Source organism: Anaerobacillus sp. QJM3NY_17, from assembly GCF_056173665.1.
Window position 1 is genome coordinate 1 of sequence record NZ_JBWBVD010000002.1, and the last position, 57,671, is coordinate 57,671.

General features: G+C 37.1%; 57 protein-coding genes (1 of these 57 running past the window's edge). 38 read left to right on the forward strand and 19 right to left on the reverse strand.

Annotated elements, in window-relative coordinates; genetic code table 11:
• From AC0VYV_RS22350 to AC0VYV_RS22415, 14 genes are all read left to right on the forward strand, one after another.
• Positions 1–1,560 carry a primase C-terminal domain-containing protein gene (locus AC0VYV_RS22350; RefSeq protein ID WP_475374945.1) on the forward strand — a complete coding sequence of 520 codons (1,560 nt, stop codon included), beginning with the start codon at positions 1–3 and terminating at the stop codon, positions 1,558–1,560.
• 710 nt (positions 1,561–2,270) lie between these two features.
• Entirely contained in the window at positions 2,271–2,474 is a 204-nt protein-coding gene (locus AC0VYV_RS22355) for a hypothetical protein (RefSeq protein WP_475374946.1), read from the forward strand.
• Between the two features lie 7 nt (positions 2,475–2,481).
• The gene (locus tag AC0VYV_RS22360; RefSeq protein ID WP_475374947.1) at positions 2,482–3,273 is read left to right on the forward strand and encodes a hypothetical protein; all 792 of its coding nucleotides are present in this window, start codon (positions 2,482–2,484) and stop codon (positions 3,271–3,273) included.
• Positions 3,239–5,200: a type IV secretion system DNA-binding domain-containing protein gene (locus AC0VYV_RS22365; protein WP_475374978.1), complete on the forward strand. Its 1,962-nt coding sequence runs from the start codon at positions 3,239–3,241 to the stop codon at positions 5,198–5,200. The genes AC0VYV_RS22360 and AC0VYV_RS22365 overlap by 35 nt, the downstream gene beginning before the upstream one ends.
• A complete protein-coding gene (locus AC0VYV_RS22370) occupies positions 5,197–6,273 on the forward strand; it encodes a conjugal transfer protein (protein WP_475374948.1) in 1,077 nt (358 codons plus the stop codon). Before AC0VYV_RS22365 ends, AC0VYV_RS22370 begins: the two co-directional genes overlap by 4 nt.
• A gap of 4 nt (positions 6,274–6,277) precedes the next feature.
• Complete coding sequence (locus AC0VYV_RS22375) at positions 6,278–6,508, forward strand: TcpD family membrane protein (RefSeq protein ID WP_475374949.1); 231 nt, start codon at positions 6,278–6,280, stop codon at positions 6,506–6,508.
• The gene (locus AC0VYV_RS22380) at positions 6,505–6,894 is read left to right on the forward strand and encodes a TcpE family conjugal transfer membrane protein (protein ID WP_475374950.1); all 390 of its coding nucleotides are present in this window, start codon (positions 6,505–6,507) and stop codon (positions 6,892–6,894) included. The genes AC0VYV_RS22375 and AC0VYV_RS22380 overlap by 4 nt, the downstream gene beginning before the upstream one ends.
• A gap of 14 nt (positions 6,895–6,908) precedes the next feature.
• Complete coding sequence (locus AC0VYV_RS22385) at positions 6,909–9,359, forward strand: ATP-binding protein (protein ID WP_475374951.1); 2,451 nt, start codon at positions 6,909–6,911, stop codon at positions 9,357–9,359.
• The gene (locus AC0VYV_RS22390; protein WP_475374952.1) at positions 9,359–9,790 is read left to right on the forward strand and encodes a hypothetical protein; all 432 of its coding nucleotides are present in this window, start codon (positions 9,359–9,361) and stop codon (positions 9,788–9,790) included. Before AC0VYV_RS22385 ends, AC0VYV_RS22390 begins: the two co-directional genes overlap by 1 nt.
• Before the next feature lie 10 nt (positions 9,791–9,800).
• The gene (locus tag AC0VYV_RS22395) at positions 9,801–12,002 is read left to right on the forward strand and encodes a CD3337/EF1877 family mobilome membrane protein (protein ID WP_475374953.1); all 2,202 of its coding nucleotides are present in this window, start codon (positions 9,801–9,803) and stop codon (positions 12,000–12,002) included.
• A 62-nt stretch (positions 12,003–12,064) separates the two neighbouring features.
• Positions 12,065–13,102, forward strand: coding sequence for a bifunctional lytic transglycosylase/C40 family peptidase (locus tag AC0VYV_RS22400; RefSeq protein WP_475374954.1), 1,038 nt, complete (start codon positions 12,065–12,067; stop codon positions 13,100–13,102).
• A gap of 14 nt (positions 13,103–13,116) precedes the next feature.
• On the forward strand, positions 13,117–13,641 hold the full coding sequence (locus AC0VYV_RS22405; RefSeq protein WP_475374955.1) for a hypothetical protein: 525 nt from the start codon (positions 13,117–13,119) through the stop codon (positions 13,639–13,641).
• 104 nt (positions 13,642–13,745) lie between these two features.
• The gene (locus AC0VYV_RS22410) at positions 13,746–14,090 is read left to right on the forward strand and encodes a hypothetical protein (protein ID WP_475374956.1); all 345 of its coding nucleotides are present in this window, start codon (positions 13,746–13,748) and stop codon (positions 14,088–14,090) included.
• A gap of 295 nt (positions 14,091–14,385) precedes the next feature.
• Complete coding sequence (locus AC0VYV_RS22415) at positions 14,386–14,595, forward strand: hypothetical protein (protein ID WP_475374957.1); 210 nt, start codon at positions 14,386–14,388, stop codon at positions 14,593–14,595.
• 194 nt (positions 14,596–14,789) lie between these two features.
• On the opposite strand, the gene AC0VYV_RS22420 is transcribed toward AC0VYV_RS22415, so the two are convergent.
• Positions 14,790–14,975: a hypothetical protein gene (locus AC0VYV_RS22420; RefSeq protein ID WP_475374958.1), complete on the reverse strand. Its 186-nt coding sequence runs from the start codon at positions 14,973–14,975 to the stop codon at positions 14,790–14,792.
• A gap of 401 nt (positions 14,976–15,376) precedes the next feature.
• Between AC0VYV_RS22420 and AC0VYV_RS22425 the strand changes: the two genes are divergently transcribed.
• The 4 genes from AC0VYV_RS22425 (at position 15,377) to AC0VYV_RS22440 (ending at position 19,274) form a co-directional block, all read left to right on the forward strand.
• Positions 15,377–15,970, forward strand: a complete 594-nt coding sequence (locus AC0VYV_RS22425) for a hypothetical protein (RefSeq protein WP_475374959.1) — start codon at positions 15,377–15,379, stop codon at positions 15,968–15,970.
• Between the two features lie 469 nt (positions 15,971–16,439).
• Positions 16,440–16,601, forward strand: coding sequence for a hypothetical protein (locus AC0VYV_RS22430; protein ID WP_475374960.1), 162 nt, complete (start codon positions 16,440–16,442; stop codon positions 16,599–16,601).
• 743 nt (positions 16,602–17,344) lie between these two features.
• Complete coding sequence (locus AC0VYV_RS22435; RefSeq protein WP_475374961.1) at positions 17,345–18,331, forward strand: DNA/RNA non-specific endonuclease; 987 nt, start codon at positions 17,345–17,347, stop codon at positions 18,329–18,331.
• Between the two features lie 289 nt (positions 18,332–18,620).
• Entirely contained in the window at positions 18,621–19,274 is a 654-nt protein-coding gene (locus AC0VYV_RS22440; RefSeq protein ID WP_475374962.1) for a hypothetical protein, read from the forward strand.
• 528 nt (positions 19,275–19,802) lie between these two features.
• On the opposite strand, the gene AC0VYV_RS22445 is transcribed toward AC0VYV_RS22440, so the two are convergent.
• Together AC0VYV_RS22445 and AC0VYV_RS22450 are read right to left on the reverse strand one after the other, a co-directional pair.
• Positions 19,803–20,411 carry a hypothetical protein gene (locus AC0VYV_RS22445; RefSeq protein WP_475374963.1) on the reverse strand — a complete coding sequence of 203 codons (609 nt, stop codon included), beginning with the start codon at positions 20,409–20,411 and terminating at the stop codon, positions 19,803–19,805.
• A 109-nt stretch (positions 20,412–20,520) separates the two neighbouring features.
• Entirely contained in the window at positions 20,521–20,847 is a 327-nt protein-coding gene (locus AC0VYV_RS22450) for a YolD-like family protein (RefSeq protein WP_475374964.1), read from the reverse strand.
• Positions 20,848–21,479: 632 nt separating this feature from the next.
• Between AC0VYV_RS22450 and AC0VYV_RS22455 the strand changes: the two genes are divergently transcribed.
• From AC0VYV_RS22455 to AC0VYV_RS22470, 4 genes are all read left to right on the forward strand, one after another.
• Positions 21,480–22,016, forward strand: coding sequence for a JAB domain-containing protein (locus tag AC0VYV_RS22455; protein ID WP_475374965.1), 537 nt, complete (start codon positions 21,480–21,482; stop codon positions 22,014–22,016).
• An 855-nt stretch (positions 22,017–22,871) separates the two neighbouring features.
• Positions 22,872–23,696: an ArdC family protein gene (locus tag AC0VYV_RS22460; protein WP_475374966.1), complete on the forward strand. Its 825-nt coding sequence runs from the start codon at positions 22,872–22,874 to the stop codon at positions 23,694–23,696.
• 61 nt (positions 23,697–23,757) lie between these two features.
• Positions 23,758–24,024 (forward strand): hypothetical protein, encoded by a 267-nt coding sequence (locus AC0VYV_RS22465; protein WP_475374967.1) that lies wholly within the window; start codon positions 23,758–23,760, stop codon positions 24,022–24,024.
• Between the two features lie 65 nt (positions 24,025–24,089).
• Positions 24,090–24,503 (forward strand): hypothetical protein, encoded by a 414-nt coding sequence (locus tag AC0VYV_RS22470; protein WP_475374968.1) that lies wholly within the window; start codon positions 24,090–24,092, stop codon positions 24,501–24,503.
• 979 nt (positions 24,504–25,482) lie between these two features.
• On the opposite strand, the gene AC0VYV_RS22475 is transcribed toward AC0VYV_RS22470, so the two are convergent.
• The 3 genes from AC0VYV_RS22475 to AC0VYV_RS22485 are packed head-to-tail and all read right to left on the reverse strand — an operon-like array spanning position 25,483 to position 28,489.
• Entirely contained in the window at positions 25,483–26,679 is a 1,197-nt protein-coding gene (locus AC0VYV_RS22475; protein WP_475374969.1) for an ABC transporter permease, read from the reverse strand.
• A 12-nt stretch (positions 26,680–26,691) separates the two neighbouring features.
• Entirely contained in the window at positions 26,692–27,354 is a 663-nt protein-coding gene (locus AC0VYV_RS22480) for an ABC transporter ATP-binding protein (protein WP_475374970.1), read from the reverse strand.
• Positions 27,347–28,489, reverse strand: a complete 1,143-nt coding sequence (locus AC0VYV_RS22485; protein WP_475374971.1) for an efflux RND transporter periplasmic adaptor subunit — start codon at positions 28,487–28,489, stop codon at positions 27,347–27,349. Before AC0VYV_RS22485 ends, AC0VYV_RS22480 begins: the two co-directional genes overlap by 8 nt.
• A gap of 181 nt (positions 28,490–28,670) precedes the next feature.
• Here AC0VYV_RS22485 and AC0VYV_RS22490 point away from each other — a divergent pair, with 181 nt between their 5' ends.
• From AC0VYV_RS22490 to AC0VYV_RS22520, 7 genes are all read left to right on the forward strand, one after another.
• Positions 28,671–29,357, forward strand: a complete 687-nt coding sequence (locus AC0VYV_RS22490) for a YIP1 family protein (RefSeq protein WP_475374972.1) — start codon at positions 28,671–28,673, stop codon at positions 29,355–29,357.
• 27 nt (positions 29,358–29,384) lie between these two features.
• Positions 29,385–29,609, forward strand: a complete 225-nt coding sequence (locus tag AC0VYV_RS22495) for a hypothetical protein (protein ID WP_475374973.1) — start codon at positions 29,385–29,387, stop codon at positions 29,607–29,609.
• A gap of 38 nt (positions 29,610–29,647) precedes the next feature.
• Positions 29,648–29,860, forward strand: coding sequence for a hypothetical protein (locus tag AC0VYV_RS22500; RefSeq protein ID WP_475374974.1), 213 nt, complete (start codon positions 29,648–29,650; stop codon positions 29,858–29,860).
• Positions 29,861–29,933: 73 nt separating this feature from the next.
• Positions 29,934–30,467, forward strand: coding sequence for a stage II sporulation protein M (locus AC0VYV_RS22505; protein WP_475374975.1), 534 nt, complete (start codon positions 29,934–29,936; stop codon positions 30,465–30,467).
• A gap of 23 nt (positions 30,468–30,490) precedes the next feature.
• Positions 30,491–32,233, forward strand: a complete 1,743-nt coding sequence (locus tag AC0VYV_RS22510) for a hypothetical protein (RefSeq protein WP_475374976.1) — start codon at positions 30,491–30,493, stop codon at positions 32,231–32,233.
• A gap of 16 nt (positions 32,234–32,249) precedes the next feature.
• A complete protein-coding gene (locus AC0VYV_RS22515; RefSeq protein ID WP_475374977.1) occupies positions 32,250–32,975 on the forward strand; it encodes an ATP-binding cassette domain-containing protein in 726 nt (241 codons plus the stop codon).
• Between the two features lie 1,307 nt (positions 32,976–34,282).
• Complete coding sequence (locus AC0VYV_RS22520) at positions 34,283–34,840, forward strand: recombinase family protein (protein ID WP_475374916.1); 558 nt, start codon at positions 34,283–34,285, stop codon at positions 34,838–34,840.
• 6 nt (positions 34,841–34,846) lie between these two features.
• Here the strand turns inward: AC0VYV_RS22520 and AC0VYV_RS22525 are convergent, their stop codons facing one another.
• The 3 genes from AC0VYV_RS22525 to AC0VYV_RS22535 all read right to left on the reverse strand — a co-directional run bounded on the left by AC0VYV_RS22525 (position 34,847) and on the right by AC0VYV_RS22535 (position 37,346).
• A complete protein-coding gene (locus tag AC0VYV_RS22525; protein WP_475374917.1) occupies positions 34,847–35,863 on the reverse strand; it encodes a reverse transcriptase domain-containing protein in 1,017 nt (338 codons plus the stop codon).
• A gap of 249 nt (positions 35,864–36,112) precedes the next feature.
• Entirely contained in the window at positions 36,113–36,430 is a 318-nt protein-coding gene (locus tag AC0VYV_RS22530) for a hypothetical protein (RefSeq protein ID WP_475374918.1), read from the reverse strand.
• Between the two features lie 7 nt (positions 36,431–36,437).
• Positions 36,438–37,346, reverse strand: a complete 909-nt coding sequence (locus tag AC0VYV_RS22535) for a phosphoribosyltransferase-like protein (protein WP_475374919.1) — start codon at positions 37,344–37,346, stop codon at positions 36,438–36,440.
• A gap of 556 nt (positions 37,347–37,902) precedes the next feature.
• Here AC0VYV_RS22535 and AC0VYV_RS22540 point away from each other — a divergent pair.
• From AC0VYV_RS22540 to AC0VYV_RS22550, 3 genes are all read left to right on the forward strand, one after another.
• Positions 37,903–39,420 (forward strand): LA2681 family HEPN domain-containing protein, encoded by a 1,518-nt coding sequence (locus tag AC0VYV_RS22540; protein WP_475374920.1) that lies wholly within the window; start codon positions 37,903–37,905, stop codon positions 39,418–39,420.
• Positions 39,421–39,678: 258 nt separating this feature from the next.
• Positions 39,679–40,164: a hypothetical protein gene (locus tag AC0VYV_RS22545; RefSeq protein ID WP_475374921.1), complete on the forward strand. Its 486-nt coding sequence runs from the start codon at positions 39,679–39,681 to the stop codon at positions 40,162–40,164.
• A 256-nt stretch (positions 40,165–40,420) separates the two neighbouring features.
• Positions 40,421–40,546 (forward strand): hypothetical protein, encoded by a 126-nt coding sequence (locus AC0VYV_RS22550; RefSeq protein ID WP_475374922.1) that lies wholly within the window; start codon positions 40,421–40,423, stop codon positions 40,544–40,546.
• Between the two features lie 609 nt (positions 40,547–41,155).
• Here AC0VYV_RS22550 and AC0VYV_RS22555 read toward each other — a convergent pair.
• Positions 41,156–42,160, reverse strand: a complete 1,005-nt coding sequence (locus tag AC0VYV_RS22555) for a hypothetical protein (protein ID WP_475374923.1) — start codon at positions 42,158–42,160, stop codon at positions 41,156–41,158.
• Between the two features lie 213 nt (positions 42,161–42,373).
• Between AC0VYV_RS22555 and AC0VYV_RS22560 the strand changes: the two genes are divergently transcribed.
• The 4 genes from AC0VYV_RS22560 (at position 42,374) to xerS (ending at position 45,554) form a co-directional block, all read left to right on the forward strand.
• The gene (locus AC0VYV_RS22560) at positions 42,374–43,450 is read left to right on the forward strand and encodes a hypothetical protein (protein WP_475374924.1); all 1,077 of its coding nucleotides are present in this window, start codon (positions 42,374–42,376) and stop codon (positions 43,448–43,450) included.
• Positions 43,451–43,523: 73 nt separating this feature from the next.
• Positions 43,524–43,946, forward strand: a complete 423-nt coding sequence (gene mntA, locus AC0VYV_RS22565; RefSeq protein ID WP_475374925.1) for a type VII toxin-antitoxin system MntA family adenylyltransferase antitoxin — start codon at positions 43,524–43,526, stop codon at positions 43,944–43,946.
• Positions 43,936–44,340, forward strand: a complete 405-nt coding sequence (gene hepT / locus AC0VYV_RS22570) for a type VII toxin-antitoxin system HepT family RNase toxin (protein WP_475374926.1) — start codon at positions 43,936–43,938, stop codon at positions 44,338–44,340. The genes mntA and hepT overlap by 11 nt, the downstream gene beginning before the upstream one ends.
• A 77-nt stretch (positions 44,341–44,417) precedes the next feature.
• Positions 44,418–45,554 carry a tyrosine recombinase XerS gene (xerS, locus tag AC0VYV_RS22575; protein WP_475374927.1) on the forward strand — a complete coding sequence of 379 codons (1,137 nt, stop codon included), beginning with the start codon at positions 44,418–44,420 and terminating at the stop codon, positions 45,552–45,554.
• A 245-nt stretch (positions 45,555–45,799) separates the two neighbouring features.
• On the opposite strand, the gene AC0VYV_RS22580 is transcribed toward xerS, so the two are convergent.
• The 8 genes from AC0VYV_RS22580 to AC0VYV_RS22615 form a co-directional block, all read right to left on the reverse strand.
• Positions 45,800–46,576 carry a hypothetical protein gene (locus AC0VYV_RS22580; protein ID WP_475374928.1) on the reverse strand — a complete coding sequence of 259 codons (777 nt, stop codon included), beginning with the start codon at positions 46,574–46,576 and terminating at the stop codon, positions 45,800–45,802.
• Between the two features lie 121 nt (positions 46,577–46,697).
• Positions 46,698–49,805 carry a type I restriction endonuclease subunit R gene (locus tag AC0VYV_RS22585; RefSeq protein WP_475374929.1) on the reverse strand — a complete coding sequence of 1,036 codons (3,108 nt, stop codon included), beginning with the start codon at positions 49,803–49,805 and terminating at the stop codon, positions 46,698–46,700.
• Complete coding sequence (locus tag AC0VYV_RS22590) at positions 49,792–51,057, reverse strand: restriction endonuclease subunit S (RefSeq protein WP_475374930.1); 1,266 nt, start codon at positions 51,055–51,057, stop codon at positions 49,792–49,794. The genes AC0VYV_RS22585 and AC0VYV_RS22590 overlap by 14 nt, the downstream gene beginning before the upstream one ends.
• Positions 51,047–52,582, reverse strand: coding sequence for a class I SAM-dependent DNA methyltransferase (locus AC0VYV_RS22595; protein ID WP_475374931.1), 1,536 nt, complete (start codon positions 52,580–52,582; stop codon positions 51,047–51,049). The genes AC0VYV_RS22590 and AC0VYV_RS22595 overlap by 11 nt, the downstream gene beginning before the upstream one ends.
• A 12-nt stretch (positions 52,583–52,594) precedes the next feature.
• Positions 52,595–53,101 carry a hypothetical protein gene (locus AC0VYV_RS22600; RefSeq protein WP_475374932.1) on the reverse strand — a complete coding sequence of 169 codons (507 nt, stop codon included), beginning with the start codon at positions 53,099–53,101 and terminating at the stop codon, positions 52,595–52,597.
• A 50-nt stretch (positions 53,102–53,151) separates the two neighbouring features.
• Positions 53,152–55,056 carry an N-6 DNA methylase gene (locus AC0VYV_RS22605; protein WP_475374933.1) on the reverse strand — a complete coding sequence of 635 codons (1,905 nt, stop codon included), beginning with the start codon at positions 55,054–55,056 and terminating at the stop codon, positions 53,152–53,154.
• A gap of 72 nt (positions 55,057–55,128) precedes the next feature.
• Entirely contained in the window at positions 55,129–55,440 is a 312-nt protein-coding gene (locus AC0VYV_RS22610) for a DUF2325 domain-containing protein (protein WP_475374934.1), read from the reverse strand.
• A 258-nt stretch (positions 55,441–55,698) separates the two neighbouring features.
• Positions 55,699–56,121, reverse strand: a complete 423-nt coding sequence (locus AC0VYV_RS22615; protein ID WP_475374935.1) for a YkvA family protein — start codon at positions 56,119–56,121, stop codon at positions 55,699–55,701.
• Between the two features lie 166 nt (positions 56,122–56,287).
• On the opposite strand from AC0VYV_RS22615, the gene AC0VYV_RS22620 reads away from it, so the two are divergent.
• Positions 56,288–56,884: a helix-turn-helix transcriptional regulator gene (locus AC0VYV_RS22620; protein ID WP_475374936.1), complete on the forward strand. Its 597-nt coding sequence runs from the start codon at positions 56,288–56,290 to the stop codon at positions 56,882–56,884.
• 102 nt (positions 56,885–56,986) lie between these two features.
• Here the strand turns inward: AC0VYV_RS22620 and AC0VYV_RS22625 are convergent, their stop codons facing one another.
• The gene (locus AC0VYV_RS22625) at positions 56,987–57,226 is read right to left on the reverse strand and encodes a YolD-like family protein (RefSeq protein ID WP_475374937.1); all 240 of its coding nucleotides are present in this window, start codon (positions 57,224–57,226) and stop codon (positions 56,987–56,989) included.
• Positions 57,227–57,557: 331 nt separating this feature from the next.
• Here AC0VYV_RS22625 and AC0VYV_RS22630 point away from each other — a divergent pair, with 331 nt between their 5' ends.
• Positions 57,558–57,671 carry the beginning of a hypothetical protein gene (locus tag AC0VYV_RS22630; RefSeq protein WP_475374938.1) on the forward strand. 252 nt of this gene lie beyond the right edge of the window, so 114 of the gene's 366 nt are visible here — the first part of the coding sequence; it begins with the start codon at positions 57,558–57,560; its stop codon lies off the right edge, out of view.

Genomic DNA, 57,671 nt, shown 5'->3' on the forward strand with positions numbered 1-57,671 from the left:
ATGAATATAGCCTATCACGACAGGGTTGAGCAAGAGATTCGAAGAGATGTTCAGCCTGTAGAGATCATGCAATTCATGACTCATAATAGTTTGAATCTATATAAGAAAAAGGGGTCACGTGCACCTCTTCAAAAGAGAGTAGAGTATGACAAGAATGAAAAGCAATCCTTGTATAAAAAGGGGACCGTGTTTGTCTCATGTTCTAAGGCTGATCTTAGTAAGGGAAAGGGGTTTCTTATTAACTCTTACGAAAGCTTACATGAGAAGCACTCGGAATTAACGCACTGGACTCCAAACACTTATCGTGGCGGTACGTACTATGATTTTGGTAAACGCGTGATAAAGGGTCATACCCGTGATAACTTGAAACAAATTAACGTGCTCGGCTTTGATATTGATACAAAAGATATCGATTTATACAGTGTTTTCCTTGGGTGCGAGGAGCTCGGCTTACCTTGGCCTAACGTATTGTTAGAAACACCTAATGGCTTTCAAGGATTTTTTGTACTTGAGACACCTTTTTATATTCATAAGCAGAAAGATTTTAAGGCCCTACGCGTGGCTGAGAGGCTATCTGACAACATTTTAAAGGCACTAAAGAAGTATGTTCCCGTAGACGTTAACTGCGCACCTTTTGGCTTTTATCGCATTCCGAAACAAGATAACGTGGTTTACTTTGGTGATCAGCTAGCCAATACAAGTAAACTATTAACCTGGTCCAAAAAGTTCGAAGAAGATGAGAAGAGAGCCTCATTTCGAGTGGTTTATTCAAAGGATTCTGCTTCATCTAACCAAACTTCTACGGCATGGTATCAAGCTCTTATTCAAGCCACTCAAATTGAAAGTGGTCACCACAGTTCGAGTCGCAACAATGCTGTTTTAACTCTTGCGATTGCCAACTATGCAAGTGGAAGGCCACTTGAAGAGGCGTATGACGAGCTTGATCAATTCAACAGTAATCTTGCCCAGCCTTTAGGAAAAATTGAATTCGAACGGATTTTGAAAAGTGCCTATTCAGGAAAGTACAAAGGGGCCAAACGTTCTTATGTGGAAGGACTTCTGGAACTATGGACGGACGGGAAGACATCCTTCCAGGGGAGAGAAGGTTGGTACAAATTTAAAAAGCCTCGGAAAGAGCGCGTGCGCTCCCATTATGACGAGAGAGAACAAGATATCCTACAACATGTGGAAACAATGACGAGTCCTGAACGTCCATTTTGTGAGGGGGCGCTTAGAACACTTGCCGAACGATTTGGGATGGCCGTTTCAACTCTGAAAGAAGTGTTAAAGCGCTCGTCTAAGCTGATCAAACGAACTGTTGGCCGAGGACGAAATGCGGTAACAAAGATTACTAGTCGATCCATGCTCTTTAAAAGTTTATTACTGGCGAGAAGAGAGCGTGTACAGTTAGCCCAACTATCTTTTGCGCAGCTTCTTCCATCCTCACGAGAACTGATAAGTGAGGATGACATCCCATCTATTCAATCTGAGTTATTAACCCATGAAATCGATCTGATTTATCGAACAGGGGCTGCTCCACCGGTTAAAATGACAAGTTAGCTAAACAAGCCAGTCTGCCAATACATATCTTAATTATCCTTAAATGATTTGCTTAGTTATAAGTTTTTCTAGTATGGGGATGGCTCTTTGAAAACTACATAGTGTTTTTAGGCTTGGTTATTTATTACTACGGACTAGGAGAGTACTATAGTTGCGTGTTTTTACTGGGGGGTAGTTAAATGGAACGAATTTCCTTTCCAGTCATTGCCAAACAAACGTGCGTATAGTAGACTGTGGTCAAGTAAATAATCGACGTAAATAATACAGAAATAAATGCGCAAAAGACATGTTAATCAATGTTCTTTTCATTTGCGGTTTTAAAATGCAACAGCCCCAGTGATAGCAAGGGCTGAATGCCTCCTGTTTATACTCGTAACCTGTAGAAGACCTCGCCTATACTACGTATACATAGCCGAGGTCTTCTACTACTCTATAAAGGCGGAGGCATTCAGTGGGGTAGTAGGGGGCTGTTGCAAGAGATTTTGGAGGTAGGTGTAGGTTTAGGATGTGTGATTTGTTAGGTCATGAGTATTAGGGAGGGGAGACTAGGAGTTAAGTAATTATTAGGTCAAGTGATAGTTCAAGGGAGGATCTATTCAAGTGATTGTTAGTTCAGGTGAGTAAGTGAGTAGTTCTAGTTCTAGTCTAATTTCAAGTTAGTTCAAGAGATTAAGTGATTCGAGTTTTGAGCTATACAGGAGGTGTTGGTGATGGAGGTTCCAAGGTGGTTAACTGCTTATGTGGGTCTTCTGGCTTTCTTGTATGGAGTTGTGTTCTGGGTAGGAGTTCAGGTGATTAAGGTTGTTTGGTTTTTGCTGTTGGTTCTTTTTTTCTTTTTGGTTTATGGTATTGGGTTTTGTTTTGGTAAACTTCAAAGAGGGAGAGTGATTCCGATATTAGAGAGAAAAGGATGATTGGTTTATGTTGAAGTATACTTCGCTTAAAGAAAAGGATCTATCGTATCTTACGTTTATCTTGAGAAACGGTATGGTGACAGCGAGGCAGATTATGCTGGAGTTTTGTGAGCCGAATATTCATAGGGTTTATCGGAGACTACGAAAGTTAGAGGATAAGAAGTTTGTGAGACATGAACGGATTGCTCATAAAGTTGGTGTTTATTTGGGAACATTGGAGGCAAGACGACTGACTAATGTGAGTGTGACGGTTCCAACAAAAGCTTCGGTTTATACGATGCAGCATGATCTACTTATCACGGATCTGATTCTCTATTACCAGTTTCAGGCGGAAAAGAATGGCCTTGAGTTCAAGTACCGGACAGAGCGAGAAATACGTTATACGATGATTGGTAGTGGCGATAATCAGAGCAAGTTGAAAGCTTATAATGCGAAACGCGATCGTATTCCGGATGCCGTTTTCTTTTTTAAATCAGCTGAAGGCACCGTTACGACGACGTGGGTGGAACTGGAACTTAATAAAAAAGAGCGAAAGCGTTATGATGAAAAGTTTTCTCTTTTTGAGGAGCTGCTTTCGAACCAAAAAGTCGATGAACAGCCCTATGCTTATGATCAAGTAATCTACTTTGCAGATGATGTCAAAATACATAATGTCGTAAATGAAGCAAAGGATCGACTAGTGAACGCGAGTAAAATCTCTGTGAAAAAAATCCCATCCGTGATCGTTGAAGATCGCTGGGAAGAGGTGTTGCCGAGTGGATCCGATGGCAAAGAACGAGGGACAGGTAAAGCAAACTGAAACCGATCGGATGATCGGTGACGTGGTGATGTATGGGGTTCTAGGAATCCTCATAGTGATTTCTCTTCTACCAGTCCTGTTGGGCATGTTACTCTTTGCGATTTTTTATTCTCTAAAACGAGATTGGCTGTCTTACCTAGCTCTGTTAATGGGGATTTTGCTTCTGATTTGGCAGTTTCAAGTGGGACATCTTCTCGCTTACTTTGCTTTTCTTTCAGAGATGAACGTTCCTTATTTGTCAGAAGTGATCGAGCGATTCATCAATCAAGGAGAAAAGATCCCTGTCACGTCTGATTCATATATCACTTTAGCCGGACTATGTCTTCTATTTTCATTTGGTTTTTTTATCTTTTCGAAGTTTTTTTGGAAAAAGCGCGTGACAACGAAGTCAGGGAAAGTTCAAAAGCAAAAAGCCGAGCAAACGTATAAAGCGTTTCGCAAGCATCGGGTTTCCTTTTTAAACCGGAAACAAAAGCACTACCGACGAAAGCCAACAAAGGAAGTCTTCATCGGTTATACCGATTTCAAAGAGCGCGTTTCGCTGAATTCGAAAGAACTGAACTATCATATGCTGGCTACTGGAGGGACCGGGACGGGGAAAACGACATTGATCGCGTCTTTACTCGAATCAGCGCTTCAGCAGAACAAGCCCGTGATCTTCATGGATGGAAAAGGCGAAAGGAAATCGATGCTTGAATTTAAAGCTCTTTGTGAGGCGTATGGAAAAACCGTCTACCTGTTCTCTGAAATGGATACGCTCACGTACAACCCGATTAAAAATGGCACTCCGACAGAAACACGAGATAAGCTGATGTCCCTCTTTCAATTTTCGAGTGAAGGCGACGGCGCCTACTACACGGATATCGCGTCACGCTATCTACAGCTCATCGTGAAACTGATCGATGAAGCCGGTGTACCCAGGGATATCAAAACGATTGCCACATTAACCAACCCCAAGTCGATGAATCAATTTTTTAGGGATCACAGTACTCAAGAAGAAATTGAGGAAGAGATCGAAGTTGAAGTGGAAGAAGAGACCAACACACAAAGTGCTCAGGATGACGATTTAAGCGATTTTATTGCAACGTCCGAGCCTAAGGGTCAAAAAGTGATGAAAACCGTTATAGAGAAGCGTACAAGAACTGTGACGAAGCTTCATGAGGGTTTGCGTACGATTAAACGAATTCTTGATGAAGAGTTCCCAGAAGAGATTGTCATAGGTTGCCTGACTCGGTTAAAAATGCAGTTAGGAGAGCTACTGGAATCAGATCTCGGCCATTTGTTTGTGGAAAGGGAAGAGGGTATCGACCTTCAAACTATCACGGATGAGAACAATGTGGTGATCTTCAGTATTTCGGGGAGTCGGTATGCCGATTATATTAAGAAAATTGGCAAAATGATCATTTTAGACGTGAATAGCCTCGTTGCTTATCGACAGGCTCAAGGAAGAAAGTCGATCTTTGGGGTTTATGATGAGTTTTCTGCCTATGGTGATCGGCGCATTGTCGATATCGTTAACAAATCACGTTCCGCCGGGTTCGAGTGTATCATCTCAACACAGACCCTTTCTGATATTGATGCCGTTGATCCGATTATGACCGAACAGATTATTTCGAACTGCAACGTAATCGCAACGGGACGTGTGAACTCGTCAAAAGATGCGGAGCGCATTGCGCAAGTTTTTGGCACCTTTTCAGATCGGGAAGTGACCCAACAAATTCAAAAGAAGTATCCCCATACGCGTTATGAAGCTGAGATGGGTACCGTTCGTGATGTGGAACGGTTCAAAGCCAATCCAAGTGAGATCAAAAACCTTCAAATCGGAGAAATCTTTCTCAACCGTAAGATGGTTGAAGAAGCAGAGAGCGATACTTATTTCCGTCGTGTCTATGTTCGCAACGCCTTGGAACTAGGAGGGATTAAATGAGATTGTTCAGCAAGCTGAAGGAAGGGCTTTACCGGAATGTTTTAAGAGGAAGAAAAAAGGTGATGAAAGATGATCGGCGTCTTCCTTCATCACGGTTTAACGGACGCCTCGTGTTCTCAATAACGTTTTGGTTGGTCGTTGCTGGTGTTGTTTTCTTTGCTTTTCAATCCTGGGCTCGAACCGGGTTTTTGAACGAAAAAGTTAATGGATATCAGGAACAAGCCTCTGCGGAGATCGCCACACTCAATGAAACCGGATTTGCGAATTCACCAGCAGGGGAGCATTATGCGAATCGTTTCCTTCAAACGTATCTGAACGTGCCGAGTAAGGATGAAGAGCGTCAGACGCGAAAAGAATCGTTGCAAGCCTTTCTTGCGGAAGGATTAAAGGTAAGCGAACTGGAAAATTTAAGCTCCTTTCAGGGGAAACGCGTGTTACGTGATGTTAGTTTATACGATGTACAAGACGTAGAAGAAGAAGCTGCAAGCTACGTCTATCGGATCGACTATGAGCTCTTTAACGTGGTTGAGAAGAAAGAAGAAGTGGAAGTAAAAGAGAAAGATTCAGACGGGAAAGAGAAGACGGTGAAAGAAGAAAAAGTGACAACGGAAGACGAGTCTATCGGCGTCAAACAGCAGATGATCGTTGTCCGTCTTGGTACGGATGGAAACTCCTTTAATGTGATCGAGCAACCCTATTATCAATCTCTTCCAAGTGAAACACGCCTTTCGGCGGTGGCCAATCAAACCGATCAGGCTGATAAAAACGTCAGTATGGAGGATGAACTGAAGCAATTTGCGACACAGTTTTTTACATCGTATACGACTAACTCGGTGGAAGAGATGTCTTATTACATGGAGAACCCTGAATCTCTTCAAGGGCTTTATCAGTATCAAGGGGTCGAAGACTTCACCGTGTATGACGGAGAAAATGGGCAATACGTGTTAAAAACGCTCGTGTTTCTGCAGGAAGAGGGGACCGATCTACAAACAAAGCATCCCTTTACCCTCGTTGTGAGCAAAGAGAACGATAAATATTATGTTCAAAAACTCAAACACACGATAGGAGGATGAAGACATGCCAGATATCACAGGTTTGACTGATTATGCGTCCGCACAGGTGGCAGCAGCTTTGTTTATTTTGATGATCGTGATGATTGTCCGAGCCTTTGTATCACAACGTTGGGGAATGTTTTTCTCAAGCTTCCTTTTCGCGGTGGTGTGTTATGTGATCGTCGCCAATCCCGGTGAGTTCGAGAGTCTTGCGAATGCGATTTGGAGCTCTGTTAAAAGTGGTGGTTTAAGTTGAGGGGAGAATCCTACAGTTATCGGAAGTTCTTTCACTATCCGTTGAAAATTTGGAAAATTGGGAAAGGTGAGAAATCCATCGTTTTTTCAAAAGGCATCGAAATTCGGCAAATCGTTCTCGCTTTCTTCCTTTTTGGAATTCTCTTTCTCTTTCGAGACCAGATCAACGCCTTTTTACCGACGGCTTTGCAGCTAGCCTTCTATGCGATTTTACCCTGGATGGTGGCAGGTGCTGTTTGTCGAAGTCGCTTGGATGGCAAGCGACTCGACCGATTTTTCACAGGATACTTTCGCTATCTCTATACGAAGCGTTTTTGCTACAGCAGTCATAAGCCTGTTTACCAGCCTCAAATGAATAAAGTTCAGTCGTATGAGCGATTTCAATAAGGTGGTGGAGTGTGATGTTGCAGTTCCCTATTCAATCGTATCAAGATAACGTGATCTATACACACGATTCGGAAGCCTGGTCTTACTATCGTTTACAGGAGAGCACCGTTGGCATCAACGAACAGGAAGCTGAAAATAACCTGGTCAATCGCCTACAACGGCTTGCTACTCAGCTGACGGTTTTTGAAGAAGTGGACTATAAGATCGTGCCTGTTCCGGTTAACGTCGATCAGCGCATGCGTCATCTTCAAAGTAAGTACCGAGGGCAGTATGCCGAAGCCGGGAAGTACTATGCGGAACGAGCAAGAGAGATCCTACGAGAAGAAGCGCAAAACATCGTCGAGTACCGATTTTTTGTTGGGGTGAAATTAAAGCGTCGAGAGCTTGACGAAAAACTGATTGCCTCATTTTCTTCTTCGTTTAAGAGTATGAATCGGTACCTTCAAAAGCTCGCTGGGTTTGAGGGGCAGGGCGTAGACGAACTGACAGCGAGTCTCTTCCGTGAATCAGAGGAAGATGCCTATACGACGCTGAATCACTTTTTACATGCATATCGCGTGAAAGAAAAGGAACTTCGCTATCTCATTCGTCATCAGTTCGTCCGTGGCCAATCACGGCCGGATGGCGAGGGGAGTGTTTACAGTCTAACGGAAGGGATGCTTGATCCAGGGAAGGCAGGTTATCTTCATATCAAGCAGCTCGATGAGGATTCCTGGTGTGCATTTCTTCCCGTTTCCGAATTTCCGATCGAACTTTCATATACGGACTGGGCTTATTTCTTTCAATCCTATTCCTTTCCGGTCGAAGTGCATATGCGTACGATTTATAAACAGAAAAAACAGGACGAAAACCAGACAAACAAGATTAAAAAACGGTTTCGTGATCAGGATGCGCAGCTGATCGAAGCGAACGAAGATGATGATAGCTTGATCAATACCGGGCGCGAGCTTCTACACGATTTAGAAAATCAAATTAAAAATCAGGGAAAACCTCTCTTACGGACGCACATTCACTTTGTCGTTTACGGATCGACTCGCGAAGACGTTCGGAAGCGAGCCAGAAGGCTGAAGATGGATTTTAACGACCATCACATCGAACTCGTGCAACCACTAGCCGACCAACTCCTTTTATTTCACCAATCACTCCCAGCCTCTAAAGTCGTTGCGCATGACTGGGAACAGGTACTCACACCGGAGTCCTTTGCAGAGTCTCTCTTTTCTCTTACCCGGAAAATTGGTAATACCGTTGGTTTCTACTTAGGTAAAAACATCTCTCATGAAGGAGAGAGCCTTGAAAATTCGCAGTCTCTCGTCTTTTATCATCCTTTTTTAGCTCATCAGGGCTTACCGGGATCCAAGTATTCATCACCTCATGTGACGATTTCTGGACCTACCGGCATGGGGAAGTCTTATCTTCTGAAAGATATCTTGATGAACGCGGTTTTTTTCGGGGCCAAAATCCTGATGACGGATCCGAAAGATGAAGTTGAGAAGAAATTTAAGCAGGCTCTTACACCGGAAATGTCGCGACAAGTTCCTTATTTTAGCGACATGATTGAGAGTTTTAACTACATCACGCTTTCCAGTGATTTAAGTGACGCCGGTAAGCTTGATCCCCTTACCTTTCTGGAGGGAGAGGAGGCGACGGACGCTGCTGTCGGTGTCCTCGAATATTTATCTGAACTTCAATCAAGTGAGCGAAACATTAAAACAGCGATCTACAAAGGGGTTCGCCACGTGGTTCAACAGGATCAAAAACCCGGACTGTTAAACGTAGTTCGCTATTTACAGGCGTCGGAGGATCAGGACGTTCGTAACGTGGGTGATCTGCTTAATGAGATCGGGCGAAACGGGATCGCGAAGCTGATGTTTTCTGAAGGGGACGTTGAAGGGATCAGCCTGGATGAACAGGTGAACATCTTACAGATCCAGAATCTCAACCTTCCTGAAGAGGGCGAAAAAGCCGTTACGCGTGATGAACATGTGGCCGTCGCGCTGATGCAACCTCTTGCCAAGTTTGCGACAAAGTTTGCGCGTGATGATTCCGTCGTGAAGATGACTATCTTTGAAGAAGCCTGGATGTTGATGAATACGGGAGCCGGTGATCGGCTGATCAATGAACTTGTCCGTACGGGACGATCACTCCGTTCAGCAGTGTACATCATCACGCAATCGACGTATGAGTACAACAAACCCCAGATCAAAGAGAATATCGGAACGAAATTTGCTTTTAAGGCGAAAACGACGGAAGAAGCAGGGAATATCATCGAATTTCTCGGAATGGAAGACAACAAAGCTAATCGAGATATGCTGAAGAACCTGACCGAAGGGCAATGCATCATGGAAGACATGTATGGCCGAACGGCCAAAATCCAAACGGACGTCCTATTCGACGAATGGATCCAGGCCTTCAACACCAAAGACCACGATCGCGATGCCGTTGAATCCGAGGAGGCGTTCATCTGATGAAAAAAGCATTTGTTTCACTATTCGTGTTAAGTATTCTTTTGATCGGTTGTAGCGAGAGTAAAGATCCAGAAGACATTGCAAAGATAACCTATGAGTGGGAAAAAGCAACTCTTGAGGCAAATTATAAAACTGAACAGGAACTTTTATATGAAAAAGGTACTTATGAAATTCACAAAGATACTCCTGCAAGAGAGAACAACTTGAAATTTGATGATATGGAAGTTGCTATTTATTACGATGAAGAAAATGACTGGTTTTACAGCCTTATTAATTACACTAATCCCGAAGAAGGAAACAAGGTAGAGGACATTTATGTAGTACGCCAAAAAAATGAAGAACTGAAGATAGATATTCAAAAAAGTAAAGAGGTTGAAGGAAGCGATATAGCTAACAACTATGAACTTCAAGAGTGCGTTCATTGTAATTAGGAGGGATGAAATGTGGCTTTTGAAGAAAGGGCTAAGCTGTGGATTAGTAATACTAATACTATTTCTATTGTTCCCAATGTTAGTATTAGCTGAAAATCCATCTCCTGTCATAAATAAGCAAGAAGAAACGGTTGGGCGTGTGACGCTTGAGAGTAAGGAATATCCTCTTGACCACTATCGTATGGAAGCTGATATCGGGGATGGATTTAAAGAGATGGATGATGGTGCTCTTCATGCGATCAACCAAGGCATGTGGGGATTCAATAAAACCATCGCGAGCTTTACGCTATATTCGATCAATGAACTGATGTCGTTTGACCTGATCAGTAGTATGGCGAGCGAAGCTGGTATCATGAGTGAACGAATCTATCAGCTGATGTCAGGTACATTCTTTTCTCTATTCATTATCTTCATCGGCGCGTCCGCAGCCTGGCGGTACTTTGTGAATCACCAGGTGGGGCATGCGGTGAAGGCCATACTAGGGGCTTTAATGATCATGGTGGCAACCTTCTGGTTCTTCTCGAACGCGACTGGGAACATCCAGTGGCTGAATGAACGAGGGAGCGAACTGGAAGGCATGGCAAGCTCAGCGAACGTCTTACTGAGCTCAGATGAATTTGACTCGAATGAAGCCTATAACCCAAACGAAGGCGTCGCTGTTTTAGAAAATCAGCTCTTTAACTTGATGATCAAACGTCCTTATTTGCTTCTGAATTACGGATCCACAAAGGAATCAGAAGTTGTGAGTGATGATCCGAACAGAGTTGACAAGTTATTAGAAATTAAACCTTTTATAGAAGAAGGAAAAGAAAAAAGAAAAGATATTGTTACTGATGAAGTTAAGAATGGAAATAAACAAATGACTCCGGAGTTCAGTGGCGACCGGTTTGGATATCTTATTATTACGATTCTTTCGACCATTGCCCTTGCGATTCCAGTTTTGTTGTTGGGGGCCTTTAAGTTTTTGCTTCAAGTTTGGTTTTTAGCTCTTGTCATTTTCACAGCTATTCCACTCGTTTTATCGTTGATCCCAGCTTACAGTGAAAGTGCTCTGAATCATGGGAAGAAGCTCGTCGGTGTTTTAATGATGAAGGCCGGTTTGGTTCTATTGATTTCAGTCATTACAGGACTTGTAACCTTACTCTATGAATCTGTGAAAGTTACGAACGGGGTCGAGGGATATGCGTTTGTAGTTTTTCTGATCTGTTTAACGATGTGGGGATTATTCAAGTATCGTTCTGAGATCTTTGAAGTGGCTTCTGCAGGTATGGTTCAGGGACAGCAAGTGGTTGAGAGAGCGACAACAAAATCTATCGATAAGGTAGGAGAAGCGAGGCAGAAAACATCGCGAACGGCAACGCGCATGGTGGGGAAAACCTATAAGAGTTTACGAAATCACAAGCGCTATGCTGAGATGGGAGAGCGAATTTCTGATTTGAAGACCTCTGTAGGAGGTTCGGGTAGTTATGAAAAACGTTCGGATCAGAGAAAAGCTTCCGAAGGTCATAATCCAGAAAAACAAAAGATTGATCCCAATCAAAAAGGAGCTAATTCTCCCCAGTCTGGTAAGGGAGGCACCCGTTCAGCTGCACGAAATGCTGAAGCTGCTGTCGTTAATTTACGTGATTATAAACAGGGGAAGGATTCCTCTTCTAAACGAAATGAAAGTACGAGAGGACAAGGAGAAAAGACCTCAACATCACCTTCAAAGCGACAATATCTAAAAGGAATGCAAGATCGGTCAAACGATTCAGGGAACTTATCGAGTGAGTATCGAAAGCAGGGCAGTATAAAGGCTTCTCCATCTGAACAACGGAGCACTACGACAGCTCAAAAAGTAAGAGAACCTGAAAAAATGGAAAAGAAATCTTCTCATCGAGTTCTTCCTACACAGCTTCGTAAGGACGTATCTCCTTTGTCAGAGAAACGTCTGCCGTCAGTTGAAGGTGGGGGAAAGAACCTGGAGAAAAAAGAAACACATCCTATCAAAAGAAGAGCACGAGGTACCATTCAGTCTTCTTCTGTTCGTCGAACACCTCCTCCAGAGAAATCAGCCATGCGCCGTGAGACGGCAGTATCAAAAGAAGTATCTAAACCGATCACGAAATGGGAAGCACAGCAACAAATCAATCAACGCCGTAATAAATCTCATAACGAGAAGCGCTCGTCTCGTCGGAAACTAGGTTATAAAGTTTCTAAAAAACGAAGGTAAGCAGTACGGTCTAACATAACGATTGCTCAATATATCACAAATGGTTGTGGAAAGGAGAAGCTATGGAAGGTGTGTTGAGGAAAGGAGCGAAAATTGCTGGAGCCGTTGCTGTACTAAAACATCCTCTTACCTGGGTTATCGGGGGAATTCTGCTTCTTCTGACCTTTCTTTTTGGGATAGGGTTGTTTCTCTCTATTAGTCTGGGAGGAGAGAATCAATTTGAATCGGGCATGTCTGGTGAAGGGGCAGGTGGAACGGCTCAGGTCTCGGCAGATGTTTTGCGTTATGAACCTTTGGTTGCCCAATATGCAGACGAATATGGCGTGAGTGAGTATGTGGGACTTATTCTTGCCTTAATTCAACAAGAGTCGGGTGGAAGACACTTGGACGTGATGCAGTCCTCGGAGTCGATCGGGCTCCCTCCAGGAACCATCACGGATCCTGAGTACTCCATTCAATTAGGGGTGAAGTACTTCTCGGAAGTGATGAAACAGTCAAAAGGAGACATTCATTTAGCTTTACAGTCGTACAATTTTGGCAGTGGCTTTATTGGATACGCTCTTGAGAGAGGAGGATACTCGAAGGAAGTGGCGATCGGCTTCAGTGACATGATGGCTGTGAAAATGGGGTGGGAAACGTATGGCGACGTGAATTACGTCGATCACGTGCTTCGCTTTTATGACGCAGGGACCGGTACGGTTTTGGTTCAGGGAGATGGAACCCAAATCTTCGATGTGTCCGAGGTTCACAGCATTATGAAAAAATTCCTCGGACGTCCGTATGTATGGGGAGGAAGGACGCCTGCTGCAGGAGGATTTGATTGTTCTGGCTTACTTGAATATGCTTTTGCGCAAGTAGGAGTTGATCTGTACGGAACAGCACAGTCTCAATATGATAAAACTGTTCCTGTTTCGGAAGACAACATTAAGCCAGGTGATCTGGTCTTTTTCTCTACCTATAAACCCGGGGCTTCTCATGTGGGGATGTATATAGGAGATGATCAGTTTATCAATGCAAACAGTGGAAACGGAACGTCCTATTCTTCTGTTGAACAGTGGAAGAATCTCTATCCCTTCTTAGGATTTAGGCGCGTTCAGTAAGGATGGTGAGAGGCATGAAATCTAAAAAAACGTACGTCTTTCTTATGAGTGGTTTTATCGTGGCAGTGTTAGTTGTGGTTTATGTGTTCAGTTTGCAGGCACAATTACGGGAAGTCCGAGCGAATCAACAAAACTATGAAGAGGAGATGGCTTCGCTGTCGTCCGTAACGAACACGGATGCATTAGAAGTGAATCGGGATTTTTTAGAGCACTTTTTCACCTATCAAACTACAGCAGAACGGTATACGAACGTTGAATCCTACATGACTGATCAAGGTTTTCAGTCGACTCATCCATCAGGTACTGAACTTCCGAAATCAGAGGAGTCGGTTACATCAACTATGGTGGGACTCAAGCCATATGAGTATCAGTCTTCAAAAACGGAAGCTTCCTTTTTTAATGAATTCCAATTAAGTACGGACTATAACGACGTTACGAATACAGAAACGGTTATTGTGAAAACATCTTTGGTTTATGTGAAAAAACAAGGGTGGAAGGTAGACGATGTTGAATTTGTAGGTCAATTAACGGGACGATAAGGAGAGGAAAAGTACATGCGAAAAATGGATGATTAATAATAAGGGAAACATTCAAGCCTAACATTTATTCCTTTTTAAATTTTTAAAGACGGGGAGATGAAAGCATGATTTTTAAAAAGAGTAAACGCATTAAGAAACTAGAAAAGGAGAAAGTCGCACTATCCCATCAGCTTTTGGTCGCGGAAGGTAACGTTGATAGGATGAAAGCATCTTTAATAAAGGCGAAGGAGTATACGGAAGAGCTCGAACAGGAAGTTAATGATTTAGAAGATTTTCACATGACGATGGAATTTGCGAATGAAATCGTTGATGAGACTGAACCGAAGTTTTGCTCTTGTGGAGGGGAAATGATTCCAATGTATGAGGAAAACCCAGGTTGGATAAAATTCTGTCGGAGTTGTAATGCAACGAGTGAGAATACAAGTGCATCACCGATTGTCGAAACATAAAGGTTGATTTTACTTTTACGCAGCTTTGGGGATACCGCCAGCAAAACGCGGAAAACGTACGCTAAGATAAATTCGAAACGAAAATAGCCGACTTGACTCCTTTTTTCTAATATCTTGTTGAGAGACAAGAGTTTTTCGAGGCGTAACATCCTCCCATATTTAATCTTTGTTTTTTCGGATCTGAAATAGAAACTAAAGTTGAATAATCACGTTTATGGACTTTCTAGTTGTAATGGGAGAATTTAGCTTATAATAGAGAGGCTAGATCTATAAGCGTTTATTTTGAGGTGATAAAATGAATTTAAAAACATTCCATGAACGTTACGAGGCTATTCTACATGCTGATGTTGAGGAACGTAAGAAAGATTATCAGCTAGCTGAGCTAATGTCGGAAATGGAAAGAGAATTTAGAATACCAAGTATCCGAAATGAAAAGTGGGAAAAAGAAAATCGGGCTATTATTGCTTTATACCGAAAGATATCTTTAAGTCGATCGGGGATTTAATGAAAAAAACAATAACATTTGAGTAGTTCTGTTTAGCAATGAAAAGCCCAATTCCTCTTTATTAAGATTGAGGGATTGGGCTTTTTTTGAATCATCCGATGGCTCGTTAATATGAAACCTTGGGTAAGCGCCTATATACTACTTTTGTTGTATATAGAATGGTCGATCCATTCTCACGGAATCTACACCGTAAGTTAATTCTTCATGTGATGATAGATGCGAAGTAATGTAGCATATTGACTTTTCGGTAGATCCCTATAACTGTATGTATTTCCGTTAACATTTAGGTATGAAAGACCAGAAACCTCACAGGTTCCCTCTTCTGCTTCATAGCCGTTACTTCTAAGAAATGCTGCAAACGTTTGTTTGATTTTCTCCATTAATTTCACACTCCTTTCTTTTTGGAATTGATTACTTTAATAATATAAGAGATACCACCAACAAACGAAGAGTTCGTTCTATACAACATAACTACTATATATCCATATTTGTCGGTATTTAATAGTGAAGTCACAAATCTAACGCAACATAACTCTTAGCGTACGTTTTCCGCGTTTTGCTGTCTGGACCACTTTCATTTTAAGAAGAAGATGGAGAAGTAGAGTGATGGAATGAAACAAGACGAGTCATAAACAGCGACATTTTATATTTTCTACGCATATATCATTTTATCTAAAACTATCAACTTATCTAAAATGAATTTCATCACGATTTAAAATTTATTGACTTTTATCTAATTTATCTGATATGATTTAATTAAGATAAAACGGAGGTGCTGAAAATGTCTCAAGAATCAGTGATTTTAGAATTCATCAGTCGCGTTCAAAAGCTCGAAAATCGGGTGGAAGTATTAGAACAAAAATTAGAGGACACTCAGAGTGAAGATAAGGAAGTTGTTACTGAAGAAAAATCGGAAAAAATCACCCGTTCTATGGGAAGAGAACATGTGATGAAGAAATTGAGGGAATTCAATAAAGGACTAGAAGTAGAGAAAGCGACTCGCACTTTAGGTTCTGGAATTGTGATGAAACAAGGTGGTCAGGTAAAATTAAAAACTAAGTTTTATTATAGTAAAAGTCATTTAGAACATATATCTTCATGGCACACCGTCCATGAAAATGAAATCAATAACATGGATTGGGATGTTCATATTTTTACTGTCTCACATCAAGGAAAATTCCATACTTTCTTCTTTACTCAAGAAGAATTAAAAGAATTTGTAAAAAGTAAACACGCCGACAACGCGAATTTGTATCACTTTTACTTCCATAACAAAGGAAATCGTATGGTAGAAAACCGAGACAACGAAAAAAATGTTGATAAGTATTATGAACGATGGGCATTGCCTTCTGAATTATTAAAGACGACCAAGTAATAAGAGTGATGAAATGAAACAAGACGAGTCATGCTTAGCGAATAAATAGGCGCCAGCCTTCGCAAGTATGAAGCGTTTTTTTCATTTCTTAACGATAAGACTATTAACTTAATGAGTGAAATGACTTCAGTTGCTACTCATTTATATCCACTTCCGAAATGTCTCTACCATCAAAATACATTTGGTCATCTCCCGTGTTTAAACGGACATACATCCCTGACACCTTTTGTTCGACGCCATCTTGTTCGATAAAGAAATCGATGAAGGAGACTTCTTTTGCTTCTTTTTGATAGAATCCCTCTACTCGTTCATTTAAAATACTGGCCCCCTCTTCGTACTTGCGAATCTTTATTCTCTTGGGCGAGCCTACTTGGTCAATATCCGTATCATACTTCTCGGCAAAAGCGCCTTAAAAACACGAATTCTTGATACGTATACGTTACCAGCAAGAACATAGGGGGGATTGGAATTGAGCAATCTGACGAGAGAAGAATATAAGAAAAATCTGAAGAAGGAACCACTCTCCCCTCGTGAATGGCGATATGCGATTTTGGGTTTTATCATGTTACTCATCGTTGCATTCCCAATTGTTATTCTTTCATATGAACATCACCCCCTATTTCTTAACTGAACAAGCTCTAAATCTAGTAAATTTATTTTCTATTGTTTTAAACGATCAACATCCATAATCATGTCATTCAACGACTTGGTTACTTCCTCCTGTTTTTTCTGTGAAATATCATCATGACTCCCTTTAGACCTCATCTTCCGTTTTCTGACTGGATGTCCATAATAACCTCCTAAAAATATCTGAGAGTCTTCAGAAACGATTTACGTTCCTACGTAAGAGTCACGTAAACTCTAAAAAACGCTTCTTTTTTATGGGGAAAAAGATGGATTTATCAGCAGTGTTTTGAAATAATTGGTATTAAAGGCTTGGGAAGCTCACTTTAATAAGTGAAACTTTAATTTTTCTAAATCGTATATACCGTACGAATTAGAAAAATTATGGAGGTGTCAAATGTGTCCAATGAAGTTATTTTTGTATTAGTTATAGTATCAATGGCTATATGGGTTACGGTGTCTAGAGAGGCTGTAAAACCTTCAAAAGAAATAAACTGGCGGAAAATGATTACATTACTGTCTTCAGGTTCATTATCTACATTAGTTATAACCCTTACGCTTTTTCAAGGCATGTCTTTATAGTTCCGTTATCTCCGAGCGATTAAACAATATCGAGTGGGTAATTCCCCATAAGGAGGTAGAAGAAGAACTAATAGGTCCTTTTTTACTCTTACTTTTGATTATTTTAAAAGTAGTAATGTTAATCTATGTTAACATTCCGAGATTTTACTATTATAGGAGAGTCCTAAAATGAAAAAGAAAATGAATTATTTACTCTTACTTTTAACGATCACCTTTATGGCTGGTTGCGCTAACGTAGAAGACGTATCTACTACAGATGTAGATGTAGAAGAAGAAGCAAAAGCTGAAACACAAAAAGAAACAGTTCCTCAAGAAGAATCTGTAGATGAAACAAATGAAAATAGTAAAGAAGAAACTCTTGATGATACAGTTGATAATGAACCGGTTGATGATCCAGCAGTAGAGGAAACAACAACCCAATCAAATAATGAACTGTTCGCAGGATACAGCCTTATTGAAGTTGATGGGGGTGATTTGTCTGGATATCGAGAATCTAACGCCGTGGTTGACATTGGTTACGGTGACCGTGAATATTGGGCATTTACTAATGAATACGGTCAACTAGTACGAGTCATTGCTGAGGAAATTGTTCTGCAAGACGACAGTAACGAACCTGTATTATCGTCAGGCAGATACTATTCTGATGAGGCAAAGGTTCCTGGTGTCGAAAGTGATGTTTTAGATGAAGGACATATCATTGCTGATTCTCTCGGCGGGGTATCGAATGCTTATAATATTACTCCGCAAGATAGTACACTCAACCGACATGGTGATCAAGCTTATTTGGAAGACGGGATCCGTAGCGCAGGTGGAGCTACTAATTTTGAAGCCATTATTACATATCCGAATACAGAAACGCAGATTCCTTCAAGTTATCAGTATACCTATACTTTGAACGGAAATGAGATTGTTGATACATTTGACAATGTGAACCCTGATGAAGTCAATGCGTCCCTCGGTTTAACTGAGAGTGAACCTGAAGAATCAACTAGTTCAGATACAGAGGGTGATATTTCTAGTGTTGATACAAACGGTAATGGACAAGTGACTATTAAAGAAGCAGAGGCAGCAGGTTTCAGTATGCCGATAATGAGTGATCATTGGTTATATCCCTATATGCGTGATAACGATAACGACGGTATGGTAGGAGAGTAGTCCCCTAGAACTTTGAAGTAAAATAAATGAACAATAGAGCATTTTCCTCGTTGGACGATTCATAACAATTTACGAATGGATGTTGTACAGGAACAATTAAAGTTAAAATTTTATGGTAAAAATATAATTATTAGTCACTAACGGAAGGTTTTAGTTCAATAACGATCTTCAACTATCGGGCGCAATTCTGTAGCAAGAGTTGTGCTCTTTCTTTATGTAAAGGGCGAGGTTGGAAAAAATTCTTAAAGTTACAAACAATGAGTTAAACAATAGAATAGAGGCGATTAAAATGGAATTGCTATATAAATATGTAAGTGTAACAGCAATTATAGGTGGATTAGGGTTATTGATTAAATATTATATTCAAAAGAAGATAGATTCTTATTTTAATTCTAAATTGGCTGTTCATAAACAGGAATTGAACGACTTAACTGAAAGAACTAAATATGATTTAAGTAGAAGGTTGTTTGATTTTGAAGCATATGCTACTAAAAAACATGACATTTATCCTCTTATTTATAGTAAAATCTTTGAAACATTTAATAAGATGATGGAATATCAAAGTGATATTGAAGCTGAATTTAATTTAGATGAAGATCGTATTTATGATCTTACAGGTGATGAACAAATTGATTTTGATCAAGATCTACTTCACTATAAATATCAACAAACATATATAGTCCATGAAGTACATAAAAATGCAGATGCTTATTATTTAAGTAATGAATTATATCTTTCTAAGTCTGTAGCTTTTGAATGTGGTTATGTATTAAAACAAATGCGAAGTATGATTACTTGTTATTTTGATCACGAGTATAATAAGCCGATGTTAAGTAAGAGTCTTCTCGAATTAGAAGGGAAAATCGAACAAATAAAAATGATATTGCATGAAGAGTTATCTTATAGTCATCATGAATTTCATGTAAATGAATGGGGAAATTAGAATGGGGTGATTTGAAGCATATTTTTATTGACAGTACGTTAACAGTTAGTGATCCTTTCCTTTTTTTACGAGTCATTTTTAGGTGGAATTTAGCATTGCATCTAGCCAGTAATTTTGCATTTGAAAGGAATAGTTAGCAAAACGGAAATCTAAATGCAATCTCGTGCGTTTCTCAAAAGCAAAATAAGACGTCAGACTTCCATCTAGACAATTTGTTTTGTGAACTTCTATAATGAAGTAAACAAGTTGTTAACGATCGAAAACAACAAAGAACTATAGCGTGTTCGCGCTACAGTTTGAATAGGATCACAATTTAGTATTTGAGAAGATACTACAAACTCAGGGAAAAGACTGCCACAGTCATTTCTCGTTTTTGCTCTAAACGAAACGTTAAAATACTTATATGGTCTTGAAAATATCAGTGTCATACTCTGTGAACGACATTTTCGTTTATGAATCGTTTAGTCGTTCACCGCATACTTCCCGGAACATTTTTGAACCTTTCTGCGTTTGTGGACATGAATTAAATCAGGAAGCAGATTCGTCTTCTTTTGGGAAATATTTATCAATATCATTGATAAATAGAGCCAATATATCTCCCTTTTTTATTCTAGTATTATCATGGCCCATATCCTCTCGTATTTTTAACAGGAGGTCTTCAAGCAACGTCATTTCATCTTGCGTTGTCTTCTGGCCTTCTTTGCGATTCAGAAAATGTTTTCGATACTCCTGATACTTCTCTATCACATCTTCAGAACCCCAAAGGATTAACTCCTGAGTGAATTTAGACATCATCTGAACAATTTCCTTTTGCCCCAGTTGTTTCCCCATCTTAGCCCCCATAAAGACGCGGAATAGAAACTCCAGAAAGTCTTTATACATAGGTATTTTTTGCTTCCGATGCTCTTCTTCTATGGCTTTTTTCTTCTGATGAAAATTCGGAATTGTAATCGATAGTGTAGTTCCCACAACTACAAATACACCTGTAATCAAAGCAGCTGATATCCTCGGGTCTAGCGAAAAAAACTGGTTATAAATCCAATTCAACAAACGAAAAAAACCATACGAAAACACAACAATCAGAAAAACCGCCTTGCTTCTAAACTCAGTCTTACTCATTTTGCGAGCTCTAGCCACATCAATCCCCCCTATTTCATATATTTTCCATTATTTTACATAGATTGTCCATATAAATTTCATGAAAAGTTGTACCTTTTCTTAAGAAACACCCCATCATAAAGTTGTTTTAAAGACTTTTAACAGAAGCTATGTCATGGAATTGAATGATCGTTCTACCTTCTTTTTTATGCAAATATAGCCTTCTATTAATGTTATCTACTTTTTTCACCTGGCATAATTCCGTTTCAAAAAAACCGTCTTTCCAGATTGTGATTTCTAATTCGGTATGAAACTGTAAACTTTCGGAAATCAATCTTTCAAATTCCTCTATTTGCTCCTGGCTGATCGTTGGTTTTTCAACTCTGTAGTAATCCTTTTTCGCTTCTTTTAAAAGTTCACTATGCTCCGTCATAAAGAATCCCTGATACTTCATCATTCCTCGATCATTGATCATTTTCATCATCTCCTTACTTCATCATACGAACATTCATTCCCGTTATTCAAGTTGTATATCCAAATTTGGGGTTCCAATTTATTCTAATGGTGATTTACGAGCCTTAAGGCGAGGGATCTTTTCTAAAGAAACAAATGGTTAAACATACTGGGCGGCAGCACTGACAGCCTGATCAGAAAGCCCAAAACGCTTTCTGTCATGCTGTAGGTGTCGCTTCTATCCTAAAGCGCCCGATAACAACGGTCTGTAAGCTGTCGCTAACAGTCCGTATGTTCCTGGTCTCTTTGCGCAAAGCGCCGGACCGAACGAGCCGAAGAGAAGAGTGACATGGAAGGCAGCCTACGGGCTGCCTTTTTTGTGTTTTTTTCTTTTGCCCTGCGGAGCGTACAAAAGCGCCATCCGACTAAGGCTCAATCCGGGTGAGCCTCGATCTCTTCCCGGTTTGAACCTAAGACGGATCACCAGCCAGTCAAGGGGCCCAAAACTTTTTGACCAGGTGCCGTCAAAAACTGTTGGTCTAATCCCTTGACCGTCTGGTGAGGCGATTTGTGCGTCCTACGTGCCAAAAGGCAAAAAAATACCCTTTCGGGAATCAGCGCTCGCCTGGCAAAACAAAAAAGGAGGACAAATCTATGAACGCTTTTGTTTCAATGAAGGACATGGAATTCAAACGGGAGTTACAGGAAGAAAAGAACACACCGTCCGAAGAGAAGAGCATTGGTCTTAATGCTATTTTTGAAGTGATTCGTATTAAACAAGTGGTTCAAGAAGTGCCGACACCTTTTGCGATTGGGGCGATACGTTCCCCGGAAGACGCCGCGAATATTGCCGGGACGCTGATTGGTGATGAAGACCGGGAAGTCTTTTTGGTCCTTTGTTTGAACACGAAAAATCAGGTGAAGGCGGCTCATCGGTGTCACGTTGGCAGCATCAATGCGAGCATCGTTCACGCGCGAGAAGTGTTTAAAACTGCGATCTTAAATAACGCAGCCTCTATCGTGCTTAGTCATCAGCATCCGAGTGGCGACCCGACACCAAGCATGGAAGATTTGAACGTCACAAAGAGACTTGTCCAGGCCGGTCAGTTGCTTGGGATTGACGTGTTAGACCACGTGATTGTCACGCATAACGGAGACCATTACAGCTTAAAAGAAAAGGGACATTTGTAGACACGCCAGGCGGCGAAAGTTCGTCGCCTCGGTTTCGCATGGATAAAAGCTACGCTTTTGTTGAGGGAAGCAGGCATCGAGCCTGCTTGTCGGCTGCTTAAGCAGCCGTTGATTGCTTATTCGAAGAAGGGGAACCTTCTCTTTTTTTGTGTTGCTGGGGTTTGGCATGTCAGGGTTATTTTTATCTGTTCTAAATTCAGAAGGGATTTTTTTAGTGGGGATTTCTTATCTATTCTACTTCATCTGGTTTGTCCTTCATTGATTTCTAATTCGTGTCTATAAAGACTACCGGACTTATTGCGTTATTTACATTCTTTATGGATTTAGTTGGGTCACCACAAGGGTCTGCTCACAGGCTGATAAGCTAGCCCAAAACGCTAGCAAACAGCCTATGGCATCTCGCTCTCCTCTAAAATCCCCGATAACGACGGGCTGATCCGAAATCATACGTCGCTTTCGGTCAGTCCGTAGGTTCCTGGTGATTTCTTTACGAGGAGCCGATGACGGATTCAAAAGCGTCATGACAGAAGGAAAGCAGCCTTGAGGCTGCTTTTTTATTGGTCATTTTTCCTTTTGCCTTCCGAATCGTAAAGCTCGCAAGCTGACTAAAGTTCGAAAAGGAAAGGACACCCGAACCTTCCCTTTCCTCACTAAGTCAGGGCTCAGGCGTTCAAGGGGCGCAAAAACTTTTTTCCTACGAACGCTACGCAACTGAAAAAACTTCCTGCTTTTATCCCTTGACCGCCTGAAGATGCTCGCTTTTCGTTCTCCACGTCAAAAGGGAAAAAACTCTCCCTTTTGAGGGACAGACTCGGTTCTTCAGTCAAAAGGAAAAACAAAAGGAGGAAGGACGAAATGAAGAAAAACGTTTATGAGATCGTAACAGAAAAGATCATTCGGCAGTTAGAGGAGGGCGTTATTCCATGGCGGCAGCCCTGGATTAACGGAGGGGCAGTGAATTGGAAAACGCAAAAAGCTTATCGAGGCATTAACGCTTTTTTATTAGAACCGGGTAAATATGCGACGTTCAATCAAATACAAGAAGCAGGAGGAAAGGTGAAGAAGGGGGCAAGCTCACACATCGTTGTCTTTTGGAAGTGGATTGAAAAAGAAGATCCCGAAAGTGGGGAAACAGAGAAAGTTCCTTTCCTTCGTTACTATCGCGTTTTTCATATTGAAACGCAGGTGGAGGGCTTAGAAAGTAAACGAGATGCAACCACGTTTGATCATGATCCGATTGTAGAAGCTGAAGCCATTTATAAAGGGTATCTAAACGCGCCAGATTTTACATTTGATTCAGGACAGGCCGTTTATTCTCCCACTTTTGATCGCATTAACGTTCCACCTTTAAAGGATTTTGAAATGGCTGAAGAATTCTATTCGACGCTTTTTCACGAAATGATACACAGCACGGGCCATAAAAATCGCCTGGCTCGACCGGGGGTGACGACGCAACGTGTCGCGTTTGGAGACGAGGTGTACTCCAAAGAAGAGTTAGTCGCTGAGATGGGGGCGGCCATGTTGTGTGGGGTCTCGGGTATCGATAACAGCACGATCAAAAATAGTGCCAGCTACATTCAGTCCTGGTTGCGTTCTTTAAAAGAAGATCATCGTTTGGTGGTACAAGCTGCGGCGCAAGCCCAAAAAGCATCGGATTATATTTTAGGAACTCCCTTATAGCCTGAATTTCTGAAAAGGATCGCCCCCTACCGGGGGCGAAAATTCAAAGGAGGCGTCAAAAATGAAATGCTTAAAAGAAATGGAAAACCAAATTGTTTTAAACATGCGAAAGTTGATTAAAGAGCAGCATCAAGAGAACTATCAAGAAGTAACATTTATCGGATTTACCGAGCATGTTTTTACGTTTATATCAAGAGATGAGGATACGGGGGAGCGAGCCGTTTTCTATCTGAATCCTTATACCTTTGCGATTTCAGTACGATGCGAATACACAAGAGAGATTGAGCTATCGATCGGATTTATGAATGAGCGAGGAGAACTAATTTGAGAGGGGTTTTACCCCTCTTGTATTCCTATGATTTAAGATAAAACGAATTGAAAGGGTGAGGGAACATGAAAACCTGTGGGTATTGCGGAACGAATCTTCAGGAGCATTATTGCTCTTTTTGCGAACTGATGCTGGACGAAAAACACGTTTTAGAAGGACATAAAAGGGTGAACCATGTCATTGAAAGTACTCCAGATGAAACAGCGATTTTTCTTTCAACTGCTGAACTATTAACTTTTGAAACGATTGAACTTCTCTTTTTGTTAAAATATGCTCGTTCTTATCGCTCTGAAGTCTATCATTTACGCGTCATAAGTTATAAGGCAGATGAAAACAAAGTTGATCAAGCCTTAGAGAGCATTCAGCATCAAAGCTATGAGGAATATGAAAAGGCAACTCGAAAGGTGTGGATCATTGAAAATATCTTGAAAGATCGGATTGGGTACTATCCCGTTAAAGTAACGGATGATTTCTTGTAAGCGTATCTTCATCGTATTAAACAATCCCAAAAGAAACGAATGCATCACCATAAAAATGACGATTGAGGTCTTGGACACAATCGAGCATTTGATTTCGTTTTGATTCGTCCATTTCTTGAAAGTAGTTCAGGAATTAATATTCAAAAGTAATAATCTTTTTTTGAACTCTACCAAAGATGAAAGAGATAGATATAATGTTAGACTTATAAAGAAAATGGTGGAATTATTGGTGAGTTAAACACGTATGGTATGTAAATGAGATAAGGTAGTTCGGATCGTGATTCGAAAATATATGCTGTGTGAAAAAGTAAGTGATATCAGTGGAGATAGTAGCTGTTAATTTCTTGGTTCGGAATAAAACTGGAAGTCATGTTTTAGAGAAGAAACTATAGAAAATAGATGGCGTTATCGGCTAATTTGCACAATTGACTAATACTTAATTGAACAACATTTCTTGTCAGTATGGACGTGTCGCTTCTATCCTAAAACCTCCGAAAACGAACGGCCAGTTAGCTTTGTATTCGCTAACAGGCCGTTCGTTATCGGTATCCATATGATTTTCTGTTAGAGGTATGAAATACTTACCGAATTATGGGGGTTAGTAAAAGAACAAACACTAAAAAACAGCTTAAAATAATGAATAGATTTCCTATTATCTTATTATATTTTTTTATATAAAATCCAAAAATAGCAATGAAAATATATAATGTTAATTCAGAAATTATATAAATCAAAGAATTTTCAACAAAAGTAGAAATAGATTTAAAGATTACGTATAAAAAAAATATACTTAGTCCCAATTTAAATGAATTAGATTTTGTGTCGAATTTCATCTCTTTGCTCCTTATTCCTTTTTTGACTTATTACCAATCATTCTAACCTAAGCTTAGCATTAGTACTTGTGATTTTATAGTGTGTGAATACAACTATTAGGAAAGAGTTAATAGTAAAATAGTCGTCTTTAGAGGTTTTGTTACGCTCACTCATACCTTAATGCTTCGATGGGATCGAGTTTAGCGGCTTTATTTGCTGGCAATAGACCAAATATTACTCCCATAAATATTGAAAATAGTAGAGCGAACGTTATTACTGGTAATGAAACTAGAGGTGGCCAATTGGTAAACAAAGAAATTAATTGTACTCCCCCCACTCCTAGGAGGATTCCAATGAAGCCTCCTAATAGACAAATGGTAATAGACTCAATCAAAAATTGTATTAGTATATTTGCCCTTGTAGCTCCAAGGGCCTTTCTCACTCCAATTTCTCTGGTTCGCTCTGTAACTGAGACAAGCATAATATTCATTATTCCTATCCCCCCTACCAAAAGTGAGATACTTGCAACTCCACCAATAATTCCAGTCATAACTTTAGTAACGGTTCCAATTGCGTCTTCAAGATCTTTTAAGTTAAATGCTTCAAATTTGCCCATTTCATCAACATTTTTAGTGTTATTTAAAAAATTTATAGTTTTATCTCCAGCAGTTTTCAATGTTTCCAAATCAGTAGATTGTATTGTTAAGGTCGTCACTTCTTCAGTTCCATAGATTAATGGCCAAACAGATAATGATATTATGGCATTTTTAATATCCATACCTATTATAGAATTTTGCTCTGAATAGACTCCAATAATTTTAAAAGGAGAACCTTTTATATCTATAATTTTACCGACAGCATCTTTACTTCCAAAAATATCTTCTTTCAAAGTCTTGTTAATCATTACTACTTTTTTGTTACTATTAAATTCATTTAGAGTAATTTTCCTACCAGATAAAATCTCTATGGGGTTTATTTGAAAATAATTATTATTTCCAGCAATAATGTTTGAATTACTCGTAGCACTATTATGGAATACATTTGATGATTGAGTATTAGATGTAATAACATGCTCAACTTCAGGAATTTTTTGAATGTTTATTACATCTTGCTTAGTATAAGCAGGAGTCTCAAAGGCTAAATCACTATAACTTTCTTGAGTTGGCTCAAATAAAATTTCTATTGTATTATTACTCTTTCCGGCTAATTGGGATTTTAAAGCAGCCTCTCCCCCTTGTCCCATAGCTATAATTGCAATAATTGATCCAACACCAATTATTATCCCTAACATAGTTAGTGCAGAACGTAATTTATGAGCCAGAATAGATGAAAAAGCCACTTTAAAATTGTCTAATAAATCCAATAATATCCACTCCTATTGAACAATAAAACCATCTTTTAATCGGATTGTTCTTTGTGTTAAGTTAGCTATTTCTTCTTCGTGCGTCACCACTACAATAGTTGTCCCTTCATCATTCAATCTTTTAAACAACCCCATAATTTGATTCCCTGAAAAAGTATCTAGTGCCCCAGTAGGTTCATCTGCCAATATAAAAGAGGGAGAAGTTACTATGGCTCTAGCGATGGCTACCCTTTGTCTTTGTCCCCCAGAAAGTTGATTAGGTAAGTGTTTAATTCGGTCTCCTAACCCTACTTTTTCCAATGCTTTCACAGCTATTTCTCGTCTATCTTTTGATTTTATACCTCCATATAATAATGGTAACTCTACATTTTTCAAAGCATTCATTCGAGGGAGTAAATGAAAATTTTGAAATACAAAGCCTATAGACTTATTTCTGAATTCTGCTAGTTCTACTTGATTAAAACTAGAGACGTCTTTTCCTTCGAGTTTATATGCCCCCTCTGTTGGGCGATCAAGTAATCCAATAATGCTCATTAATGTGCTTTTTCCGGATCCAGAGGGCCCCATGATTGAGACAAATTCATTATTTGAAATGTGAATATTAATTTTATTAAGAGCAGTGACTTGTATATCATTATTGTTATAGTTTTTTGTTATATTTTGAATATTAATCATGTAAACTCACTTCCGTTCCTTCCTTCATATCTTTGGCAGGTTCAACTATGAACTTTTCATTTTCCTTCAATCCTTTTAATACTTCTATATAATTTTCTTCAGCTACTCCAGTTTCTATTAATCTTTTGTCCAATTCATTTTCATTATTTAATACAAAGACAAATTCTTCTTCATTATTTTGGACGATACTTGAGCTCGGGATAGTTAATACGTTTTCTTTAATATTAGTCTCTACTTCTAATGATACATGGAATCCATTTTCTAAACCTTTATCGTCACTTAAATTAACTATATAAGGATAATAAGAAACGTTATTTACGCTTTCCCCATCACTCGGTATACTATTTGTGATAGGTGTATCAATTATATTGCTGATTTTCCCTTTCCACGATTCATCATTTTCAATTTTGGAGATGACTTTTACAGATTGTCCCTCACTAAGTTGATGCTTTTCAATTTCTGTTAACAGACCTTTTATAATGTAATCACCATCAGATGTGATTTCAATGAAGGGTTGATTTTGACTAGAAGCAAGTGGTTGATCTACGTTATTAACGCTCATTACGATTCCTTCTACATCTGACTTTTCATATCGATCCATCATATTTTCTTTTAAATTTTTTAGTGAATTATTATTTTGCTTGAAATCTAGATTAGTAAGTCGATTCTGTAACTTCAAGTCATCGAGTTGAGCGTTTAACTCTTTCTCTATTTCATCATTTTTATTTTTGGATAATTCTTCTTTTATATTTTTTATTTGACTATTTTGCTGTTCTAACTGAACTAGGGTCTTTGTTTTAGAAATCTCAGCTTGCTCTATCTGATTCTCAATTTCTTTATTGTTATATGAAAATAATTTAGTCCCCTTTTTTACTTTATCCCCCACATCCACAAAAATTTCATCAATGTTTCCTTTATTAGAGTTTATGTAAACCTCCTGGTGGATTAAAGGTTCAACTTTTCCTGAAATTAATGTTGTGTTTTTTATATTTCGTTTTTTTGCCTTTTCTGTATTTACTACCACTCCATTATTGTTTCCTGTGGTTTCGGTTACTTTATTTGCTAAATTAAAACTAATTAAAGCAACAAAAACTATAAATATTAATCCAATTATCCAAATTTTTTTCTTAAGCATTTTTCCACCCCTAAAGTATTGATATGACGTTGAAGAGTATAAGTAAAATATAAGTAAAATGCAATATTTTTCAAAAAACCCTTGAATTTCCATTAGCTTTCAATTACCATTCAGAGTGCAAACATAACGAACCATTTTTTTACAAACATGATCAACTATCCATTGGAAGGGTGAAAAGGAAGTGAGTAATAGTGCTCAGACAGAAGAACTTAAAAAAAGTGGAAGTTTTATATCTATACCTTTATTAAATGTTTTGTTTACTCCAAAAACATTTTTTGAAAATAAAGCTGTTCATTTTAAAAAAAGATATGATATTCTTTTTATCATTTTATTAAATTTAATAATTACATATTTTATTTCAAATCAATTATTACAATCAGAAACTCTTTTAAGTAGTTTAGAAGATTTCGAATTTAGTGATTCACTTTTAAGAGTTATAAAAATTATTGTAACTTTCGGTTCTGTAATACCTTTATTATTTTCAGTAGTGTTAACATCTGTTGTATTACTTATTTTTTTCAAAATATTCAAATTCAATTTAAATTTCGAGAAAACATTTTACATTATATTTCTTGCTCAACTGCCTCCTATAATTAGTAAATTCACATTATTGATACCTGGAGTTTCTCAAGAGGGTATAAATGCACTGAGAATTACTGGATTTGGATATGCTTTTCAAAACATGACTAATAATAAATTTCTATTAACATTCTTAAATGAGATCGACTTATTTGTTATTTGGTCTTATTTTTTAATCGGTCTTGGGATATCTATTTTAGGAGCTACTTCATATAAAAAAGCAGCTATAGTCTCAGGATCATTATGGTTAATTTCTGCGCTTGTACTATCTGCAATAAAACTAATTTAAACTTTACTTGAAAGGGGGTGAAATAAAATGGATATCCTTAACCTAATCACAGAGCTTATTAATACAAATATTGCTGGTGCACTTGGACTCGGCGGTATTGCTAAGTCTGCAATTGAGTACGCTCTAATGGCTGGAGCTACAGTATCTGCAGCAGTAGCTATTGTTTCTTCTGCTGGAATTGGAGGGGCAGCAGTAATAGTCGCTCAAAGATGGATTCTTAGGGGGGCTTTTGACAAAGCAGCACTAGTATAACTTCTTGATAAATTACATAAAGGAAGAGGGACAAACCAATGAATAGCATCGGTATTTTTATTTCTGAGGTAGGCGCAACTTTTGGTTTGACGCAAAACCAGTTGGATATGTTAAAAACAGCAATTGAAGTAGGTTCTACTGCTGGTACTGTAGCAGCTATGGTAGGGACCTTTGGAGTTGGAGCTGTTGGTTCAGCTTTAATTGTGAGGTATTTCAAAAAGAAAATGTTAGGTAGAATGCTAATCTGGTAAAAAAATAAAGCAAAACGGGAACCCCGTTTTGCTTTATTAATGATGTTCAAAAAAATATAAAGAGTGGTTTAAAATGAATTATTTCCCTTTTAGAAAAAAAGATGTATTTCTGGTTTTATTATCAGCACTCATATTATGTTTTGGTATTATTATTGGGTTAACTCTATTTCCTTCCTTACCTAGTAGTTCTGGTGACACTACAGCTATAAGTTCTTTAGCGATAAAACCTAAATATGGTTTAAATGGTGCAATACAATATTTCATAACTAATATAACAGCGTGTTTACTACTAATATTAGGATTAATCTCCTTTGGAATTCCTACTATTTTTGGGTTGTTTCTTAATGGACTTATCTTAGGTGTGGTAATGGATACTAAGTATATGGAAGGTATGAGTATATTAAAAATATTTATTGGCATTATGACGCATGGAATTTTCGAATTACCGGCACTAATTATAGCTGGTTACATAGGACTTAAAGGTTTTAATTTTTATTTTATTAGAAATAAAGAGTGGAAAAAAATTATGAAGTTAATAGTACTAATTACAGTATTATTAATTGGAGCTGGTTTAATTGAAGCATTGGTGACACCATTACTAATATAAGATTTGATGAGGGACGACAACGAATGGCTATTAAATGGGTTAAATGGAAATTGTATATTAGATTAAAAAGAAAATGGAAAAAATTATTTTCGGTAGGTTCAGAATTAAATATTTCATTGTGGATACTAGTATTATTATATAGTTTAGTGAAAATTTTTGCATTACTTTTGACATTCACTTTTCTTTGTGAGCAAATTTTATCACTTAATGAGACACCGTTTGGTTTAGAAACGGAAATGTTAGATTTGATTTGGTCTATATATTTTTTAGCTTTAATAAGTACAGCATTTTTGAATGGATTGAATTCTTTACATTGGACGATGGGATCGAATGATATTGATTGGCTTTTAGCTAATACTAATATAAGTAAGAAAAATATTCTCTTAATGAGTTTTTTAGAAATTAATATCTGGAATATGAAAAAAGTTTTTCTAAGTTATGTTCCCATAGCAGTTGGAATTTCTATTGCTTCTGAGACGAGTAGTTTCTCCATGTTTTCAATTATAGTTTTAGTGTTTGTGGTTTATTTGTTTATTAGTATGGTAACTACAAGTTTATTTACAAATATAAAAAATATTCAACTTAAAAAACAATCTATAACCACTCGTATTATTTCTTCAATAACATTAAGGGCTATAGTTTTGTATATATCATATTTTATCGGTACAAAAATGGGTTTGATATTAAAAGATATTTCGTTAAACAACTTTAAAAGCAATCCTAGAGTTATACTTAAAATATTTCAAAAACTAGAAATAAGTTTATTAAATGAAATACATTTAATTGGGAACAAAGTTTTATTGTGGGATTACTGGGGATTTAATGCACTTAGTAATTTGATTTTAGGAAAAGAGGCCTCAATTAGTATATTTATTCTATTAGGTAGTACGATCCTTCTTTTAATATTGGTGATGATAAGTGAAAAGATAAAAGCAAAACTTGAAAAAATTAGTGTCTCTTCATTTCACAACAATTTCTTAGAAAAGACTTTCGTTAAAATTTTCCTGATATTGAACTTGAATAATTATGTATATAAAGTGAAAATTTTTTTTAGATCAAATTTTGTGTTGAACCGGATTCCTGTCTTATTCGGAGGATTAGCTTTCTGGGCTTTTGTTGGGATAATTAGTGCTATTCTTTTAAATTTAGATGCTACAAACAAAGTTTATTATTTAGTGTTTTCACTGTATGTATTTTTTCCAGTTTATTTCTTTACTAACACTGCTTTTACCCATCTTAGTGGAATGTATTCAATAGAAAGTGATCAAGAAATCACAATGTTGCATTTTATGGCTAATAAAAACTTGTGGAATATTTTTAAAAGAAACTATATTCTGAATGTCGTTGTGTTTATTCCTATATTAATTTTGGGAGATGTTTTATTTTATTTTTTATCTGGTGTGAACATATCACTGTTTTCACTTCTATTTTTAGTGCATATTGTCAGTTTTGTCTTTTTTGTTACCTTACAATATATCCCGTGTGTTATAGTTCCCCACTTTCACTTTGAGCGAATCGAAGAAATTGATCAATTCAGTGACAAGGAATGGATAAATAATATTTCTATGATAGTTTTTAATGGCTTGGTCATACCATGTTTTCTGCTTCCAATTGCTTTGTATCTAGCTGACTCAATATTTTTGAATGAATATATACTTTATCAATTTATAGTAGTTACATTAATAATTGTTGTAATTAACATTATTTTATTTTATTTATTTAAGTTTAGACTTTCAAAAATTAAAAGTATCGAAAATTATAATTAGAATGGTGGAGTCAACATTGCATTATCTAAAATTAAATTCTATTACTAAAAGTATCAATAAATCCACAATATTAAATGATGTTTCTTTTAATGTTCCGAAGGGTGAAATAACTGCTTTTTTAGGTCCTAATGGAGCAGGGAAAACTACTACTCTACAGGTAATAGCAGGTTTAATAGCTTATGATAAGGGAGAAATATTTGTCAATGATAAATATTTTGGTGAACATAAAGAAGAAATTATGTTTATTCCTGATATACCTTTAATGTATCCTGAGTTAACTGGATACGAATTTATTGACTTTACGACAGATTTATTTAATATTCAAATTTCACAACAAGAAATAGCTTCTTCCATAAAAAAATTCAAACTTGAGAATGACATTAATAAGCAAATTAATCAGCATTCATTTGGAACAAAGAAAAAACTCGCATTACTAACTACATTATTAAAGAAACCAGACCTACTGCTTTTAGATGAATATTTCTCAGGTATAGATCCAGTAAATTTGAGAACTATAAAGAATATACTAATTGAATATGTTTCTCAAGGCAAAACTGTGTTTTTATCTACACATCAACTTGAAGCAGTTCAAACATTTTGCCATAACATAATATTACTGAATGAAGGTAAAGTAATAAAGGAAATGGTGAAAATTAAGGATGTTTTGGAAAGTAATTATACTTTAGAAGACTACTTTATCAATGAGATTGAGGGCGCTGAAGGTTTAGAGGCTATATTCTGAGTACCTTCAGAGGAAAATCCAACCTTCAGTTATTTTCCAAAATGATTTATTTTTTTGAATAATTTTGAATAATTAGGCAAGAGATAAACGCTGTAACCTCTTTATTTAAGTGTTAATTTGATCCACTGCAATTACTGGATCCACATAAAACTTTTGCCCACACTTCTTCGCCAGCGAATTGAAAAGGAACAGAGTAAATGTTGGTTTCAACTGTAATGAGAGACGTTTTGTTTTCTTTACAGGATAAGAGTTTTTACGCTTCGAAACGACTTGACGGACAGTCTCTGACTTATTCAGGATCAGGACATAAGTTCCGCTTGCTTTTTTAACACACCGGTCTCTAAGATATTCATTTAGAGTTTGAACCTTAGGTTACAAGGGCATTCCTTTCAAGTACCTCAATCCAGTCTTTTTACTACTACTTGCTGAATTACAGAAATAGTTTTAATCACCTAATGTACTTGAAAACCAAGATTTCTTGTTCCAATCGATCTTTTCAATGGAGAACTCTCACGAGCGCGTTTTGGAATGCCTCAAAAGAAATCAAAGCCATCCAAGAATGCTTCCTGTTTTTCATATGGATACGCTCTAACTAACCTTATTCGAGTGGCGAAATGTTGAACGAAGAAGAGGAAAACGTGCTGTGTTGCCCCCTTAAGTACAATATCCGCCTCTCGAAGACTTCTTGCATCTTTTTCTTGCGCAGTATGTTTTTGCTTTTTCCAATGTTTTTGACCTTCTTCCAACCCCTGATCAATGATAGGGAAAACTTGTTTTGTTTTTTTTTTTTAGTATTCTTGTTTTCCATAAGATCTTTTTCGTAATATGATGGTTAGAGCTTCTTATTGGGCCAAGTATTTACTTGCGGTATTACGAGAAATCTTGAGCTTTGTAGCAAGTTGTTTTTGTGGTAAACCTTCAACCTCTTTTTAAGTACTAGATATTAGAGAACTGAGGAATGTCGATCTTCCTTTTTCTTCTCCTCTCTTATGATGGTAAGTTTGGTTACGTTCTATCATGAGTGATTTTACTATAATTGGAAATGGGGCAACTCATTTTGCTTTGTATGTGATCATATAGTTTAAAAGTGACTCAAATCTAATTTACTAAAACATTAATTTAATTTAATTCATGTTCGTTATCAATAATGTTCGTTTTTGATAACGACTATGAAACTCACCTCCAATGAATTAAAACTCCTCTAAAAATAGTATCAAAAACCATCTCATAATCAAAGTTTCAATATATACCTTAACTAACCTTTTTGATAATATAGAAGTACCACCAATCGAAAAGGGGAGACCAATATGTTATTTGGCTATGCGCGAGTCAGTACGAAGGATCAAAACTTACATATGCAATTTGATGCGTTAAAGAAATATGGAGTGGAAGAGAAGAACATCTATTCAGAGAAGATCACTGGAACGAAGAAGGACCGTCCTGCTTTTACAGATATGTTGAAGTATTTGAGAGAAGGGGACACGGTTGTGGTTTACAAGCTCGATCGGATCGGTCGTAGCACGAAACACCTAGTAGACCTGATCAATGACTTCCAGGAGAAGGGTATCAACTTTGTTTCCATCAATGAAAACATCGATACAACTACGGCGATGGGGAAACTTGTATTTACCATCTTCAGTGGTTTGGCACAGTTTGAGCGTGACATCATCTCAGAACGTACGAAGTCAGGGTTGGATGCAGCAAGAGCAAGAGGACGAAAGGGAGGAAGACCCAAAAAAGACCAATCCAAGTTGGATATGGCCTTTCGGATGTATGATAGCAAGGAGTATAGTATCCAGGAGATATTGGATGCCACCGGGATTAGTAGAGCTACATTTTATAGGTATTTACATAAATCAACTTAGATATTTCTAATAACTCCAGTCAAATTTATTTAATTCATTAAGAAAATGATTACCTACCTCGGGTTCAATCATCTTAATGAAATTTGCCATGCCATACAAATGTTCTTTAAAAAAGGACTTGTTTTCTTGATTATTATGTTTAAGGTGACTATATACTCCATATTTACCGATAAAATAAATATGTTTCTTTAATTCTTTTTTATATTTTCCTTTTACTTTTACTCCATCATTTACCACTAAACCGGTAACTGATTGCATATTTTTTCTGGTTTGTATTCTTACTTTTTTTTCGTTTAATGGAAAATTATTATCTGATACTATCTTTTTGATTTCAAAAATACTGTCTGAAAGGTTCTTATTACCGGAGAAGGTAATATCATCAGCATATCTTGTATAATCAGCTTCTAAACTTAATGCAAGTTTATTTAAACTTGCATCCAAGTCTAGACATAAAATATTAGCTAAGTATGGACTTGAAGGTGCACCTTGAGGAAGAAATCCTTTGAATGTTAATAATTTTGAAAAGGTATATGATAATTCTTTTGTATATCCACTGTTGAAGAAATGAAGGAAAATTCTTTCGAATTTAATCGTATTAAAGAAGTCTTTAATATCAATATTTACTAAAACTTCTTTTTTTTGATGTGGTTCAGCATTACTTTTTATACTCCGTCCAAGAGCAAAACCATGAGCATTATTGCTGATGGTGTATCTATATAATACATTATCAAGTAACCAACGCTGAATTAGTTTCAAGTTATAACTAGGGGTAGAGAGGATTCTATATCCACCCTGAGATTTTGGTATCTTGTACTCTTTATAGAAAATATCAGTATTGATCATATAATGAGTTAATATAGAAAGATCAATCCCCATCACTAATGAAAGGTGTTTTCTATCAAAAATAACGGGCAGATTATTATTTAATAAGTTTTGAGCATAGTTTATGCATATGGATTGATATCTTTTACCATATCCTTTAATAGATAGTTCTTCCTTTAAATTTTTAATATAATCTTCCATAATTGCCTCGCTTTATTGGCGCCAGTAGTCTTTACAAAAGGATCATGTGAAAATAACTATTAGATGAAGCCGGTTAATGAAAATTCCCAAAAGGTTAAATGGATTTATATTTAATCGTTTTGGGTGCAAACGACAGTTTGCAGGTAAAAAGTACGGTTTTAGCTTTTTACCTAATCTATTAAGCAACATTAATAGTGATAGCGACTCGCTACCAATCTAAAGACTACTGACTAAGTAAATTTTAATCTATTATATTTTCTTAGTAAACCCTTTGGGTATATATACATCGTCTAATTTAATAAAAGGCTCACCTAATACTGTTTCTTCTACACTATCATTTTCGAATATATCTACACTTTCAAGATCATTACTTTCTAAAACTTCTATGCCTTTAGATGTTAACTTTAGGTATTTATCGGATTTTAAATAATCGTCATCTATTAGCTTAATGATAACGTTCTCTAACTGTATAAGATCTAAGCCAAATAACATACACATTTCACTATAAGAATAACTTGCTTGCATTGTATTAAAGTACATAAGTATTAGAGTATTTTTGTAATCCAAAATGAATTCAATTGCCCCTTTCTATTTTAATGTTCATATTTTGTTTTTTTCGCGCTTTTGTATTTCCTCTGTTTTTATCTGTGAATCTTTTAAAAAGAGTATTCCATTCTTTACGTTTACCGTTAAAGGTAGGGTGATACCAAAAAGCACTAATAGTATTGTTAGGGATATTATGGGAAAAACCAATTAATAGCTCGCTCGACTTATATCCTAAAATATTGCGATGGCCTTCTCCCCATATTTCCTGCTCAAATTGTGATAACATTTTTTGATCTTCTTCTTTTAATTTTGAATGAATGTTGAAGATTTTTTCATATTTGTGTTCGTAAATTATTTCTACATCAAGATTAGTTTTCTTTAAAAATGTGTTAATTGTACTTTCGGCAGTAGAGGAAATAGAGAGTAAGTTTATTATGATCTTCTTACCCTGCAAAACTTCAATATTTCCACTTAAAAATTTTGTGATGGTTGTTCCAGTTCCGGAAATGTCATCAAATAAAATCACATTTGGAGTATCTTCATTTAAATCCCTTAAATCCACTTTAATGGTATCTCTATAAACAGAAATATCGTTTTCGCGTATAATTTCTCGTAAGAGCATTGTTAGTTCATGAGAACTATTCGCTCTTCCATTTGCAGATGGTAAAGGAAAAACAAATATGTCATCTAAGTCGAATCGACTTAGAATATTTGTGAATTGATTTAGTATTATTCTTTTGATTTCAATTTTGGGGTAAAATGTGAACTCTTCAAATAGCAAGATCAAAATTTCTCTTACATCTTTACTTGGTGTATTGGAAAGCCAAGAATAAATCTTGTTTTTGAGATCTTTCGTATAATAATGTTCTTCATTAATATTATTTTTTTTTATAAATTGATCTACTAGTATTTGTATTTGAGTGGAATTATTACTCACTTTTCTCTCCCTTCCTCATGACGCTAAGAAGTTTTATTGAACATGAAATGTTATTTATTTCATATTATACCATTGAATTGAATGACTAATAACTTCATATTTTATAAGTGTTTTTAAACACAAAAATTCGTGTATAATATCAATTCTGCGAGAACATAGAATCCATCTCAGTGCCAAGATAATACACATACAGCAAGCCCCTACACTCTAGAGTGTAGGGGCTTGGATCATTTTATAATATTTTAAGGGGGAAGGAGTTCGGGGAAACTCCTTGGTTCATAGATTATCATAACAAGCACCCTATCTTAAGAATATGGGATACTTTTGACAATTCGGTATTTATCACCCAAAAATACTCTTTAGAACTATTAAGCATATTAGGCTGAATCAGATTATTGACTTGTGAAAGTAATGGCGATTTGAAATAATTGGTATTAAGCAATCTGGGCAGTATTGTAGAAGACTCAGTTTCGAGATAAATATTGAACTTAAAGCGTATTCCTTAAACTAACGTAAATAAAGTAAGCAAAATTTATTAGTCAAAGGGGGAAGGTAATTGAAGGATTATTGGAGTGAGTTATCCCAAAGAGTAAAAATAATTAGTAGTTTATTTGATGAATATGCATCAGAGGGAGACTTGGATAAAACAATATCATTAGTTGAGTACACAGAGCTATATATTGAGATAAATATTGATAATTTACATAATGCGGACATGTTTCAATTGTATTATTCGCTGGGCGTAGCTTATAGCGATATTTATAGAAGTGAAAGTCCTGAAAAACATGAAGTGTTACAAGAAAAGGAATTGCTGAATTATAGAAAAGCATTAAGCTTGTTAGATGAAGAAGAAATTAATAATAATATAATGGCTCCTCAATTATTTATAAATGCTGGAAATGCTTATTTTAATGTAGGAAGAATAATGGAATCAATAAGCTATTATGATATGGCTCTAACATTGGTTCCTAATCATCCAATGGCTTGGGGATGTAAAGGGAAAACTCTTGAATACTTGGCTAGATTGACATATGATAATGGCCATAAAAATATCTTACTACATGAATCTTATCAGTACTTAAGTCTTGCCGAAAAACATAAAGAAGTCTATCCTCATCCCCCAGCTTATGAAGTATTCCAGGATATCCTGAAAAATATAGAAGAGTACTTTGATTATAAATGGCTTAATGGAAGATTAGAATTTAAGAAATTTTCAACAGAGGATGATGAGGAGAGAGAGTATAAGACTTGGTGTAGAAAGAACAACTTATTTCTTAATGAATTGAATGAAGTGATAGATAGTAGTGTAATTGAACATGATCCTCTTCATATGCCTAGTATTGTGACAGCGTTAGAGTTCGACTCAAGGTTACATGGTTTTATGAATCAAATAAAGCAAGATTATGTTTCAACTCGATTTTTGTATTATGATGCTGTCAAGCCTAAGAATATAGTTCATTTCTCAGATAGAGGTGTTCATCAAGTAAACACACTTGATTATGCTATCCATTCTTTAAGTGATTTTAAAATTAAAACGGTGTTTAAGTCAGCCCATTCACTTTTCGATAAGATTGCTTTTTTCATTAATGAGTACTTTGAAATTGGAATTAAAGAGAGAGATGTTAATTTTAATACGGTTTGGAAATCCGAGCATGGAATTAATAAAAGAAGATATGAATATAAAAATCCTATAAATCAAAAAACATTAGAGAACCCACCTTTGAGGGGATTATACTGGATTGCTAAAGATTTCTATCCAGTATTCAATTCCATCATTGAACCCAAAAGTAAAATAATACGAGATATCAGAAATCATTTAGAACATAAATATGTGAAAACTGTAGAATTTGAATTTACCCCTGATAAAGTAAGTGGAGATAACATGGCTTATTATATAACCTACGAAGATTTACATAAGCATACAAAAAACCTTTTGAAATTAAGCAGAGATGCAATTATATATCTAATTATGGCAATTCATGTTGAAGAGAATTTAAGAGAACAGAGTAGAAAAAAGGATCATCTAACTGTTCCAATAAATTTAACTGGATTAGATGAAGAATGGAAGATATAGGATGTTTAACTTGGTGAAAATTTTAAAGTAATCAGGAAATAGAAGATAAAGTATCATTATCTCTGAATCGAGTCTTCCTTATTATCTGAGCTTATCAGTAATACAGTATTACAGTTGGAAAAGCCAAAAGGGGACGATAATACTGAGATTCAATTATTATAACTTTTCCACTCAAAGGATAAATAAATTGGAGAGTATTAATAGATTATACCAAAACCGAAATTGTTATAAATCACAAAACAAAGGGTGGTTTTCCTGATGGTAGATCACAAAAGAAATCATATTATCGATCCTACTCAATACTCATACTGCTTCACCTTTGGAATATATGATTGCTATAAATTGCAGAATGGAATTTGCACCTTTGACTTAAGTGAACAAGAATATATCGAAGCAAAATCAAAATGTAATAAAGGTGAATTTTATGAGGGGAGAGTAGATTACTGTCGTGAAATATACGATAGTATGATGAAAGACAAAGCTTTTTCCAAATCAACTGGGATTCGAGCATTTCAGAATGCATGTGGTCATATTACTTTTGGAGACGGTCAGCACCGATCTTGTATTGCTAAGAAAAAAGAGGTTAATGAGCTATTTTTAGATTGTCTTTTAGATAATGGTAACGTTCTATGCTCTGTATGTTATCAGTCTGAAGTCTACAGTAAGTTACCTGCTTGGAGAAAGTTATCTATAAAGTTATCATCATCTAATAAAACTGGGGATATACTAGACGATCAGCTTTAAGACTTAGTCTTTTGTTAACTCGGATCGAATCTGATCACTTAATATATTTGTAATTACGGCAGCGATTAACTATCTAAGTTAGTCGCTTTTTGGTAAGGTAGAAAGGAATGGGCGTTTACAAAAAATGTTATTTTATTAATTAATACGGCCTTAGCCTACATTTAATTAAAGGAGTAGAGATAAGTGCCCCTATACTTCAAATTCCTAAACTATTAGTCGAAAATATGAAGCGATTATTTAATAAGGGGTTTTGGAAGTGAGTAGTTGGAAAACACCAGAAGAGATAGCCGGGGAAAAGAAACGTGCTAAAACATGGGCATATGCTTTATTACCTGTTTGCGCCATATTGCTAGGTGTACTTATTGCAATTGTTGCTCAATAGATCTTTTTTATAAGAGAGGCGCCATTCTTAACAGAATAGCGCCTCTTTCTTTAATAATTTGAAAGGCTTGTAATTTTTCTTTAGTTACGGCTTTTGTCTATTATAAAACTCACAATTAATACTAAGATATAAAACTCACAATTAATACTAAGATGATTGATCATATAATCGCTGGAATAACATTGAAACTCCCATATCCGGACCCTAGCTACCTAATAAAGCGTACCTAACCAGACACCCACAAATATGATATTTCCAATAATTACACTGGACCATCGCGACCAGTAATGGCACCAGCAAGCCAACCGAAAATACCACCAATTCTACGTATGCGTTGTAAAAAGGACTTTGGCTTACAAAGTCCTTTAAAGCCTATGGAAGGTCATGCAAAGATGAATGGCTCATGGTTAGGGTATGTCAAAGCATTCACATTATTCATTTTTGTCTTCGATCCCAGATTCTCTCAAGATTTAATGAAACATAAACCTTATCACCGTGAACTTGACGATGAAGAATCGGTTTTTGAAATGAGCGCTCTATAAGGAAATAATCTTGTTGTCGTCGGGCGCGATAAACCGTTCCAAGTAACTTATCAAAGTTTACTGAATATTAAGTATTGGCTAAGCCTTTTAATATATGAAGGTTTTCAATCATCGGCCTACTCATATTAGGGCTTCTAACAAAATAAGCAGCAAGGTCCTTTTTAGCTTTTTCAATTGCAAATTTGTCAAAATACGAAGTGTCTATGTATTCAATCTCACCATATCTGGCTCTATAGAAGGCAATTCGCTTAATATCTAAATGTCGATACGAGCAATCTATAAAATGATTTTCTTTTGAGTTCATAACTTCAAGAGATAATTCATTCAGCAAATAATATCCTACTAATTGAGCAACTTCTTTCCATCTATAACCCACGTTTTTTCCAGTTTTAAAATCATATAGTGTACCGTCAATAATTACGTCACCGTCTGCACCTCCAACAAAAGCAGAGGAAACACCAAAATTCGGATTGTAAATAATTTCACTATTTGACCTTGCAAATTTTGGTATAAACTCTTTTTGAAATACATCACATAACAAGTCTAAATCTCTAAGGATCTCTTCATCAGGATCACTTAAAAAAGATTTCTCATAAATGTTTGCTGGAGGAAGACCAGAACGAAGAATATGATCAAACTTAGCTAAGAAACACGCATCTTTTGCTAATTGGTTGATCGGCTTTTTATTATTACTATATTTTTTCAATCTTTTAACTGATCTTTTAAATCTTTTTTCAATTTTTGACTTAAGAGTACGATGATTTTTTAAAAAGCTTAATAAGATAATTAATCCGTGCTCAGCTGAAATATCACTGTAAGCTTCACTTCTATTTTTCTTTACTACTCGAGATAGCATGATCCTGGCTAAATAATCAAATGCGGTTCCAACCACTGAAGAATTATAATTTTTCACTAGATTATAGGGTACTAAAACTTCGTACTGGTTTTTAGAAAATGCTTCTTTACCAGAGATAGTTTGAAATTCTTTTTTGATTGGAATAACTACTCTTAGAATTTCTTGAAATTCTTTTTGATTAGGCTTCGAACCATTTAATAAACTTGTCAGAGACATCTGTTTTGTCCTTTCAGTATTTTTACTATTGTCTATTTTACCACAAATATCCATACTGTTATTATACTAGTAAAGATCAGTCACTACTAACTAGTATATCGGAAAGGAAGGGGAGTTATTGAAACTAAACTTCGTGTATAATCTTAGTTTTACGCGAATATGTGGATATAAATGTTATAATAGAAGCAAAATTAATATAGGGCGGTGGTAATTATGGGAAATCAAGTTTTTTATTATAATAAAGCTAATTATTTCCTTAAACAAAAACCAGAGTTTGTTAAGTATTTCAAACCGAACTCAATTATACAATTTGGTATCAACCTTCCTTTTTATATTCCATTCAAAAACAAAACCCATATAACATATAAAATAAATAAAGAAGTATTAAACCATTTTGGTTTCTTTGATTACAAACATAATGAAAGTATCTATGATGGCTCCTATGATACTACGCCTTATATACAATCTATAAATCGAACAAGGGTTGAGTTAACATATGTTTCAAAACATCCTATTAGTAAAGAACGGTGTAATAAAGAATTACTAAATGAGGTCTTCGATAGTTTAATTGATAAATTAAACAATGTCATCAGCGCTTATATTGTTACAATGAAAGATCCTTCGGTGTCAAAAGTGAAATTAGAGATGTTAGACCCAGTAATTCATTTTCAATTAGTAGAGGTTTTAAATTACGATATTATTGATCATGGTTTATTCCAATTAAGTTTTAATAAACTCGATAATCATTCTAGCGTTCTTTCACATTCAGATACTGAAAAGGTAATACGTTTTATAGACACTATTGGCTTCAAGTTAAATCCATTCGCATACAGTTATGAGCTATTGATTAATTCAAAGAAATATTTCGATACAGGAGATTATCGTCAATCTGCTATTGAGGTCCAAACTTCAGTAGAAACCTTTTTAACGGCTTTATATAAAGAATTATTAACGGCTGAAGGTATAGAAAACAAAGATGCAACGAAGCAAAGCGTAGATATTGGATTGAAAAACATGGTCAATCATCAGTTTTATAAAAGAATTGGTGGCAAATTTGACACAGATGATTCAAATAGTATTGTTGGTACCTGGTTTGAAAAAACAAACCAACTTAGAAACGATACCGTTCACGATGGTTATTCACCCTCACTAAATGAAGCTAAAATCTCGTTGGATTCTGCTAAAGATTTAATTGAGTATATCGTTGAATTAATACATCACGAAGACATAAAAAGAAAATACCCTCAATTGAGTATCTTCTTAATACAACCGATTAAAACAAATGTATAAATTCCCGTAAAATTGTATTAGAAGGGTTATTAGGAAATAAGAAAAAGGCTTGCTATGATATGGATAACTATTTATGGAGGTGATTCTTTTGGATAATAAGATGCTTACGGAAATCGTGAATATGTTAAAGGATACTGTTTCACCTCAATTGATCTACCTGTTTGGATCTACTGCTAAAGGAACGTCTCACTCAAAAAGCGATCTTGATGTAGCTTTTCTTTCACCAGTCACTTTGGATGAATACGAAGTCTTTATGTTAGCCCAGCAGCTAGCATCCAAGATAAATCGCGATGTTGATCTTGTTGATTTGCGAAAGGCTTCCACTGTCTTCCAGGGGCAAATCGTGGCAACGGGGAAAATCATCTATTGCACAGATGAGCAAACCCGAATGAATTATGAAATGAAGGTTTTAAAAATGTACGCTAAATTAGGAGAAGAACGTCAATTGATCATTGATGACATTGAGGAAAGTGGGACGGTATTTAATGAAGAATGACGTTATCTTGAATAAAATCAGTATTATTGAACGCTGCGTTCATCGGATTCGAGAAGAATATGATGATCAACCAGCAAATTTGAACAATTTCACAAAACAAGATTCCATCATCCTCAATCTTCAGAGGGCATGTGAAGCAAGCATCGACCTAGCGATGCATATTGTAGCTGAGAAGAAGCTTGGCTTACCTCAAAATAGTCGTGATGCGTTTACTTTTCTTGAAAAGGAAGAGGTCATCTCCTCCCCACTTAGTCAAAAAATGAAGGCGATGGTCGGCTTCCGAAACATAGCCGTTCATGATTATCAGGAAGTGAATCTCGTTATCTTACAGAAGATCCTTGAGGATCATCTGGTCGACTTTATGGAATACACGAAAACGGTCTTAGCTTATTAATTACAATAACTATTGAGATTTAGCCATATTCTTACGAGTGAAATAACGATATATCATGCTTAGGAGGAAAGTTATCTATGGCCACATCAAGACAACAACTAAACCACCAAAGGAAATACGAGGCTCTCCTCCATTCTCTTCCTGAGTATGTTCGTGATTATATACTGGCGTTAGAAGAAAATGAGCGTTCTGCTTCAACCATCCTGAACTATTTAATTGATATCAAAAGCTTTTTGGAATGGCTTCAAACAGAGGGTATTGCTATTGAAGGACAGTTGAAAGACATCTCACATGAAGTACTCGCTACCCTTCCTTTAGAGGCAGCACGAGCCTACTTCAATCAAGTTTCAAATGAAGAAATTCAAATTTCTCGATTTGAAACGAAAAAGCGAGAACGTGCGTCTGTTAATCGCAAAAAATCAGCATTACGATCCCTTTTTAAGTATCTCACCACCCAAACGGAGCAGGCGAATGGGGAGCCTCTCTTCCATCGTAACGTGATGCAGAAAATTGCCGTCATTAAACCGAAGGAAACGTTAAATGAACGTAGTCGAAAACTAGCTGATACCATTTTTCAAGAAGACGATGATGTTGCATTCTTACGCTACCTCCATCAAGAATATGAACGGTCATTAAGTGATCGACAGCGCTCCTACTTTTTAAGAGATAAAGAGCGTGATTTTGCGATTCTTTCTCTCTTTTTAGGAAGTGGAATTCGTCTAAATGAACTTGCCGACATTCGCTTACGTGATTTACATATACAAAACAGTAGCATCTCGGTGATACGTAAAGGAAACAAAATGGATAGTGTATACGTGATTCCAGAAGTGTTTGATGATATTGCCAACTATCTTGCTGTTCGTAAGGAACGATATGGTGGAACCGATGCGGAACATGAGTATTTATTTCTATCTAAATACAAAAAAACAGCGACTCCTCTTTCCGTTCGTACCATTCAAGACTTGGTGAGAAAGTACACCAAATCTTATCGAAGTGAGATGTCTCCTCATAAGCTACGACATACGTACGCGACGAATTTAATGAGTGAGAGTAAAGATTTATCTCTCGTTATGGAGCAACTCGGCCACTCCTCTACTTCCACTTCTGTTTTATATTTGCATTCAACGCAAGAAAAGGCGAAGCGTGCTTCAGAAGCATTAGGGGATCGTAGAAATAAATTCAAGCATGATAGTAGACATCCACCGTCCAAATAAAGACTGCAGTATCGTACCCTATCAGGATGCCCGCAGTCTTTATTTGGGTGTTATAGGACCTAATAAAGTAATCTTTCTCTTTATATCTGTAATAATAGCACCTGTTATTACATTGATCTATTTGGTATCACTGACTAATAGAATCCCTTTTGGTAATTTTAGCTCAAGTGTCATTTTTCCCTCCAAAGGTAAGACTAATTTATTTCAGGTGTAAATTAGAAAGGTATCGAGAATTCTTTAATATTTCACCGATCATGTTCTATCAATAATTCATTTTTCATTTGATCATTTAGTTCTTTTTTTAAGCTTTCCAATCTTTCTCTTAAAATCCTAATCTCTTCATTAATATGACGGGTATATTCGGGGTCACCAGTAACGCTTAGAACAGGCGAGTAATTTCCCCATAGATTGAATATGGAATCCATTAAACTACTTACAATTGAGATTACGTCATCAGACAAAAACAAACGATTTAAAAGGTAATAATTGTTTGCTTCCAGGCAAGAAGCACGAGCTTTATAATAATCAATACTGTTCATTCGAGAATTCAAAATACGAATTGCTTGAGGTTTATTTGTATCCCAGTTCTGAGTAATGTAAGCCTTGTCAGTATCGGTGAAATTTTCTTCATTCATATATCTGGTGATATCAGATAGATTAAGGTTATCAAATTGAGGTGTTAATCGATCCCCTCTTAAATTCATAACACTACTAATACTTAAAACAAGTTGTTTATATAACTCAGGATATATTTCATGTTTTTTAGTGGTGAATAGTTCATAATTTTTTAAGAGTTTATTTTGTTGGTGTTTTAATACTTCAAGCTTCTCATTAAGTTCAGCTTTTTGCTTCTCGATAGTTGATATAAAAGTGGTTTTTACATTTTCTTGTAAGTGGGTAATTTCTTCAATGTCCTCTTTTGTAGCAAGGTTTTTTCCCTTTTGTCTAAAATACCACGGAAAGAAAAAGTTTAAGAAATACCCTGTTATTACAGATAAAATTGCTATTATAGCTTCATGCATAGGCATTCTCCTTTGTTAGTGTGTAAAGTCAATAACCCTTATTATTTAAAATATATACTATTAAATTAGCAGCCTCTTATGTACTAAACAAAAGGCTGCTAATAACGAAAAACAAATAAATTTAATAACTCTCATTCCCAGCCATAAGCTCAGCCTGTTGGACAACCGTCTCAATGGCGATCTTCTGCATGTCTGGTGGATAACCATACTTCTTGAGCAATCTTTTGACCGTGATTCTCATCTTGGCCCGTGCTGATTCGCGCAAATTCCAATCGATACTCATATTGGCTTTAATAGCTTTTGTTAATTCATGTGAGATAGCTCGAAGCTGTTCATCACCCATAGCCTCTTTCGCGGATTCATTGTTAGCGAGGGCATCGTAGAAAGCGACCTCATCTTCTGACAGCCCTTTCTCCTCACCCCGATTATAAGCAGCCTGTACTTCCTTGGCGAGCTCAATCAGTTCTTCGATGACTTTTGAAGCTTCAATCGTACGTTTATTGTATTTATTTAGAGCATTCTCTAATAGATCAGAGAACTTCTTAGACTGCACAAGGTTTTTGCGTTGGATATTCTTGATTTTTCCCTTTAACAGACGGTTGAGTAATTCGACTGCTAGGTTTTTCTGAGGAAGACCCTGTACTTCCTTTAAAAATCCGTCAGAAAGGATAGAAATGTCTGGGTTTTCTATCCCCAGAGAACCATAAATATCGACGACTTCTTCCGAAATGATCGACTTCGAGATGAGTTGATTTATCTGAGAATCGATCTGAGCGCTGGTTTTCTTTTTCTTTCCTACTGGCAGCAATTTGATGATGCCAGACTTAACAGCTTTGAAGAAACCGATTTCTTCATTTAATGCTTCTGCTTCTGGTGTCGTTGAACAAAGCGCGTAGGCTTTCGATAATTCCGTCACCAGTCGTAAAAAATCTTTCTTCCGATCTTCTCCGAGTCCGAGGACAAAATCAACTGTTGCAATAATCGCTTGCATTCGTTCAGTTTGTTTACTAGAGTAAAACTTTTTATAATCATGGTTGTGAAGTAGATCCTGCAGCAGTTCGTACTTTTCTTGCATGATTTCTGCAGCTAGGGCTGTATCAACGCCCGCATTTTCCTGATCACTTTCGGTGTATTGCTTCAAAGCTTCCTTTAAGCTATCGGCAAATCCAATGTAATCGACGACAAGTCCTCCTGGCTTATCACGGAACACTCGATTGACTCTTGCGATGGCCTGCATCAAATTATGGCCTTTCATTGGCTTATCGATATACATCGTGTGCATCGATGGGACATCGAATCCGGTGAGCCACATGTCCCGGACGATGACGAATTTCAATGGATCGTTGTTATCCTTCATGCGTTTAGCAAAGTACTCACGTCTTCGTTTATTGCCGGTGAATTTATGCCAGTCCTCCGGATCACTGGAGCTACCCGTCATCACGACTTTAATCGCGCCTTTATCATCATCATCACTGTGCCAGTCAGGACGTAGCTTGATGATTTCCTTGTACAAATCAATCGCGATTCGACGAGACATAACGACAGACATCCCTTTACCAAACATAGCTCCCTGACGCTTCTCAAAGTGATCGACCATGTCTTTAGCTACACGACGGACGCGATCTGAAGCACCAGCAAGCGCTTCCAGTCGAGACCATTTAGACTTTAGTTTTTCTCGTTCGTCAAACTCCTGATGTTCTGTAAGGTCATCGTATTCTGTATCGATATCCAGGGCATCATCCTCTGGCATGTCGAGCTTGACGATACGACTTTCATAATAAATCTTAACGGTTGCGCCATCTTCTACAGCTTGGGTCATATCATAAATATCGATGTAATTTCCGAACACCGCAGGTGTATTCTTATCTTCTGTTTCAACGGGAGTACCTGTAAATCCAATGAAAGACGCATTCGGAAGGGCATCTCGTAGATATTTTGCAAATCCGTATTTTAATTTAGCTCCGTTTTTTTTCTTTTGTACTTCAGCTTCAAACCCATACTGGGATCGGTGCGCTTCATCTGCGACAACGACGACGTTCTTTCGTTCTGTAAACGTTTCAAGGAATTCTTTATCGCCTTCAGGCGCAAACTTATGCATGGTCGTAAAGATTACACCACCGGAGTCAACGGAGAGAAGTTCTTTCAAATGCTGTTTATCCTTGGCTTGTTGTGGCGCTTGGCGTAATATCGAAGCCGATTTACTGAACGTTGTATAGAGTTGTTCATCAAGGTCGTTTCGATCGGTTAACACCACAATGGTTGGGTTGTCTGCCCCTAAGACAAGCTTTCCACTATAAAAGACCATAGACAAACTTTTGCCGGATCCTTGTGTATGCCAGATAACCCCGATTTTTCGGTCCCCTTCTGTGGAGATAGCACGCGTTGTTTCCGTCATCGCCTTATTGACAGCGTAATACTGGTGATAAGCTGCTAGAATCTTAGCTAAGTCTTCCTTGTCTTCTTGGAAGAGAATAAAATACCTGATAATATCTAATAACGTTTTCTTTTGAAACATGCCGCGAATGAGCACTTCGAGTTGTGGAATGCTGTTTGGGGCAATGTCGTTTCCATTAATCGTGCGCCACATCGTAAACCATTCTTCTGAGGAGGTAAGAGTTCCCACGCGTGCATTAATACCATCAGTAATTACCATGAAGGCATTCGTCTGAAAGAGACTCGGAATGGTCGCTTTATATGTTGAGAGTTGGTTGTAGGCTTCTGAAATACCAACCTGTTCATTCGATGAACTCTTAAGCTCAAATACGACAAGTGGAAGGCCGTTAACAAAAACCACCACGTCGGGCCGCTTGTTGTTGCGTCCTTCGACGACGGTGAATTGATTCAACACAAGAAAGTTGTTGTTTTCAATGTTCTCTGGATCTATCAACCAGATTTTTTCGGTTCGTTCTTCTTCACCAGTTTTAGAGGTGGTGACATCGATACCATCTGTCAGAAACTGATGAAAGTCACGGTTGTTCATCAAGAGACTCGGATGGGTGACGGTTGTCACCTTCCGAATCGCTTCTTCCAGTTGATCGTTATCTGAATGAGGATTGATTGCTGCTAATGCGTTGTACAGACGATCCTGTAGAATGACCGTTTGATAGTCGGTACGTTCTGGATCTGCCCCTTCCGGAGACAAGTCCGGACCGTGGGCAATTTCATACTCTAATTCTTCAAACCATTCAAGGGTAGCGCGCTCGAGTTCGTCTTCGTTAAACTGGGACATCATCCATCACCTCGGTTGCGTCTTTTATTTCGATTTCTCCTGAGAGGAGTTTGGGGAGTAAAGAGTTACGTATCGAAATTAACTGTTTATTTTCATTGCGAGCGATACTCATTTTCTCCATAAATTGTTCTGTAAGATTTGTATAGCTTCTTATTAAATCTATTGGTGGTAGACTCCATTGATATTGAGCTAAAATTTCAGCTTTTACCCTTTGACGCCCAGAGCTACCGTTCATATTTACTATTGCAAAAGACTTAAAGGAAGGTTGGGAAGCAAAAAAGTAAGAAAAAGTCGAAGAAATATTTTCTTTTGCTCGAATGATAATGAATTCAGTTGAACCCCATCCCACTTGTTTGGGCGAAAGAAAATCTACGAAACCAATCTTTCCATTTTCTAAACAAGGAGTAATTCTTGCTAATAATGTATCTCCGTTTCGAAACTTACTACCACTTCCGGTAAATTCTCTAATTCGCCACTCTTTTATCATGGCGGAAGATTCGAGGTTTTTCATTTCCACAAATGGGGCTTCTTCACCTTTTTTTAGTGATGTTTTAGGAGCGAATTGAAATAATTCACCTGCTGTTCCTATTTCCCATCCATCAGGAATTAACCCCAGTTCACTTTCGACCATCTTCCCACCACTTGAACGATACGGTTCGCCTTCTTCATTCGGAAATTCAAAGTCGATGAACCAGCGTTTGAAGAGGGTTTGGGCTAGGTTTTCAAAGGTGGCAATGATTTCAATGTTCGTATCGATTTTAGTATTTATGTTTTTTATCAAATTACCAATGGCTTTTTGTTTATTAAGTGATGGTAAATCGATTGTTAATTTTCCAATATCTCCTGGTTTAATCGACGGATATGCAGAAGTGCTATTTTCTGCAATTACTTGTAGTTGTTCAACGGTATTATCTAAGGTCAAAAAGCAATAAAGGTAGTAAGGATCAACAATCTTTTTATTGGGTGATAATACTGCAAAGCCAGTAGAAGCTATGACGTATGAATGCTTTTTATCTACAAAGCCAAAGTGTCGTTGATTTGGCCGAACAGTTGAAAAAAGGATATCATCACATTGAACCTTTCTCTTTGCTCTACTAGGAATTTTATCAATTCCTACTTGTAACTCAACGATATTGTCATAAATTCCATTGGTTAGATTTGCGGTATCAAGATAATTAATTGTTTTAATATCATCATTTTTAGTAATTGATTTTGCATTTATCTTGGTTATATCTGAAATGCTATATCTCATATCCAATTCCTCGCAATGTATGACGAATTTCTTCTTCTAATAATTTAGATTTGGAGAATTGTTCAGCCAGGTCCCCGGTCAATCTTTCCATTTTTTCCTCAAACGGTTCTTCATCTTCACTAACTGCCTCCATACCTACATAACGACCGGGAGTTAAGGCGTATTCATGTCCACGTATTTCATCTAATGAAGTTGCTTTACAGAAACCTAGAATGTCTTCATACTTTTGGTCGTTTGTTCCACGCCAAGCATGAAAAGTATCGACAACCTTTTGGATATCTTCATCTGAAAACTCCTTATGTGTACGGTCTGCCATATGACCTAGCTTTCGGGCATCAATGAATAGCGTCTCACCTTTACGGTTACGCTGTCCTTTGCCTGCTTTGTTACGTGTTACAAACCATAACGATACAGGGATTTGTACAGAATAAAACAGTTGTCCGGGGAGCGTTACTATACACTCCACGAAATCACTATTAAGAAGGTTTTTCCTTATTTCTAATTCACTTTTGTTACTAGTAGACATAGCGCCATTTGCTAGAACAAAACCAGCTGTTCCAGACGGGGCCAACTTGGAGACCATGTGTTGGATCCAGGCATAGTTCGCATTTCCTTCTGGTGGAATACCATGTTTCCAGCGAGCATCGTCGACTAGTCGATTTCCACCCCAGTCGCTAATGTTGAAGGGTGGATTCGCTAGGATATAGTCAGCTTTTAACCCTTTGTGAAGGTCTTTATGGAAGGTGTCGGCATGCTCTCCACCAAGGTTGCTATCGATGCCGCGAATGGCAAGGTTCATTTTGCATAAACGCCATGTTGTAGGGTTCGACTCCTGTCCGTAAATTGCAATGTCACCGAGTTTTCCTTGGTGGTTCTCGACGAATTTTTCACTTTGGATGAACATTCCGCCAGATCCACAGCAAGGGTCATAGATACGTCCTTTGTACGGTTCGATCATCTCAACAAGCAATTCAACCACTGAGCGTGGCGTATAGAATTCTCCGCCGTTCTTTCCTTCGGCACTTGCAAATTTACCTAGGAAGTATTCATAAACGCGACCTAAAACGTCACTCGCTTTGCTGTTCTTGTCGCCAACTTGGATAGTGGAGAACAAATCGATTGTCTCCCCAAGACGCCTTTTATCCAAGTCTGGACGGGCAAATATCTTCGGTAAGATCCCTTTTAAAGATTCATTTTCCTTTTCGATCGCAATCATAGCTTGATCGACCATTTGACCAATTTCAGGTTTTTTTGCATTGATTTTTAGGTAAGACCAGCGCGCTTCTTTTGGTACCCAGAAGATATTTTCTGCGAGGTACTCATCGCGATCTTCTTCATCGGCATATTCGTCTTTCTCTAAGACTGCATGTAGCTCTTCGAAGCTGTCTGATACATATTTTAAGAAGAGAAGACCAAGCACAACGTGCTTGTATTCTCCGGAATCCATACTTCCACGCAGCTTATCTGCCATCAACCATAATTTTTCTTCGTACCCAATATTAGCGCCTGTTTCTTGTTTTACCATGTTAGTTCCCCCTTATGTTAGTGGTAGTGCTGCACGACTAATGCGTAAGGTATGGTCTCTGCCGTTTAGAAAATCTGTCCGACCTGTCCCATATACTCCTAGTCCACGCCTACCTCTTTCTTCTCTCACCGTAATTCGATGACTTTCTCTTTTATATTCAATGTCCAAGCAATCTTTCGCTTCGGATAATGTAAGCACTGCAATCTCACTATCTTGCAATTTATCATGAACGCCACATATCAAGGCAAATAGATACTTTTTACCGTTGTTTTCGTAACGTTTAATCATCTCAATTTCTTCATTGGAAAATGAAAATGACCAAAGTTTCGCGTTCGTGTTCATACGATTAGAAGGAGATGACACATATTTTGTATAAATTTCATAGGTGGCTTCATCAGTTGTCATGGAATAAATTCGACGGTTCTCTCCAGGGGATACAATGGCAGGTGCCACCCCGTTATTAATTAAGACAGATAGCAATGAACCATAGTAAAAGTCAGCTTTTCGAATTGTGCTCATCCGATCGCTCCTCATATAGTTATATTTTACCAGAAGAAAAGCTTTAGATGTTACTTTTGAACCTGTAGATCAAAAGCAACGTCAATTTCCATCTCAGAATACAACTTCTTATAAGTATGAATCTTTCTATCTTCAGCTTCTTGAAGAGCTGTTTGATAATCCTGATCAGCTTTTTCAAACGTGTCACCGATTTCTTTTTGTTTGTCGTAAGCGAGATCTGGTACAAGGACATCCGCAATCTCTTTCAGGCTTAATACTTTTACGCCTGATCCTTTCTGCAGGGAAGTTAAATAATACTGTCCGATGGGACTTTGCAAATAGGCTTTTAGAAAAGGAGCGTAGGTGTGTTTACGCGGTCGTAGACCAATGAAGTTGTGTGAGAGAATAATTTCTTCATTTAATGAAGGAACGACTGCAATTTTAATGGCAGTCCCTCGCGCAGAAATGATGATATCCCCCTCTTTGACCATGTATTGTTGGGCTTTATTTCGCTCTTTAATCGGCATCGTTTGCAGTGAGTCGGTTTGGATAACGCCATCCTGGACGTCCGTAAGTTGAATCACCTTATAAGGAGTACTTGCATCCTTTTGTTGTGACTTAGAAGGTGTGTTGATCCCTCTGTAAATTTTGGTGATGTCACCTAATGGCGAATTATCAGGGTGGTATTCCTCGAACTTTTTACTATGAACGGTTACCGTTCCAATGGGTGAGTCGACATCGTCTACATCAAAGTATTTTGGAATGAAAAGAGAACCTGAATCAATTTCTTCAATATCAACGAACTTACTGTAAGACGGGACTTCTTTTCCGTGTTTAAAGGTATCGACAATCTTATTAATGTCTTGGTCACGCAGTTGATTGTGTCCTCTTCCTCGTTGGAATTCTTCTTCCGCATTCACAAAGAAAATCTTTCCTTTTCGATCTTTTGGTTTGTCTTTGTTAATTAAAAGAATAGCTACTGGGATACCTATTGAGGAAAATAAGTTGGACGGAAGCCCAATGACGCCTTCTATAAGGTCACTTTGGATGATTTCCTCACGTATTTTCCCTTCTGATCCAGCACGAAATAATACCCCGTGGGTCACAATCAATGCTGCTTTGCCAGTCGGTTTTAACGATGCAATCGCATGAGAGATGAACGCCATATCCGCATTTGAATTACTGGGAAGACCATAGATGAAGCGTCCATAAAGATCATTTTCCACTTTACTTCGGTCCCATGGCATCGAGAATGGATAATTCATCATGACATAGTCAAACTTCTTTAACCCGTTTTCTTCCTTAAAAGCTGGTTTGACTAGGGTGTCATCAAGTTGATAATCAAAATCTGTAATGCCGTGAATGAAAAGGTTTAATTTACCGATGAAGGAAGCTTCTTGATTGACGTCTTGAGCATAAAAGGACAATTCATTGACCTTTTCCTCTTGTAACCTTGCACTTTCAGTTAATAAAAGGGCAGTACCAGCTGTGCCATCATAGACACTTCCTTGTTGGATATTTAACAAGCGAGGAAGAAGCGTATTGATGGAGTGCGGCGAGATATGCTCTCCTCCAACCTTGCCCTGGGAATCCATGTATTGATATAACAACTTTTCAAAAATAGTACTTAACGTTTCCGCGTCTGGGATAGAATACTTATTTAATGTTGAAACAAAGTTAAATAACGTTGCATTTGAAAAGCTATTGAAATCAACAAATGTTAAAGCCCCTTTAAGAGAAGGTATAGCTGCTTCAGTTACCGTGGCCAATTTCTGTAAGGTCTCTCTAATATTGTAGCCGTTACTCGTTGCAGACGACCAAGCGTTACTATTTGAGTTCTCTAGAGACTTCGTTTTTTCGATATACATAAGAGTTAGAGAAATGAGCGAGAGGTGCATGCTTTTTGTTACATCCACTTCTCCACGCAATTTTTCTTGCGCTTCCCAAACGATTGATTCATATTTTATTCTTTCCATAGTTCATCCCTCCGATATATTATTGATATTTTAAAATGTAATGCAATTACTTTATTTGGGTGATTTAAAAAATTACCCTATCTTAGGGTTCATCAGTTGTATAGCCGTTTTAAACGCGAGCGTTGTTCCACCCCCACGGAGGTAAGCAACAGGCTTCTTGTATCTTTTAGTTAATTCTTTCACAGTCCACATATTATCGTGTGAGCATGCACCGACAAATAATAAAACGCAGTCAACTTCTTTGATGTGTTTTTCTAAGAATGAATGAGTTCGTTTTTCCTTCTTGTAGTCGGGCCTATGTATGACGTTGATGTTGAGCTCTTTTCCTTTTTGAGCTACAGACTTGTTATTTTTTCCTCCAACCAATAACACCGTCTTCATCATAACACACCTCCGAAGTGATTTGTTATTTATAATATACCTTAGTATCTAATTTATGTCAATTTATTTTTAAATTATTTAATAAAGTAATTCAATTACTTTATTAAAAATGGATGATGACTTTAAACACAATTTAATCTACTTATATTTAAAGATAGAAACTTGTGGGTAAAATTTATGGATATAAGTAAAAAATGAGAAAAAGAGTGCTTTGAGAAAAATAAGCACACTCTCTCTTGTTAGAAAAATATTGGTGAACTTTTAAATGGTTGGCTCACTGGTGTTTTCTTTCCACTCTTTAAATCTTTCCAGATCCTTAGATACTTGTTGGATCACAAATCCCATGACTGCTGCATCATCAAATAATCCCATTCCTACAATAAAGTCAGGTATCAGGTCGACTGGAGACACGAAATAAATCAGGGAAGCGATGATCAGGCTGATCGATTTAGTCGGAATCCTTTTGTAATCTCGATTTATCCATGATTTGAACATATCGAATATCAATTGAACATTTTCCCAAATCTCTTCTAACTTCCCTTTATCCGTTGCTGCTTTTCTAGTAGCTTCTTTCCAAAGCTTGTTAGCCTTACGTGGGTTCTTAAGATATTCCTTGGCCTTTGGCATGAATTTCAAGTAGCCCTTCTCATAATCCTTTTTGTTTAGATTTTTCTTTTTCGTCATTTTAATCTCTCCCATTTTATTTTTTTGTTATTGTGCCGTTCATGATGATTAACTAATTACAATATATAACTATATTTACTTAATGTCAATATTTTTACATAAAGTATTTTTATTTATATTTTGTCATCTATTTAACTTTATGATAAAATTATTTTGAGGTGATGACATGAACGTTTATTTATTGATGCTTGGTGGACAAGTTTCGGAAATAAGAAAGATACTTAATCTAACGCAGGATGATTTAGCGAAAATGATGGGGGTTAGTCGGCCTACCATTGTAAAAATTGAACAAGATCCTACAAAGTTGTCAAAAGCGCTGGCGTTTGCGTTATTTGGATCTGTTGCTGTTGAGATACAGAAAAGAATGAGGAAACTAGACGGAATTTCTTCAGATGGGTACCAACAAATTGACCAATTGGGAGCACTAATGACCGATCTTCAGGAAGCCACTTCCATATCGACTACAAATCTCAGTAAAAGCATTACGTTAAAGCTGGGTCAGTTCGTACCGGGAATTGGAACCCTCATTTCAACGGGTTTGAAAGTTGGTTTCAAAGGTTTGAAAGGGGCATCTATAGGTATTTTAAAAGAAAGCATAAAGTGGGATCAGGATAAGGCGAAAAGGATTATTGAGATTGTGAGAAACCTTATGCAAGATAATTACGATGAGTTATTAAAATGCTTTAACCTTGAGGCATTGGATATTGAATCCTTTGGTATTGCGCTTGATAAAGGGGAACAAGAAGAATTTGAAGTATGGTAGTTAACACAAAACCCCCGTCAATATATGACGAGGGGTTGTAGTGTTTTTTCATATAAAAACAATTAGCTTATTTCTTAGTTCATGCTTAAAGTGTATTTCACCTTATTTTTTAATAGGCATAATGGAGATAATACTAGCTAGTGGAATGTACTGCACACAATAATTGTGGTCAATTACTCTTATATGTTGAGAGATGCAATCCAAGTAATGAATTTCTCCTTGTATAAAGGAGGTTGTATCTTCTAAGTTATATGTCATGCCTACTTCCATTGCAAATTCCATCGCTGTATAAATCTCAGCAAGCACTCCCGGTTGAAAGGTCAAATCCTCATTAATACTCATCGCTATCCCGTCCTCTATTTGTCTATACCTCCATCATATACGAACTTATGTTCCTGTATCAATGTTAAATATAAACAGCCATTAGGTTATTTTCAGATATGTACGATCGTAAATGTACTTGTCTCTTGAATGAGGTCATGCTAGACTATTAAACTCCAATATAAGAAGGAGGAGATGAACGCCTCGATTCTAGATTATTTAAACCTGTTGATCAATGCTGGCTTACTTTTGGTTGCAGTACTGGCTTATCTGTTAAAACGGCAGGAATAGTTTTAGAGAGCAGGACTTTTTCATTGAATAGCTAATTATAAAGTAGCTAGGAGGTGAAAGATTGCTGACTTCATCAGAAAAAAATAGAATGATGCAAGCGTATATGCTGCTGTACGAAGTTGAAAACTATGTTCGATCAACAATTGAACAAGCAATGAAAGCTGCTTATGGTACT

Coding starts and splice junctions, on each gene's coding strand:
- AC0VYV_RS22480 (WP_475374970.1), bottom strand. CDS start 27,354: ATGATTAATATTCAAAATATAACAAAAAACTATAACAATAATGATATA.
- AC0VYV_RS22625 (WP_475374937.1), bottom strand. CDS start 57,226: ATGAGTATTAATGAGGATTTGACCTTTCAACCGGGAGTGCTTGCTGAG.
- AC0VYV_RS22460 (WP_475374966.1), top strand. CDS start 22,872: ATGAAGAAAAACGTTTATGAGATCGTAACAGAAAAGATCATTCGGCAG.
- AC0VYV_RS22400 (WP_475374954.1), top strand. CDS start 12,065: ATGGAAGGTGTGTTGAGGAAAGGAGCGAAAATTGCTGGAGCCGTTGCT.
- AC0VYV_RS22405 (WP_475374955.1), top strand. CDS start 13,117: ATGAAATCTAAAAAAACGTACGTCTTTCTTATGAGTGGTTTTATCGTG.
- AC0VYV_RS22390 (WP_475374952.1), top strand. CDS start 9,359: ATGAAAAAAGCATTTGTTTCACTATTCGTGTTAAGTATTCTTTTGATC.
- AC0VYV_RS22455 (WP_475374965.1), top strand. CDS start 21,480: ATGAACGCTTTTGTTTCAATGAAGGACATGGAATTCAAACGGGAGTTA.
- AC0VYV_RS22560 (WP_475374924.1), top strand. CDS start 42,374: ATGGGAAATCAAGTTTTTTATTATAATAAAGCTAATTATTTCCTTAAA.
- AC0VYV_RS22580 (WP_475374928.1), bottom strand. CDS start 46,576: ATGCATGAAGCTATAATAGCAATTTTATCTGTAATAACAGGGTATTTC.
- AC0VYV_RS22500 (WP_475374974.1), top strand. CDS start 29,648: ATGAATAGCATCGGTATTTTTATTTCTGAGGTAGGCGCAACTTTTGGT.
- AC0VYV_RS22505 (WP_475374975.1), top strand. CDS start 29,934: ATGAATTATTTCCCTTTTAGAAAAAAAGATGTATTTCTGGTTTTATTA.
- AC0VYV_RS22415 (WP_475374957.1), top strand. CDS start 14,386: ATGAATTTAAAAACATTCCATGAACGTTACGAGGCTATTCTACATGCT.
- AC0VYV_RS22395 (WP_475374953.1), top strand. CDS start 9,801: ATGTGGCTTTTGAAGAAAGGGCTAAGCTGTGGATTAGTAATACTAATA.
- AC0VYV_RS22375 (WP_475374949.1), top strand. CDS start 6,278: ATGCCAGATATCACAGGTTTGACTGATTATGCGTCCGCACAGGTGGCA.
- mntA (WP_475374925.1), top strand. CDS start 43,524: ATGGAGGTGATTCTTTTGGATAATAAGATGCTTACGGAAATCGTGAAT.
- AC0VYV_RS22590 (WP_475374930.1), bottom strand. CDS start 51,057: ATGAGATATAGCATTTCAGATATAACCAAGATAAATGCAAAATCAATT.
- AC0VYV_RS22420 (WP_475374958.1), bottom strand. CDS start 14,975: ATGGAGAAAATCAAACAAACGTTTGCAGCATTTCTTAGAAGTAACGGC.
- AC0VYV_RS22465 (WP_475374967.1), top strand. CDS start 23,758: ATGAAATGCTTAAAAGAAATGGAAAACCAAATTGTTTTAAACATGCGA.
- AC0VYV_RS22470 (WP_475374968.1), top strand. CDS start 24,090: ATGAAAACCTGTGGGTATTGCGGAACGAATCTTCAGGAGCATTATTGC.
- hepT (WP_475374926.1), top strand. CDS start 43,936: ATGAAGAATGACGTTATCTTGAATAAAATCAGTATTATTGAACGCTGC.
- AC0VYV_RS22595 (WP_475374931.1), bottom strand. CDS start 52,582: ATGGTAAAACAAGAAACAGGCGCTAATATTGGGTACGAAGAAAAATTA.
- AC0VYV_RS22525 (WP_475374917.1), bottom strand. CDS start 35,863: ATGGAAGATTATATTAAAAATTTAAAGGAAGAACTATCTATTAAAGGA.
- AC0VYV_RS22355 (WP_475374946.1), top strand. CDS start 2,271: ATGGAGGTTCCAAGGTGGTTAACTGCTTATGTGGGTCTTCTGGCTTTC.
- xerS (WP_475374927.1), top strand. CDS start 44,418: ATGGCCACATCAAGACAACAACTAAACCACCAAAGGAAATACGAGGCT.
- AC0VYV_RS22610 (WP_475374934.1), bottom strand. CDS start 55,440: ATGATGAAGACGGTGTTATTGGTTGGAGGAAAAAATAACAAGTCTGTA.
- AC0VYV_RS22410 (WP_475374956.1), top strand. CDS start 13,746: ATGATTTTTAAAAAGAGTAAACGCATTAAGAAACTAGAAAAGGAGAAA.
- AC0VYV_RS22600 (WP_475374932.1), bottom strand. CDS start 53,101: ATGAGCACAATTCGAAAAGCTGACTTTTACTATGGTTCATTGCTATCT.
- AC0VYV_RS22520 (WP_475374916.1), top strand. CDS start 34,283: ATGTTATTTGGCTATGCGCGAGTCAGTACGAAGGATCAAAACTTACAT.
- AC0VYV_RS22510 (WP_475374976.1), top strand. CDS start 30,491: ATGGCTATTAAATGGGTTAAATGGAAATTGTATATTAGATTAAAAAGA.
- AC0VYV_RS22350 (WP_475374945.1), top strand. CDS start 1: ATGAATATAGCCTATCACGACAGGGTTGAGCAAGAGATTCGAAGAGAT.
- AC0VYV_RS22495 (WP_475374973.1), top strand. CDS start 29,385: ATGGATATCCTTAACCTAATCACAGAGCTTATTAATACAAATATTGCT.
- AC0VYV_RS22360 (WP_475374947.1), top strand. CDS start 2,482: ATGTTGAAGTATACTTCGCTTAAAGAAAAGGATCTATCGTATCTTACG.
- AC0VYV_RS22555 (WP_475374923.1), bottom strand. CDS start 42,160: ATGTCTCTGACAAGTTTATTAAATGGTTCGAAGCCTAATCAAAAAGAA.
- AC0VYV_RS22425 (WP_475374959.1), top strand. CDS start 15,377: ATGTCTCAAGAATCAGTGATTTTAGAATTCATCAGTCGCGTTCAAAAG.
- AC0VYV_RS22370 (WP_475374948.1), top strand. CDS start 5,197: ATGAGATTGTTCAGCAAGCTGAAGGAAGGGCTTTACCGGAATGTTTTA.
- AC0VYV_RS22365 (WP_475374978.1), top strand. CDS start 3,239: ATGGCAAAGAACGAGGGACAGGTAAAGCAAACTGAAACCGATCGGATG.
- AC0VYV_RS22545 (WP_475374921.1), top strand. CDS start 39,679: ATGGTAGATCACAAAAGAAATCATATTATCGATCCTACTCAATACTCA.
- AC0VYV_RS22615 (WP_475374935.1), bottom strand. CDS start 56,121: ATGACGAAAAAGAAAAATCTAAACAAAAAGGATTATGAGAAGGGCTAC.
- AC0VYV_RS22485 (WP_475374971.1), bottom strand. CDS start 28,489: ATGCTTAAGAAAAAAATTTGGATAATTGGATTAATATTTATAGTTTTT.
- AC0VYV_RS22385 (WP_475374951.1), top strand. CDS start 6,909: ATGTTGCAGTTCCCTATTCAATCGTATCAAGATAACGTGATCTATACA.
- AC0VYV_RS22450 (WP_475374964.1), bottom strand. CDS start 20,847: ATGATCAATGATCGAGGAATGATGAAGTATCAGGGATTCTTTATGACG.
- AC0VYV_RS22620 (WP_475374936.1), top strand. CDS start 56,288: ATGAACGTTTATTTATTGATGCTTGGTGGACAAGTTTCGGAAATAAGA.
- AC0VYV_RS22440 (WP_475374962.1), top strand. CDS start 18,621: ATGGAATTGCTATATAAATATGTAAGTGTAACAGCAATTATAGGTGGA.
- AC0VYV_RS22605 (WP_475374933.1), bottom strand. CDS start 55,056: ATGGAAAGAATAAAATATGAATCAATCGTTTGGGAAGCGCAAGAAAAA.
- AC0VYV_RS22585 (WP_475374929.1), bottom strand. CDS start 49,805: ATGTCCCAGTTTAACGAAGACGAACTCGAGCGCGCTACCCTTGAATGG.
- AC0VYV_RS22435 (WP_475374961.1), top strand. CDS start 17,345: ATGAAAAAGAAAATGAATTATTTACTCTTACTTTTAACGATCACCTTT.